The 43,378-nt window shown below is 46.4% G+C and carries 33 protein-coding genes and 2 tRNA genes; 14 read left to right on the top strand and 21 right to left on the bottom strand.

Features of this window, described 5'->3' with window-relative positions:
• Positions 1 to 133 precede the first annotated feature (133 nt).
• Positions 134 to 694, top strand: a complete 561-nt coding sequence (locus QUB33_RS20585; RefSeq protein ID WP_333353451.1) for a hypothetical protein — start codon at positions 134 to 136, stop codon at positions 692 to 694.
• 123 nt (positions 695 to 817) lie between these two features.
• Positions 818 to 2,353, top strand: coding sequence for an HlyD family efflux transporter periplasmic adaptor subunit (locus tag QUB33_RS20580; RefSeq protein ID WP_333353448.1), 1,536 nt, complete (start codon positions 818 to 820; stop codon positions 2,351 to 2,353).
• A gap of 270 nt (positions 2,354 to 2,623) precedes the next feature.
• On the opposite strand, the gene QUB33_RS20575 is transcribed toward QUB33_RS20580, so the two are convergent.
• A complete protein-coding gene (locus QUB33_RS20575) occupies positions 2,624 to 2,776 on the bottom strand; it encodes a hypothetical protein (protein WP_333353445.1) in 153 nt (50 codons plus the stop codon).
• A gap of 518 nt (positions 2,777 to 3,294) precedes the next feature.
• Between QUB33_RS20575 and QUB33_RS20570 the strand changes: the two genes are divergently transcribed.
• On the top strand, positions 3,295 to 4,572 hold the full coding sequence (locus QUB33_RS20570; RefSeq protein WP_333353442.1) for a S8 family serine peptidase: 1,278 nt from the start codon (positions 3,295 to 3,297) through the stop codon (positions 4,570 to 4,572).
• 150 nt (positions 4,573 to 4,722) lie between these two features.
• Complete coding sequence (locus tag QUB33_RS20565) at positions 4,723 to 4,950, top strand: hypothetical protein (RefSeq protein WP_333353439.1); 228 nt, start codon at positions 4,723 to 4,725, stop codon at positions 4,948 to 4,950.
• 1 nt (position 4,951) lies between these two features.
• On the opposite strand, the gene sfsA is transcribed toward QUB33_RS20565, so the two are convergent.
• Positions 4,952 to 5,689, bottom strand: coding sequence for a DNA/RNA nuclease SfsA (gene sfsA, locus QUB33_RS20560; protein ID WP_333353436.1), 738 nt, complete (start codon positions 5,687 to 5,689; stop codon positions 4,952 to 4,954).
• A gap of 386 nt (positions 5,690 to 6,075) precedes the next feature.
• Here sfsA and murJ point away from each other — a divergent pair, with 386 nt between their 5' ends.
• Positions 6,076 to 7,689: a murein biosynthesis integral membrane protein MurJ gene (gene murJ, locus QUB33_RS20555; protein WP_333353433.1), complete on the top strand. Its 1,614-nt coding sequence runs from the start codon at positions 6,076 to 6,078 to the stop codon at positions 7,687 to 7,689.
• Positions 7,690 to 7,833: 144 nt separating this feature from the next.
• Here the strand turns inward: murJ and QUB33_RS20550 are convergent, their stop codons facing one another.
• On the bottom strand, positions 7,834 to 8,898 hold the full coding sequence (locus tag QUB33_RS20550; protein ID WP_333353430.1) for a TIGR03032 family protein: 1,065 nt from the start codon (positions 8,896 to 8,898) through the stop codon (positions 7,834 to 7,836).
• Between the two features lie 298 nt (positions 8,899 to 9,196).
• Between QUB33_RS20550 and QUB33_RS20545 the strand changes: the two genes are divergently transcribed.
• On the top strand, positions 9,197 to 13,540 hold the full coding sequence (locus QUB33_RS20545) for an FG-GAP-like repeat-containing protein (protein WP_333353427.1): 4,344 nt from the start codon (positions 9,197 to 9,199) through the stop codon (positions 13,538 to 13,540).
• Between the two features lie 85 nt (positions 13,541 to 13,625).
• On the opposite strand, the gene QUB33_RS20540 is transcribed toward QUB33_RS20545, so the two are convergent.
• From QUB33_RS20540 to moaC, 3 genes are all read right to left on the bottom strand, one after another.
• Entirely contained in the window at positions 13,626 to 13,928 is a 303-nt protein-coding gene (locus QUB33_RS20540; RefSeq protein ID WP_333353423.1) for a DUF3181 family protein, read from the bottom strand.
• Positions 13,929 to 13,992: 64 nt separating this feature from the next.
• On the bottom strand, positions 13,993 to 14,250 hold the full coding sequence (locus tag QUB33_RS20535) for a 2TM domain-containing protein (RefSeq protein ID WP_006633890.1): 258 nt from the start codon (positions 14,248 to 14,250) through the stop codon (positions 13,993 to 13,995).
• A gap of 88 nt (positions 14,251 to 14,338) precedes the next feature.
• Complete coding sequence (gene moaC, locus QUB33_RS20530; protein ID WP_333353420.1) at positions 14,339 to 14,860, bottom strand: cyclic pyranopterin monophosphate synthase MoaC; 522 nt, start codon at positions 14,858 to 14,860, stop codon at positions 14,339 to 14,341.
• A 78-nt stretch (positions 14,861 to 14,938) separates the two neighbouring features.
• Here moaC and QUB33_RS20525 point away from each other — a divergent pair.
• Positions 14,939 to 15,012, top strand: a tRNA-Arg gene (locus QUB33_RS20525).
• 149 nt (positions 15,013 to 15,161) lie between these two features.
• Here the strand turns inward: QUB33_RS20525 and QUB33_RS20520 are convergent.
• The 3 genes from QUB33_RS20520 to QUB33_RS20510 all read right to left on the bottom strand — a co-directional run bounded on the left by QUB33_RS20520 (position 15,162) and on the right by QUB33_RS20510 (position 19,723).
• Complete coding sequence (locus QUB33_RS20520; protein ID WP_333353417.1) at positions 15,162 to 16,406, bottom strand: MFS transporter; 1,245 nt, start codon at positions 16,404 to 16,406, stop codon at positions 15,162 to 15,164.
• Between the two features lie 154 nt (positions 16,407 to 16,560).
• Positions 16,561 to 17,748, bottom strand: coding sequence for a glycosyltransferase family 4 protein (locus tag QUB33_RS20515; RefSeq protein ID WP_333353414.1), 1,188 nt, complete (start codon positions 17,746 to 17,748; stop codon positions 16,561 to 16,563).
• 250 nt (positions 17,749 to 17,998) lie between these two features.
• Positions 17,999 to 19,723: a DUF2079 domain-containing protein gene (locus QUB33_RS20510; RefSeq protein ID WP_445299545.1), complete on the bottom strand. Its 1,725-nt coding sequence runs from the start codon at positions 19,721 to 19,723 to the stop codon at positions 17,999 to 18,001.
• 53 nt (positions 19,724 to 19,776) lie between these two features.
• Between QUB33_RS20510 and QUB33_RS20505 the strand changes: the two genes are divergently transcribed.
• Entirely contained in the window at positions 19,777 to 21,015 is a 1,239-nt protein-coding gene (locus QUB33_RS20505) for a histidine kinase (protein WP_333353408.1), read from the top strand.
• Positions 21,016 to 21,069: 54 nt separating this feature from the next.
• Here the strand turns inward: QUB33_RS20505 and mutT are convergent, their stop codons facing one another.
• The 7 genes from mutT to QUB33_RS20470 all read right to left on the bottom strand — a co-directional run bounded on the left by mutT (position 21,070) and on the right by QUB33_RS20470 (position 27,210).
• Entirely contained in the window at positions 21,070 to 21,474 is a 405-nt protein-coding gene (gene mutT, locus QUB33_RS20500) for an 8-oxo-dGTP diphosphatase MutT (RefSeq protein WP_333353405.1), read from the bottom strand.
• A 205-nt stretch (positions 21,475 to 21,679) separates the two neighbouring features.
• Positions 21,680 to 22,021 carry a DUF760 domain-containing protein gene (locus QUB33_RS20495; protein WP_333163818.1) on the bottom strand — a complete coding sequence of 114 codons (342 nt, stop codon included), beginning with the start codon at positions 22,019 to 22,021 and terminating at the stop codon, positions 21,680 to 21,682.
• Positions 22,022 to 22,247: 226 nt separating this feature from the next.
• Positions 22,248 to 23,207: an RNA polymerase sigma factor, RpoD/SigA family gene (locus QUB33_RS20490; RefSeq protein ID WP_333258887.1), complete on the bottom strand. Its 960-nt coding sequence runs from the start codon at positions 23,205 to 23,207 to the stop codon at positions 22,248 to 22,250.
• Between the two features lie 696 nt (positions 23,208 to 23,903).
• Positions 23,904 to 24,680 carry an RNA methyltransferase gene (locus QUB33_RS20485; RefSeq protein ID WP_333353401.1) on the bottom strand — a complete coding sequence of 259 codons (777 nt, stop codon included), beginning with the start codon at positions 24,678 to 24,680 and terminating at the stop codon, positions 23,904 to 23,906.
• Between the two features lie 73 nt (positions 24,681 to 24,753).
• Positions 24,754 to 24,835 (bottom strand) — tRNA-Leu (locus tag QUB33_RS20480).
• 262 nt (positions 24,836 to 25,097) lie between these two features.
• Positions 25,098 to 26,186, bottom strand: coding sequence for an alanine dehydrogenase (gene ald / locus QUB33_RS20475; RefSeq protein WP_333353398.1), 1,089 nt, complete (start codon positions 26,184 to 26,186; stop codon positions 25,098 to 25,100).
• Positions 26,187 to 26,289: 103 nt separating this feature from the next.
• Positions 26,290 to 27,210, bottom strand: a complete 921-nt coding sequence (locus tag QUB33_RS20470) for a class I SAM-dependent methyltransferase (RefSeq protein ID WP_333353394.1) — start codon at positions 27,208 to 27,210, stop codon at positions 26,290 to 26,292.
• Positions 27,211 to 27,571: 361 nt separating this feature from the next.
• On the opposite strand from QUB33_RS20470, the gene QUB33_RS20465 reads away from it, so the two are divergent.
• The 3 genes from QUB33_RS20465 to QUB33_RS20455 all read left to right on the top strand — a co-directional run bounded on the left by QUB33_RS20465 (position 27,572) and on the right by QUB33_RS20455 (position 31,333).
• The gene (locus QUB33_RS20465) at positions 27,572 to 29,110 is read left to right on the top strand and encodes a DEAD/DEAH box helicase family protein (protein ID WP_333353391.1); all 1,539 of its coding nucleotides are present in this window, start codon (positions 27,572 to 27,574) and stop codon (positions 29,108 to 29,110) included.
• Between the two features lie 99 nt (positions 29,111 to 29,209).
• Complete coding sequence (locus QUB33_RS20460) at positions 29,210 to 30,427, top strand: DUF790 family protein (protein ID WP_333353387.1); 1,218 nt, start codon at positions 29,210 to 29,212, stop codon at positions 30,425 to 30,427.
• Positions 30,428 to 30,613: 186 nt separating this feature from the next.
• Positions 30,614 to 31,333 carry a DUF2786 domain-containing protein gene (locus QUB33_RS20455; protein ID WP_333353383.1) on the top strand — a complete coding sequence of 240 codons (720 nt, stop codon included), beginning with the start codon at positions 30,614 to 30,616 and terminating at the stop codon, positions 31,331 to 31,333.
• A gap of 78 nt (positions 31,334 to 31,411) precedes the next feature.
• Here the strand turns inward: QUB33_RS20455 and QUB33_RS20450 are convergent, their stop codons facing one another.
• Positions 31,412 to 33,886 carry a hypothetical protein gene (locus QUB33_RS20450; RefSeq protein WP_333353379.1) on the bottom strand — a complete coding sequence of 825 codons (2,475 nt, stop codon included), beginning with the start codon at positions 33,884 to 33,886 and terminating at the stop codon, positions 31,412 to 31,414.
• An 84-nt stretch (positions 33,887 to 33,970) separates the two neighbouring features.
• On the opposite strand from QUB33_RS20450, the gene QUB33_RS20445 reads away from it, so the two are divergent.
• Complete coding sequence (locus QUB33_RS20445) at positions 33,971 to 36,571, top strand: dynamin family protein (RefSeq protein ID WP_333353376.1); 2,601 nt, start codon at positions 33,971 to 33,973, stop codon at positions 36,569 to 36,571.
• Between the two features lie 160 nt (positions 36,572 to 36,731).
• On the opposite strand, the gene QUB33_RS20440 is transcribed toward QUB33_RS20445, so the two are convergent.
• Together QUB33_RS20440 and QUB33_RS20435 are read right to left on the bottom strand one after the other, a co-directional pair.
• Positions 36,732 to 37,292, bottom strand: a complete 561-nt coding sequence (locus QUB33_RS20440) for a Uma2 family endonuclease (RefSeq protein WP_445299544.1) — start codon at positions 37,290 to 37,292, stop codon at positions 36,732 to 36,734.
• Between the two features lie 229 nt (positions 37,293 to 37,521).
• Positions 37,522 to 38,238 (bottom strand): GUN4 N-terminal ARM-like repeat domain-containing protein, encoded by a 717-nt coding sequence (locus tag QUB33_RS20435; RefSeq protein ID WP_333353368.1) that lies wholly within the window; start codon positions 38,236 to 38,238, stop codon positions 37,522 to 37,524.
• Here QUB33_RS20435 and QUB33_RS20430 point away from each other — a divergent pair.
• Entirely contained in the window at positions 38,237 to 38,410 is a 174-nt protein-coding gene (locus QUB33_RS20430; protein ID WP_333353364.1) for a hypothetical protein, read from the top strand. The genes QUB33_RS20435 and QUB33_RS20430 overlap by 2 nt on opposite strands.
• A gap of 60 nt (positions 38,411 to 38,470) precedes the next feature.
• Here the strand turns inward: QUB33_RS20430 and QUB33_RS20425 are convergent, their stop codons facing one another.
• Together QUB33_RS20425 and QUB33_RS20420 are read right to left on the bottom strand one after the other, a co-directional pair.
• Complete coding sequence (locus tag QUB33_RS20425) at positions 38,471 to 39,043, bottom strand: hypothetical protein (protein WP_333353361.1); 573 nt, start codon at positions 39,041 to 39,043, stop codon at positions 38,471 to 38,473.
• A gap of 275 nt (positions 39,044 to 39,318) precedes the next feature.
• Complete coding sequence (locus tag QUB33_RS20420) at positions 39,319 to 39,531, bottom strand: hypothetical protein (RefSeq protein WP_333137186.1); 213 nt, start codon at positions 39,529 to 39,531, stop codon at positions 39,319 to 39,321.
• Positions 39,532 to 40,487: 956 nt separating this feature from the next.
• Here QUB33_RS20420 and QUB33_RS20415 point away from each other — a divergent pair.
• A complete protein-coding gene (locus QUB33_RS20415) occupies positions 40,488 to 43,139 on the top strand; it encodes an AAA-like domain-containing protein (protein ID WP_333353455.1) in 2,652 nt (883 codons plus the stop codon).
• The last annotated feature ends 239 nt before the right edge of the window (positions 43,140 to 43,378 follow it).

Raw genomic sequence — 43,378 nt, 5'->3', positions numbered from 1 at the left:
ACTAATTATTAAATGGAACAGAAAAATAAAAAATAAAGGTAACTTAGTTAATGCAGTTTAGATGTTTGACAGCTTAGCAATCAAGACAGGATAAAAATTCAATTTTTCAGGGATATATCTGCACGAGGTGATTATGATGCAATTAAAACGTCTCATATTTCTTACAGCGATCGCGGGGCTTTGTACCTTTCCTAGTGCCGCTGTAGCCAATGACCAAGATGTTCAAGCAACAACTATTCCTGCTAGTGCTTGTCGCCCGGAAAGTAACACTGCGGACGCAAGTGTCAGGATGGTGAACGGCGCTTTTATTTTCAATGGAAATAGTACGGGAACAGTAAGATTCTTTTGCCCCCTGCCAATCAACCGCTTGACAGTATCCGATTCATCAAACGACAACGATTTGTCAGCGTATCGCGTCTACTACCGGGATACTGATGGCACTGGAAATCTGGCTGAAATCACGACGCGACTTTTCTACCGCAATAGCGACGCTAGCAGCTCCATAGCAGTTGGTGCAGCAGCGTGGAGTTCTAATTCTAGCAACTTGAGAGTCAATACATCTTTCTATGTTCCGCAAGCTCACCAATTTGGGGTTTATAGGCTCTACTTTTTTGTCGTGACTATGAGGCGGAATAACATAAATCAAGACCCGGCATTTGGCGGTATCGACTTTATTCCTCCTCAAGTACCTTAAGTAGCATCAAAAATAAACTCATCAATCTCCACGCCGCCCATGCTTGCGCTTGGAGAAACCGCAAGCGTGGATGGCATGACGTTATTGGAAAGCCACGAACCACTAACTAATGACTGATGACTAATGACTAATGACTCTTCTTTTGAATTTCTCCGCACCGCAAAACCGGATGAATTCTTGCCGCCCGTCAGCCGCTGGATAACGGCGGGCGGATTATTTTTGTTGGCAACTTTTGGCGGAGCGATCGCCCTTGCTGCTGTCGCTAAATATAATGTTACCGTCAGAGCTCCCGCTACCGTCCGTCCTGCTGGTGAAATCCGCATTGTAGAAGCGGCGACAGCAGGCACGGTTAAAAGCATTCAAGTCAAAGAAAATCAGGCTGTCAAACAAGGAGATGCGATCGCCCTGATCGACTCTTCCCAACTTTTAACTAAACAAAGCCAACTGCAAGGAAATATCCAGCAAAACCAACTGCAACTGCGTCAAATTGCTGCCCAAATTAGCGCTTTAGACGATCGCCTAGCAGCGGAAACCCAGGCAATGGAAGGCGCAGTTGCCTCTGCCCAAGCTGATTTAAGCCGCAGCCAGCGGGACTATGGAGAACGGCAAATTACCTCGCTGGCTGAAGTTGAAGCGGCCAAAGCTAATGTACAATTAGCCCAGTCGGAATGGGAAAAATCGCTGCCGGAATTGCAAAAAGAACAGGCTTCCTTGCAAACAGCCACAGCAAATTTAAAGGCTGCCGAGGCAAATTTAAAAGCAGCCGTTTCTAAGCGCGATCGCTATCAGTCAATCCAAGAAACAGGCGCTATTTCGCTAGATTTATTGGAGGAGACGAAACTTGCCGCACAGCAGCAAGAACAAGCCGTGGCAGGCCAAAAAGCCGCCGTAGAAGTGCAAAAAAAAGCAGTTGAAAGCCAAAGAAAAACTGTTGACAGGCAGCAACAAGCTGTTGAAGTGTCCGCTGCTAAATTGAAAGTTGTTGAAGCTGCCTTGAATCCCAGTGGTGCACCCGTGGCGATCGCCCAACAGCGAATTGCTCAAGAAAAAGCCAAGGGTGAAGCAGCTTTGGCAGCGTTGAAAAAAGAACGATTAGTTTCGATTCAGAGTCGCGCTGACATCGAAAATCAAATCAATCGCGATCGCCAAGAGCTCAAACAAATTGATACCGAACTTGCAAAAAGTGTCGTTCGTTCTCCAGTAGACGGCACCATTCTCAAACTAAATCTACGAAATCCCGGACAAACTGCACAACTCGGTGCAGCAATCGCTCAAATTGCTCCCGCTAATGCTGCGATTGTCGTCAAAGCTCGCGTCGCCGCTCCTGATATTGGTAAAATTGCGATCGGTCAAACATCTATCCTGCGGATTTCTGCCTATCCCTATCCCGACTACGGCGTACTAGAAGCGAAAGTTAGTGCGATCGCGCCCGATGCCATTGCTGGTGAGAATAACAGTCCGCCTTACTATGAAGTGACTGTTATGCCCCAAAGAACTTATTTAGTCAAGCGCGATCGGGCTATTAGCCAATCTGCCGATGAACAGTGCTGTCAGTATCATATTCAAGCCGGAATGGAAGTTACAGCAGACATTATTTCTCGACAAGAAACCGTACTTACATTTATTTTCCGAAAAGCCAGGATGATCGCCGATGTTTAGCCAACTTTACCATCACCCATTAGTATATTTGATTATGTAATTCACCGCGACGTTCTTAGGTCGAGTTTATGTACTGGTAGGCACGGCATCTTTACCTATCTTCAAGTTTGCCGATTCACCAGTCAAATCACGTATGGAAACGCAACCTGGATCAACGCGCTCAGCATTGCCGAAGCAGCGCCATTACCTAGCAATATTGCTGCCCTTGCTGTTGCCAGATTAGGCTTGTTTGCCTTCAAGATTAAGAAACAGCTAGGTTTTTTTACAGGGCTAGGTGTTGAAAGCGATCGCATTTTTCCAATAAGCGCGATCGCCTCCCATGTATAAATTTATATTTTGCGGATTTAATAGTAAAATTTTATCCTGACTGAAAACAACCACGGTACAAGCCCCCGGATAAATCCGTGGGGTCGCTTTCTTCAATCTAAAATCTAAAATCGATTAACTATCACTTTATTTTCCGCCACTAATCTCTACAATAGCCTCTACTTCTATTAACACAAAAATAAAAATTATGCAAGTCACTCGATTATGCGACTGGTAACTAACAGCTAGCGACTGTTATTATACGACTTATGCAAAGACTGTACTTGTAGGGTGCTCTGCGGCGCACCATACAAGTACACCTAGTGTCAAAATAGAAGGAATGCAGCGTAAGTCCTACAAATGAGAATTTCGCCGCAATCAGATTAAGTCAGTTTTGTCAGTTGCCCTTGCAAGCTTAGATTTGGAAAATGAAGCAGCCTTGGGATTAAATAACTCTCTTTTGCAACTAAACGCATTATCCAAAGCTAATTGACTTAACAAAAAAATACCGAGTTTCATCAGGAGCAAGACAGCTTAATTTCGGCACTTAAACCTGAATAGGAATCAATGTCAGAAAAGCTGTCAGAGATTTCTCATCACAGTCAAACCGTCAAACACTCAATAAGGGGTATTTTATGTCTGAACAACCTAGTTTTCCCATCCCAGGAACTGCCCGGGGCGATGAAACAACAGGGCGTTACATTGTTACTTTCCGCGATGATGCGGTGAGAGAAGGGTTAGACCTCCTGAGCGACCAAGCTGGCATTACCGGACTGGCAAACGCTACCGATTTCCCGGAGTCTGCTTTAGACTTGAGTCAACTCGAAGCATCAGGGGGAGCGGTGTTCCCAACTCTCGGCGTGGCTGTCGTCTCCCTAGAGGAAGGGGCTTTCGGCAGCATCATGACATCAGCGGGAGAGGATTCCGCCATCCTGGCGATCGAACCCGAGCGCACTTTCTACGCCATTGGCGAGGGATTGTCCCTAGAGTATTTGCGGGGCTATCGCGATGCGGTGGATAACCTCTACGAGAAAGCCACGACTACAGAGGTAGAAGGAATCAACAAACAAGGATGTTTTGCTGATGATATCGAGTCTACTTGGGGTTTGAAGGCAACGAAGGTCATGAACTCTGTCTTGACTGGTAATGGAATGAAAGTAGCCGTGCTGGATACGGGGATGGATCTATTACATCCCGACTTCGTAGGTCGATCGATCGTATCGAAGTCCTTCGTGCCTGGGGAGGACGTACAAGATGGGAACGGTCACGGTACGCACTGCATTGGGACAGCGTGCGGGTTTAAGGATCTGAACGGCCGGCGGTACGGGATCGCTTACGAATCGACCATTTATGTCGGTAAAGTGTTGAGCAATGCTGGTAGCGGCGCTAGTGCCTGGATTCTCGCTGCGATGGAATGGGCGATCGTCAACGGGTGTCAAGTGATCTCGATGTCTTTAGGAAACGAGACTCCAACACCGTCTACTGCCTACGAAACAGTCGGCCGTCGGGCACTCGAAAATGGGTGTCTCATCGTGGCAGCCGCGGGCAACAACGGGCCAACCGGAAAAGTCGGACAACCAGCGAATAGCCCGTCGATTATGGCTGTTGCAGCCGTCGATCAATGCCTCCAAGTGGCTGCTTTCTCGGCTACCTCTGGTGGCTCTCTAGGGGCTAAAGTTAATATCGCCGCTCCAGGAGTGGAAGTATACTCATCAGTGCCTGTGAATCAAGGGCGTTATGCTGCTTTCAATGGCACCAGCATGGCTACCCCTCACGTAGCTGGGCTCGCGGCCCTGTATGCCCAATGGACTGGTAAACGAGGTTCTCAACTTTGGCAATTGCTAACTTCCCGTGCTATGGCACTACCATTACCAAATGCTCGTGTCGGAAGTGGGTTGCTACAAGCTCCGTAATCACGACAGCGATCGAAATTAGGGAGCACTTCCTATCGGTAGAAGGAGGTTCTCTGTGCTCAGAAACCTCTTTCTAAAAACATAATTCACTGAATTGAACTATACAGTAGGGACAATAGCTCAATGGATTTAGCCCAAAGGAGGCTGAATATGCCTGATGAACAAGTAGAGCGCATCATAGTAACTGTTGACGACCAAAACTTATCGGTAATTCAATCTGTTGTGACTGCCTTACAATCGGCGGGAATGAAAGTGGAGCAGGTTCTAGCTGTTACTGGCATCATCACTGGAGAAGTTTCTCAATCGAAGCTAGAAGGACTAAGAACCGTACCGGGTGTCGCTGGTGTCGAGGTTGATCGAGAAATGCAGGCAATTTAAACTAATCATTTAGGGTTAGTAGATCCAGTTTTGCTAACCCCAAATAGCGAATCCCTTCCGGCGTCACGTCAAACCGACAAGGCAAAACTTCGACACCTTCACTCATAGCCTGTCTGAACAATTCTCCGTAAAGGCGATCGGCACTATCCCCCGGAGCAAAATCCGTACAATCCCCGCGATTAATAAAATACAGCATTACAGCCCTCGAACCCTGCCGCACCACTTCTATCAATTCTCTCAAATGTTTCTGTCCCCTCTCCGTCACTGTATCGGGAAATAAAGCCAACTCCTCTTTTACCCAAGTTGTATTTTTCACTTCCAGAAAAATCGGTTTTTCCTCACCAGTTAGCCAAAAATCGACTCTACTTTTTTTATCAGTGCCATAAACAACCTCCGGTTGAATTAAACTATAATTGCCCAACTCGGGAAACAATTTCAATTCCAAAGCTAATTTAACTACTCGATTGGGTAGCCCCGTATTAACTCCCACCCAAGTTGGCACAGTGTCGCAAACTTTAATTAATTCCCAAGTATAAGCTAACTTGCGTTTAGGATTGTCGCTAGGAGATACTAGGACTGGGTTGCCCGGAATGTAAACACCAGTCATCGGGCCAGTATTCGGACAGTGCGCGGTGATTATTTCTCCCGAATCGAGTTCTATTTCGGCAAAAAATCGCTTGTAACGTTTGATGAGAATTCCGGGTAAAAGAGGAGGATATTGGTAAATTAAGCCAGTCATGTGATTTTAGATTTTAGATTTTAGATTTAAACTATAACCCACTGCCGGGTTCTTAACTTTTGAAACAAGTCTGGAAGCTAACACAATTAGTCATAAGTTATGCACTATATGTTATTTATATGCTTTTATCAACTCACTTGTTTCATCATTTTTAAATTGTATATTGTAGATTGTAGATTTTAGATTGACGCATCATAGCACGAAACGGCGGTTTGTAGTTAGGACGAATAGTCCCGATCCATTATTGAATTTCCGCAAGTCAGTAATACCGATAAAATTGGTATAAGCACAATTCCCCCTAGAAGTTTTATGAGTTCGTGATATGATTCTCCCGATTCGCGATTAAAATAAGTGAATCCTTTTAGCATTAGCGTTTGTAACCATTTGTGTCCCAATTACAGAAGCCCTCTCGTTCCCTCGCAGGGATTGCCGGCATTGTCGCAGTCGCCACTCTAATTAGCAAAGTCTTTGGATTGGTGCGCCAAATTGCGATCGCCGCAGCCTTTGGAGTCGGTGTCGCCGTCGATGCCTACAACTACGCCTACGTCATCCCTGGTTTCTTATTTATTTTGCTCGGAGGGATTAACGGGCCATTTCACAGCGCCATAGTCAGTGTTTTAGCCCGCCGGGATAAAAAAGAAGCAGCACCCTTAGTCGAGACTATCAGCACCTTAGTCGGCGGCTTGCTGCTGTTGGTAACAGTAGCTTTAATTATTTTTGCCGATCCGCTGATCGATTTGGTAGCACCGGGATTAAATAGAACAGCAGAAGGTTTACAAATTAAAGCAATTGCCGTCCAGCAATTTCGGATTATGGCACCGATGGCCTTACTTTCAGGCTTGATCGGCATTGGTTTCGGCACTCTCAACGCGGCCGATATGTACTGGTTGCCTTCGATTAGCCCTTTATTTTCCAGCGTTGCACTTGTCGGCGGTTTGGGGGTTCTCGCAATGCAACTCGGAGACAAAATTATTCAGCCAGAATACGCACTAATGGGCGGCTTAGTGTTAGCTTGGGGAACTTTAGCGGGCGCAGTTTTGCAGTGGTTGGTGCAACTGGTGGCACAGTGGCGCGCAGGCTTGGGAACATTGCGCTTGCGGTTTAATTTTAAACGGCCGGGAGTGCAAGAAGTAATTAAGGTGATGGTTCCTGCGACATTATCATCAGGAATGCTGCAAATTAATGTTTATACTGACCTATTTTTCGCATCGTACATCCCTCAAGCTGCCTCTGCGTTGGGTTACAGTGGCTTGTTAGTTATGACGCCTTTAGGCATTATTTCTAATGTAATTTTAGTGCCATTTCTCCCCATATTTTCTCGCCTCACCGATCCGAGAGATTGGCCGGAATTAAAAGCTCGAATTCGTCAATCTTTAATTTTGACGGCCCTTACGATGCTGCCCCTGAGCGCTTTAATGGTAACGCTGGCCGGGCCGATCGTCCGCGTTGTTTACGAACGCTATGCTTTTGATCGATCGGCCTCGCAGTTTGTCACGCCGATATTGATGGCTTACAGTATTGGAATGTTTGTGTATTTGGGACGCGACGTTGTGGTACGGGTATTTTACGCTTTGGGAGACGGAGAAACCCCTTTTCGTGTCAGTATTATCAATATCTTTTTAAACGCTCTTTTGGATTATTTATTGGTAGGAGCTTTTGGCGCGCCCGGATTAGTTTTGGCGACGGTGGGAGTGAATCTTCTTTCGATGGTTATGCTTTTGTACTGTTTAGATAAAAAGCTGGGTGGCCTGCCTTGGGGGGAGTGGGGTTTGCCTTTTCTGGGGTTAACTTCTGGCAGTTGTCTAACTGCTTTCGTTACCTTGGCTACTCTGCAAGGCTGTCAAAGAGTTTTGGGTACTGAAGGTTTGGTAATTCAATTAGTGCAGTTGAGTGTAGCAAGTTTTGTAGGGTTAGGGGTTTTTGCCCTGTTTGTCAGTCAGATGAAGCTGCCGGAAGTTGATATGTTTGTCGAGCGCATTCGGGGGCGTTTTCGCAAATAAATCTCCGAAATTGGCGGCAGATTCAAGGAATCAACAAAAGTGCGATCGCGCTTCAGTACAAAAAAGACCAAAAAAGGCGATCGCCCTTAAATCCAAATCAACACTCATCCGCGTCCATCCGCGTACATCCGCCACCATCTGCGGTTAAAGTTCCAAAGTAATTAACTGAGCAATTTCATCCGTTTGAAAACCCAACGCCATCGGCTTTTGCACTTGCGGAATCACTTGCACATCATAGAGTTCGGTGACAATTCCTTCAAAGCGCAACCAGTGAACGATCGCCCCAGTAGTCAAATCGATCGCCATCATACCACAGCGAGCCTCACCATCCTTGGCCAGCAACAACTCATCCAATTCTAAACCGCTAAAAGTGTTGTCACCTCCCCGAGGTTTCGAGAGTCCAACAATTGCCCAATTTTGCCAAAATGCTAGTCCTCGGACATATCCCGGACAAAACGTAATTGCCTCAAATTTTCCTGTGTCTAAATCCACATAACCGAATTCTCCTCTCCCCGAGTTCAGCAACCACAATTTATCTTGATACCAGCGGGGTGAGTGCGGCATTGACAATCCTGTGACGATAATATCATTAGATTCAATATCAATAACTATACCGCCGTTTTGTCTGCGATCGCGCCAGCCATCCACCACATCCGACTGACTCGACGCCGTGACATATTTCGCTTCTCCTTCTACCATTGCCAAACCGTTGAGGTGACAGCGGTCTTCATTGATATATTGTGAGATAAAACCTGGTTTCCAGAGAGGTTTGCAACTGTGGCGATCGCTCAAAGTAGCGATACAATTAAACAAAGTGCTAATAAAAATGATTTGATTATTTTTATCTACAGCGATATCGTGAATGTCGATATCTCCTGTAGTATAACCGATTCGTGGTATATATAATTTATCGTATTCTTGGTATAATTTCCCGGATTCTAAGACATTATCTAATTGCCAGAGTTGATATTTAGAGCTTAAATAAAGGCGTTCCGGCGTGCAGAAAAGCCCCATTGCGCGATCGAATATTCGCCAAAAAGCCGAGATTCTGTTGGGTTCTGGCACAGCACCAATTAACATTAACCTGCTGGTTTGATAGGTAGTGCAGGCGAGGCTGATTTGTTGTTGGGTTAACCAAGAGGGAAAATCGCGATCGCCAAAAATCTCGTGTTCGTGGACTGTATTGAAATTTGTGCGATCGTTATTCATAGAATCTAGAAAATCTTTTAGTCCGCTAGGAGTGGACTAAAGTTTGTGTAGTTGCGGTTTCAACCGCCGAATGATCTGAGTCTTTGGATAATTTGTGTAAAATCGCTCAGAAAGATACAAAGATTTGTAAATGGAACAACTGAACCACTAACACTCGAATGAAACGGATGGTAAATTCTAGTAGTTAAAAGTCTAGCGTGTCATCTACCACAAGGTAGAAACACCGCCTCTTAACTCAAATCAAGCGACTGAACTTTTGCTCCTTAGCAACAAGGCATTCTACTAGAAGCACAAGCCGATGAAAACTTTACCTCCAATTAACCGCCCCTACAAAAACTTTCCTTTCGCTGTCTGTATTAACAACAAGCCAACGGCAATAGTCATCCTTGACCCCACAGTACCCGACAGCAACCACATAGCCTCTGGCATCAAAAGGGGTACTGCAACCTACATCCTCAAAAGCCAGCCGGATGCCCTAGAGCAAATCACCACAATTTTAGCTCAGCATACAAGCATCGAAGCGCTACACATCATCTCACATGGTAGCCCTGGCAGCCTATACTTAGGCGCAACAGAAGTTAACAGCAGCAACATACACAACTACGCCCAACAGTTGCAACGCTGGCGAAACAGCCTCACTGCCAATGCCAGCATCATCTTATATGGATGTAACGTAGCAGCCGGGGACAGAGGCCACCAATTCCTGAATCAACTTTACCAACTCACAGGCGCAAACATCGCCGCTAACCCCACTACCACGGGTAACAGCAAACTAGCAGGCAACTGGGATATCTCTCAACTCATCCCCCCATCCCCGCAAGCGCCCAAACTTGCTCTGACAAAAGTCGCCCTCAAAACCTATAGCGGCGTACTAGGCTTTCCCACCCATGTCACCTTCGCAACTGGCATTAGCCCCATCTCCCTCAGCGTCGGCGACATCAACGGCGACGGCAAACCAGATTTAGCTGTAGCAAACAGAGACAGCGACACAGCCTCGATCCTGCTCAACACCACCGCCACCGGAGCCACCACACCCACTTTCGCCGCCAAAGTTGACTTCCCTACTGGCACTACTCCCACATCCGTCAGCCTCGGGGATGTCAACGGCGACGGCAAACCGGATTTATCTGTGGCAAACAGAGACAGCAACACTGCCTCAATCCTGCTCAACACCACCGCCATCGGAGCCACCACCCCCACTTTCGCCACCAAAGTTGACTTCCCTACTGGCACTAACCCCTGGTCCCTCAGCATCGGCGACATCAACGGCGACGAGAAACCAGACTTAGCTGTGGGGAACTATAACAGCAACAATGTCTCCATCCTGCTCAACACCACCGCCACCGGAGCAACCACTCCCACTTTCGCCACCAAAGTTGACTTCCCTACTGGCACTAAACCCGAATTCGTCACCATCGGCGACCTCAACGGCGACAAAAAACCAGACTTAGCTGTGGCAAACGAGAGCAGCGCTAGCGTCTCCATCTTGCTCAACACCACCGCCACGGGAGTCACCACCCCCACCTTCGCCACCAAAGTTGACTTCCCTACTGGCACTCAGCCCAGATCCGTCAGCATCGGCGACATCAACGGCGACGACTTCCCAGACTTAGCAGTGGGAAACTGGGGCAGCAACAACGTCTCCATCCTGCTCAACACCACCGCCACCGGAGCTACCACCCCCACTTTCGCCACCAAAGTTGACTTCAGTAGTGGCGGTGGCCCCAGATCCGTAAGCATCACCGACATCAACGGTGACGCTTTACCAGACTTAGCAGTGGCAAACCAGGGCACCAGATCCTCCATCCTGCTCAACACCACCGCCACCGGAGCCACCACCCCCACTTTCGCCACCCCAGTCACCTTCCCTACTGACACTAACTCCAGATCCGTCAGCATCAGCGACATCAATAGCGACGGGAAACCTGACTTAGCTGTGGCGAACCTTGGTAGCAACAACGTCTCCATCCTGCTCAACAACACTGCCAAAGTTACTGCTGTCAGCGCTACTACCGCCAACGGCACCTACGGCGTAGGTACGACAATCCCCATCACCGTCACCTTCGATGAAGCTGTTACCGTCACCGCTACTCCCCAACTGCAACTAGAAACCGGTACAACAGATCGCTTTGCCACTTATGTTAGTGGTAGCGGGAGTACAACCCTCACCTTCAACTATGTAGTGCAAGCAGGAGACACCTCCGATGACTTGCAATACCTCGCCACCAACGCTCTCACCCTTAACGGCGGCGCCATTAAAGATAATTTGGCTGTAGATGCCCTCTTAACCCTCCCCGCCTTAGCCTCAGCTAACTCCCTCGGCGGTAGTAAAGCCATAGTTATCGATGGTGTTGCACCCACTGTTACTATCAACCAAGCAGCAGAACAAACAGATCCGACAGCTTCTGAACCCATCAACTTTACCGTCACTTTTAGCGAACCCGTCACAGGTTTTGATTTCCGTGATATCGACTTAACTGCAAGTACAGCAACGGGAACATTAAGGCCAACCATCACAGGGGGAGGCCCTATTTACACCGTCGCTGTGGACGGGATGACAGGTAGCGGTAATGTGATTGCTAGTATCAAAGCTAACGGCGTTACTGATGTAGCACGCAATAACAATACTGCCAGTACAAGTACAGACAATAGCGTTGTTTATAACAACACATTCCCCACAGTTATATCCATCAACCGCCTCGATCCATCTCCCACTGCTGCGGCTACTGTTAACTACGAAATTAAATTCTCTGAGGATGTTACAGGGGTTGATGTTTCTGACTTTATTTTAGTACCACCTGTTGTAACTGGTGCAACTATTGGCACTTTAACTGCTGTGAATGCTAAGACTTACCAACTGCAAGTTAACACAGGTACGGGAAGTGGCGCGCTCGAGTTAAAGTTGAAAGATGATGACAGCATCAAAAATAGCTTGGGAGTTGCATTAGGCGGTGCAATTACTGGTAATGGTGATTTAATAGGAGAAGTTTATAACATTGACAAAACTCCGCCGGGTGCGAGTTTAAATGGTACGGCTGGCATTACTACCGCTGGAGGATCGAGTCAAAGTTTGAGGGTCACTTTCAGCGATAATAATGGTGTCGATGTTTCAAGTTTGGATAGTGCTGATGTTGTGATAACTTGGTCTGGGGGTGAGATTGCTGGAGAATTTGTCAGTGTCGATACTAATACTAATGGTACGCCTCGGACAGCGACTTATTCGTTTACTCCCCCTGGTGGCAATTGGGAGAATAATGAAACTTACACTATTCAGTTGCAAGCAAATCAGGTTAAAGATAGTCTTGGCAATTTGAATGCTGCAACCAGTTTCGGGACTTTAAACGTTAATATTGGCGCGGAAACACCGACACCAAGCCCTGCGGAAACACCCACGCCCGCACCCGCACCCGCACCCACACCCGCACCTGCACCTGCACCCGCACCTGCACCTGCACCCGCACCCGCACCAAGCCCTGCGGAAACACCCACACCCGCACCTGCACCCGCACCAAGCCCTGCGGAAACACCCATACCCGCACCTGCACCCGCACCAAGCCCTGCGGAAACACCCGCACCCGCACCTGCACCCGCACCAAGCCCTGCGGAAACACCCACACCCGCACCAAGCCCTACGGAAACACCGACACCCGCACCTGCACCCGCACCAAGCCCTGCGGAAACACCCACACCCGCACCAAGCCCTGCGGAAACACCCACACCAACAACCAACAACATCCCCAACGATGAGTGCATCTGCGATGAAATTGCCTATCCCAATTTAAACCAACCGAATTCAGTTGAAAACACCATACTTGGTGTATTAGGAATTCAAATAGGCACTGCCAAAAACGATGAATTACTAGGCAGCAACAGCGGCAATATATTCGATGCCCAATCCGGGGATGACAACTTATATGGTGGCGACAGCAACGACATCCTCAACGGCAACACAGGCAATGATTTTATCAGTGGTGGTAGTGGCGAGGACATCCTATTGGGAGCTCAAAATAATGACATTATTCTTGGCAACTTGGGCAATGATTTAATCTTTGGAGGCAAAGGCAATGACTCTATCAATAGCCGCGAAGGTGATGACATCGTTTATGCTAATAGAAATGATGACTTCATTGATGGTGGCAAGGATAATGACACCTTATTTGGAGGCAAAGGGAATGAGATAGTGCTTGGTAGTCAAGGTGATGATTACCTGTTTGGGAACCAGGGTTCGGATACTATCTGCGGGGGTGTAGGTAATGATTTAATCAGTGGTGACGAAGCAGCAGATATTCTGGGAGGCTGTGAAGGAAATGATACTCTTTACGGAGGCGAAGATAACGATACTCTCACTGGTTGTCAAGGTGATGATATTCTTTACGGAGACTTGGGCCATGATAGTTTGATTGGCGGTAGCGGTAACGATATCTTTGCCTTAAAAGCTGGTGAAGGATTTGATATTATCGCTGATTTTACCCTGGGTCAAGATTTGATTGGATTAAGCGGTGGTTTGAGTTTTGGTCAGTTAGAAATAACTCAAAATACTCAGGGAACTCTTATTAGGAACCTCTTGACAGGGGAGGAGTTAGGTGTGATGATTGGAGTGAGTGCCAATGCGATTACATCGGCTAATTTCCGGTTGATTTAGGGAAGCAAAGAAAAATGCGATCGCCCCTTCGATCAAAAAAGACCAAAAAAGGCGATCGCACTTAAATCAAAACCAACAATTGATATCACATCTTCCGCTGAAATTCTTCAAGCACATCCATCAACTGAACTTGACACTGCATCGGGATCAAATCTGCCAGCGGCACTTCCCGCTTGCCACCGCCCAGCTTGACTGGAATTCCTTGCAAAACTTGTGCAACTTTGTCAGCATCTAAATCGCCATCTTCCAGCATCGGGTAAAGTTGTTCAGCAACAACGGTATGCAGGTGGGCATCATTGAGATACAAATGCCATTTGGCAATGTCAATATAGACATTTTCGCCGATTTCAGCGGCTAAGGATTCGATCGCCTGTGTAGTATTAGCCATATCAAAAAAGCCGAAAGTTATTTGTTATCAATCAAAAGACTTAACAAATCGCCCACCACTGCCTTCAGCCAGAATCTTTGGTGAGGGGCGAATAATCGGCGATCGCAAAATGGTAAATCGCGTGGGCCAAAACTACTAGAGCCCATCCACCCGTTACCGAAATTGCCCAAGGCCAATCAGCCTTTTGCAAATTGTGAACAAACCACAAACCAGAATTGGTAGCAGAAAAAAGACCGACGTGGATAGCAAAATTCATCCGGTCATCTAACCGACGGTACTCTGGATCATTGCGATCGGGTTTGCGGGGCCAACGAGGAGGCATAGTTTTTCACTTGATATTAGTAGTTCCGTGCCTATTTTAATCTTAAGTGCAGCTTTTTGAATTCTGCATCCCTCTCAAGGCAGGAAACTTATGCCTCTAAGTTTTCATAGTCCCCTGACTTGCCGCCACTTTTGCTTACCAGGCGAATCGACTCAATGGCGATCGACTTTTCCAATCCTTTCGCCATATCGTACAAAGTCAGCGCCGCCACCGAAACCGCCGTCAGCGCCTCCATTTCCACCCCTGTTTCCGCCTTAATTTTCACCGTCGCCCGGATTTGATACCCCGGCAACCCTGCATCCGGCATCACCTGCACCTCCACGCTACTCAGTGGCAGAGGGTGACACAGAGGAATCAAATGTGCAGTCTGTTTGGCCGCCATAATTCCAGCCAGCCTTGCAGTGCCCAACACATCACCTTTCGGCGCATTCCCCGCTTCAATCGCCGCAAACGTCTCCGGCAACATCCGCACCCGGCCTGCAGCCACAGCTTGCCGCACAGTCGCCACCTTAGCTGAAACGTCCACCATTTGGGCTTCCCCGCTGTTGTCGAGGTGAGTTAGCTGTGCCACATCGGGCAATTTAGAAAAAGTTTGCGAAAGGTCTTGCATTATTTTGGTAATGGTGTTACTGTTAGATTCTGTGAGAAAAGAACTTAATCAATTTTAGATTAAATCTCAACTCAACAGGGGCTTGTAGCTTAGTTGGATAGAGTGCATGGCTACGAACCATGAGGTCGGGGGTTCGAATCCCTCCAAGCCCACTACTAAAAGTTATGAATTTTGAGTTTTGAGTTTTGAATTAAGAAATTAATCCAACTCACCATTCAAGACTCATAACTTTTTTAATTGGTATTTAACCAGAAACCTCACTCTTTGTGCAACAGGCCCGAAAGCCGGTTTTTCTGCTAACTCATCGATTCAAAGCATAAATATCTTTGCCTCGACCGATCGCAAATTTCATCGAATTAGACAAGCCCTTGCTAGACTGAGTAATAAAAATCACCAAAGCCAAGCCAGCGAGGCCCGCCGCAAAACCAAACATATTTCTGTAGCCAACTTGTTCAGCAACAAAGCCTAAAGTCGGCCCTGCAACCGCAATCCCCAAATCAAATCCGCCAATACAAAGCGAAAACAAGCGGCCCCTTTCATAAGGTTCGCACCTGTCCGACATCAGCGTTACCATCATCGGCAAAACCGTACCGCCCGCGCAACCTTCAACCAAAGCTGCTATTAAAAAAGCACTGCTGTTGTTAGCAAAATACAACAATAACATAGATACGGCATAACAGATTAAGCCGCCAGAAATAAACAAGCCGCGGCCGTATTTGTCCGAAGCCCCTCCCGTGAGCAACCGTATACCGAAACTGGCGATAGCCGCCGTAGAATAAAATAATCCAGGATTCAAATTAGCCTTCGTTTCTTGGAGAAACAAAGGCATAAAAGTGCTCAAAGTTCCAAATACTAAACCAACCACCAATAACACTACAGCCGGAATCCGCACTCTCGGATTCCAGAGCATTTCCCAGTATTTTTGGCTATTTTTGTCCTCAGATAGCGACTCCGAGAGTGTTAAATCTGCAAAATTAGGTTCGGAAATTTTGGCGGTAAAAAATACAGCCGTTGCAGCTAACGCCGCCGACATCGCAAACAGAGGAGTATAACCAACCCAAGCTTGCACAAATCCGCCAATAGCCGGCCCAACTGCTAGACCAATAGGATTCACCAAGCTCATGTAACCGATTAATTCGCCCCGCTTTCCTGGCGGGGATAAATCTGTTACCAAAGCGCTGTAAGCTGTAGTAAAAGCGGCGATACTAAGGCCGTGAAAAACGCGAATAAGTAACAGTAAGGGGATAGATTGAGCTAACAGGTAGCCCAAAGGGGCGATCGCAGCGACTGACGCACCTAGAATCAAAACTTGTTTTCGCCCTCTGCTGTCGGCTATTTTACCCAATTGCGGCCTCGATAGCAAAAGTCCGATCGCAAATGCACCCATCACAAAGCCAATTTGCTGTTTTGTGCCGCCCACAAATTGAACGTACAGTGGCAAAGTTGGCAGCAGCGAAGCCAAACTTGACCAGAATAGAAGCCCTGCGGTGAATAAAGTCAGCAAGCTGCGTCTGGGTTGGGGCTCGATGTCCCTAAAAATATTCAAGATGCTAATTCCCTTTAAATCTTCTGAGTGCGCTCAAGCTGAGGTCGAGTGTATCTATATCATTGTGTTACAATTTCTTAATATTGGCAACACAAAAACTTGATATTCTACTCACAGTCAAGCGCGAACAGTCAACAGTCAACAGTCAGCATTCTTACCAATCAACCTCAGCCCTTTCTCCCACCACCCGTTCATAAACCCACTCGGTTTCTATCGCCAACTTCGGCCAACTAAATCGGCGTTCCAAATCCTGATAAGCATTGTCAACCAACCACTGCGCGTAACCCGGATTTTTCAAGACCTCCAAAATTCCCCATGCCAAAGAATCCCGATTGTTTGCCTCAGTAACAACGCCAGTTTTAGTGTGCAGCACCACCTCTGGAAGTCCGCCCGCATCCGAAACCACCACAGGCACTCTTGCAGCAAAGCTTTCTAACGCTACAATCCCAAAAGGTTCGTAAAGACTGGGAAAAACCGCGCAGTCAGCCACCGTCTGGAATTTGTCGAGATGTTCTTCAAACATGAACCCAGTAAAATAACACTTATTCCAAATTCCTAAATGCCAAGCTAAATGTTTTAGATGGTCTGTATTGCCGCCACCAACAATTACAATTTTCGCTTTACCCCCCATTTCCCAAATTACTTTAGGTGCAGCATTTAGGAATACACCTATACCTTTTTCATAGCTAATTCTTCCTACATAATAGACAATTTTCTCATCATCAGCAGCAAACTGGCGACGGAAATCCATCGCGTCAAATTCGTGCCAGCGGGGCTTTTTATCTGGTCTAATTCCGTTGTAAATTACCTCTATTTTGTTCCACGGAGTCGATAGTACCCGTTCGGCTTCCCGCCGCATATAATCACTGCAAACAATTACTCGCCAAGCGTTGTAAGCGAGGTCGTTTTCCTTGGTGTGAATGTAGCGCTGCCCTTCATTGTGGATGCCGTTGAAGCGCCCGTATTCGGTGGCGTGGATGGTGGCAATTAGCGGTACTTTAAAGGTATGCTTCAGGGCGATCGCCGCATCTCCCACTAACCAATCGTGAGCGTGGATGATATCAAAGGGGCCTTCCTCAAGCATCAGTTTTCCGCCTTGGTGGCCCATGCTTTGGTTGAGGTTCGCCACCCAGTGAAAAAAGTCCTTGGCGTGTCCCACTACCACCCGATGCACACGTATTCCTTCCACCACTTCGTACATCGGCGCATGGCCGAACTCTACTGTAATTAAGTGAATGTCGTGCCCCAGCTTCACCAATTCTGGATATAGTTCCGATACGTGGCGGGCGATACCGCCTACGATTCTGGGAGGAAACTCCCATGCCAATACCAAAATTTTCATCTTTCTCCCTCCAAATAATTTATATATCTTAATGTTTAGGATTAACAGATTTATTGTATAATAACCAACCTCAAATTTGAGTCGATCGTAAGTTGATGGTTAATGCCTGACTTTTGGCAGCAACCAAGACAGAAAATCATGCCTAAACCAGGTTTTTGCACGAAATTGCTCGATCGCCATTGCCTGAAAAAAACAGGTTTCCTCAAGATTAGTGCCACAGAAGGAAGCAATGGCGATCGTAGCTACCCGCTTACCGTTTCTTCAAAATCGGCTCCAATTCGCCGCGAAAACGGGTCCAAGCAGCAGCCGATGCAGAATTAGAAACAGCACCCTGACGCATCAAAATCGCGCCGTCTTCAAAGCCAACAATTCCGTAATCTCCCGATTTGGACATTCGATCGATCGCCGGTACGATCTCCCGCAACTGTCCCCGTTCCGTGCCAAACGCAGCCTGATACTGCTGCAACTGCCAGAGATCGGCAATTACATATTCCATCTTCACTGCCTTCCCCGCATCATTGCGGAGTTCCAACATCGGAAACCTGAGAATTTCCCGGCGACTTGACAAAATCGGCACAATAGTATTCGTTGCTGCCACGCTAGCATCAGCAGGAATTTGAGCCAACAGCGGCCGCACTTGCCAAACGTGCTGCCATTGTCTGACGAGAGGAACCTGCACCCAAGGATCGATCGCATCGGGCACAATCCAAGAAAAAGTCCGATTTGGGTTAGAAGTGAAGGTAAAAAATAGCGACAAGCAGATGCAAAATGCCCAAAAGCGGCGAAACTTTGAAGATGAAGGCAGAGGAAATAAAGCAGAAGGAAAACGCAAGAACATTTTTTCCTCTCTCACCATTCTATCTTCTTCCTTTTGACGCTGGGCCCACCACAGAATTGCCCCATAAAAAAGCCCTGGAACCACAGTCATCGCATAGCGAATATTAATCGCCAGCACCGACTGTCCTTTCGCTAAAAATAGCTTCAGCAGCGGAAATCCAGCTATCATCCAAGACGCAGGCGCGAAAGCTGGAACAAAAGCTAATGGCAACCACTGACCAAGGAGGTATCTAATCTTACCAAAAAACGGAGTAAATAATGCAGCCACCAACCGCCCGGGATTGCTAACCATTCCCCAAATAATTTCAAGAGTTGAAGCTTCATTTCCATCGGCATATTGACCGAAGCGCTCCATCATAAACCGCTGAGATATGTCAGCAGAAAACCGAGGCATAATCAGATTGGTCAGGACGATCATATAACCAAAACTGAGTAGGCAGACGGCTAAACCAGTCCTGGGGTAGCGCCGACTCAAAATCAGGTAAACTCCGACGCCGAATAAAACAACTCCCCCATCTTCTCGCACGGCCAAAATTAAAGTTGCCAGAATCCCAAACAGCGGCCACCAGCGCTTCTCCATCGCCAGCAGCAAGCTAAAGACATACAGCGGCATTTGACAAATATCGTGAAAATTGCCCAAAGTCGGGCCGATAACCGCGTTAGCGCAGTAATAGCTCACAACAATTGTCGCCGACAGCCTCGGTTCCAGATAGTGTCTGGCGAGAGCATAGAGCACCCCTCCCGCCGCCGTAATTAAAGTCACCTGCAACACAGTCAAAGTGACGGGCGAGGGAAACAGCGAGTAAATTGGCAACCACAGCATTAGTGCTGGAGTAAAATGCTGCCCCAACCGGTAGTAAGATACTTCCGGGAGCTGGTTTTGGTGAACCACATTAGTGGACAACGCCGAAGAGAGGGAACTCTCAAACAAGTGACCCCGGGTGCCGTTCCAAAAAAGTTGATTGAAAATGCCTTGGTCGTAAGTAGCGTAAAAGCTGTAGTAGCGGTGCAGTGTCAGCAACAGGCACAGCACAAAAAAGGCGGCCGCCACTTGAACCACCACCCGCAGCGACTCATTTTTCTTCCATCTCAAAAATATCATCTGCCCGCCTGTAATGAAATTATCGGACAATAGCATAAATCTAAAGTAAGTATTAAATTAAAGTAGAAGTGAAATAACTCGGCTCGGCAATGCTCAATTATTTTCACCCGATCGAAAAGCTCAACAGCGTCCATCCAACACTCGGCACCAGCGGCACTGACTGTTCTCCCGAACAGCAGGCCAATTCCGCACCGCTTTTACAGCTTTTGCTGTTCGTAGACAAGCGTTCCTCTTCCCGGGAACAGACCAGACACATCCGCAAGTCCCTCAAGGATTTGAAAGCAGACTGCGACTTTGAGCTTCAAATCATCGACGTAGGAGAACAGCCCGACTTAGCCGAACACTTTAAACTTGTAGCCACTCCCTCGCTGCTCAAAATTCATCCCGATCCGCGACAAACTCTCGCCGGCAGCAATTTAATCGCCCAACTCGAACACTGGTGGCCCCGCTGGAAGCGTTCTGTAGAAGAATACGCAGCTCAGCAGCAGTCGGCCTCAGCACTTGCTGAAAGCATGACTAACCCAAAACCCATCTATTCCGTTGCTTGCGCGGCCGAACTTGTGCAGCTTTCCGATGAAGTTTTTCGTCTCAAACAGGAAAAAGAACACCTGCAAGAGCAGTTGCAGTTGAAAGACCGGATTATTGCGATGCTAGCTCACGACTTGCGTAATCCCTTGACGGCAGCATCTTTGGCTTTGGAGACTTTGGAGTCAAGTCAGAAGGTGAAAGAGGGGGAAAAGTCGCGTTTGACACCGAGTCTGGCGGCTCATTTGATGAAACAAGCCCGCCGCCAAATCCAAATTGTCGATCGTATGATTACAGATATCCTGCAAGCAGCCCGGGGTACAAACGCTCAACTCCACATTGAACCAAAAAGAATCGAACTGGGGGCGATTTGTCAAGATGTAATCTTGCAGTTTCAAGACAAATTTCAGGCGAAAAGTCTGAACTTAGAAACAGACATTCCCGCAGATTTGCCCTTGGTTTATGCCGATCCCGATCGCATCAAACAAGTCATGGTCAACCTGCTTGACAACGCCAGCAAGTACACCCCAGACCGAGGAACTGTTAATCTTTCCATTCTCCACCGCACCGCTTACAAAGTTCAAGTCAGCATTTGCAACAGCGGCCCGGGAATTCCTGAAGAAGATTGCGCGAGCATTTTTGAAGACAGCTTTCGCTTGCAGCGAGATAAATCAACAGACGGTTACGGCATTGGACTGTCTCTGTGCCAAGGCATCATCCGCGCCCACTACGGTCAAATTTGGGTAGATTCTATACCCGATAGAGGCAGTTGTTTTCACTTTACCCTGCCCGTCCAAAAATAAAAGTTAGCTGTCATTTGTCAGTTGAAAAGTAGCAACCGAATTTTCTATTACAGCTCAACTTTTCCGCAGTGCAGTAATAATCTGTGCGTTTGCCTTGGGAAAAGTAAATTGGTCAATTTCGTCCAGTGTCACCCAGCGAATTTCATCGCATTCAATCGTTTGCGGTTCACCGCTGACGTGGCGGCAGTGGTGCACGTATAGTCTAACTGTAAATTTAGTGTAGTCGTGGTCAATTGTAATCAAGCGATCGCCAACTTCTACGACAATCCCCAACTCCTCCATAATTTCCCGTTTTATGCAAGCTTCGATTGTTTCCCCAGGCTCTATTTTTCCGCCCGGAAACTCCCAGAAACCCCCGTGCAGTCCATGTTGTCGGCGCTTGTCAATCAAAATTTGTTGGCGATCGTTCCAGATTGCAGCAACGCCGATAACTTTGTGGGCCGAAGGAGGAAGAGACATATTAATTATGAATGGGGAATTGGGAATTGGGAATTGGGAATTGGGAATTTAAGAATAATATCAATAATTATTCAATTATTATTGAATCAACAATCTAAAATCTAAAATCTAAAATCTAAAATCTAAAATCTAAAATCTAAAATATTAAGCCCCCATCTTGCGAGGGGGGGCTTGACACTTGGATCACTTAAATGTTAACAATCTACTAATCGTCCGAGCCATGTCTCTCACTGGCTTGTAGGGACTTTTCAAAAGTCATTCGCTGTTCGGCATTTTTCAGAAAATAACCGCTAATCATAGCCGAGGCGAGCAATCTACCCAAATGTTCGCGACTGGTAGTCACTGTCACCCCGAAGTGTTCCGAAGGCAAATTCCCCAATAGTCCAACAATATTTCGCTCCATTACTTGAAACACTTCGTGAGAAGTCGGCTTAGACAACTGAGAAACTGTGTCGGGAGCCATTGACTGCACGTATTGCCATAATAAGTTGGCATTTTCTCCGTCTTCTTCAAAGAATTCTGGGGATTTATTAGATGAGTTGCTCACGAGTACCTCCGTTGCAGATACAGCTTGTTATTTTAGACGCGGGTGGTTAAATTAAATAACCCTTATCCGATCGCTGCTGATCTTTATTACTAAGTAATTACTAATGTAGCAGGACATTTGTAGCAACCAAGTGGGCACAACCGAATTAAAAGCGGCGGTTTTTACGATTTTAGATTGGGGATTGCGAGTGGGCGAAATGTCCGATCGCCAATCCCCAATAATCTAGCTAGCTGGCTAGATAATCGTTGATATCTTGCTTGCGCTTGCGGAGCTTGGTCAAAGCTTCCCGTTCTATTTGCCGCACTCGTTCCCGACTGATGTTGAGACGATCGCCTATTTTGGCCAAAGTTAGGGTTTGCCCGTCTTCTAAACCGAACCGCAAGGCGAGAACTTCTCGCTGTTGCTGAGTCAGTTCCGCCATTAGGTGGTCTAAGTCAGTCCGCAGGGAAGATTGCAGGGCAAAATCTTCCGGGGTAGTACCCGTATCTTCCAACAAATCGCCCAACTCTGTATCTTGATTGTCTCCCACGCGCAAGTCCAGGGAAAGTGGCAGGCGCGCGCGATCGAGATATTCGCGAATCTGTTTGGGAGTCAATTCTAGCTCTGATGCCAATTCAGCAGCCGTGGCCGCGCGACCAAGCTGTTGAGCAAGTTGGCGCTGAGCCTTTTTAATTTTGTTGAGCTTTTCGGTGATGTGGATCGGCAAGCGGATGGTGCGACCTTTTTCGGCGATCGCCCGAGTAATTGCCTGACGAATCCACCAATAAGCATAAGTAGAAAATCTGTAGCCCTTAGTCGGGTCAAATTTTTCTACTCCCCGCTGCATCCCGATCGTGCCTTCCTGAATTAGATCCAGTAAATCTACGTTGCGCTTGATATATTTTTTGGCAACAGACACTACCAGGCGGAGATTCGCTTCCACCATTTGGCGCTTTGCTTTTTCCCCCTGCTCGATCGTCCGCTGCAACTGTGCCTCAGACAGCCCAACTGCCTGTGCCCATTCAGCCGCCGTCGGGTCGCGGCCTAACTCTTCGGCTAAAATATCTTTCTCCTGATGCAGTGCGGTTGAGCGCTGTACCTGTTTCCCGTAGAGAATTTCTTGCTCATGGGTCAACAAGGGAACGCGGCCGATTTCCCGCAAGTAAGCGCGAACAGAATCTGTATCTGAGGACTTAAGAGTTTTCATGAGCTTTTCCCGCTGAGGATCTGTGCCTCTAAAGGTTTGCGGTAGTCGCAAACCCCTAGCTTTAGCTGGGAAGGAAAGCGGGCGGGGACTTGCGCTTTCCTTCCATTTAAAGAGGCTTAATTTTATGGTAGCTAGCTACTACTCCCAGTCAGAACCGTCTCAGGTTAGGTTTTGGTTGGGGTGTGCACAATACTATCTTATGTTAAGAATCTTAACATTTGTGAGAGCACTTGCCTACACTTCTTCATATTTATTTCATGCCAGCCTGAACTGTTGATACGAGAGTATCCGCTTTCCTGGCTTTACAGTTTGCATCAATATAAACAAAATCCGCCACATCTCAGAGGGGTAGATGGGGAGAGGGGGAGGAAACACTGGGGCACAGCGAAGTGAAAAATACAATTTAAAGGCCCAGTAGCTTCAGTTGGCGATCGCACAAAGAACCCAAGAAACCGGCCTTTTTACCGAATCTGCGGGCTGTAACGAGGTATTTTGGTTGAAAAACCCGATTTCAGGCCACCCGTCTGTCCAAGGGTAGAAATCTGAAGTTACAGATATTGATGAACCCGCCCTACAGATAAGGATTAATTAACAATTAAATAAGAGATTTGAATAGCAGGCATTCGCTCTCCTATGTGCAAATAAATCTGCGTTTATCTGCGGTTTCTCTATCAATCAAAAATTTATGCAATAAGTCTAATCAGTTCTTTGCCGTTGAGCTTCGTACAACATGAGGGCTGCTGCGATCGACACATTTAAAGATTCTACGCCACGACTCAGGGGAATTTGGATTTGTCGATCGGCCAAACTCCTCAATTCTTCCGACAAACCAGAGCCTTCGTTGCCCAAAACTATCAAAGTCGGCACTCGCAAATCTACTTCCCAATAACTTAAACTGGCCCCGGCGACGGTTGCTAAAATTTGCATTCCTCGATTTTTATATGCAGAGACTTCGGCGGTTAAATCGGGACTGACTGCCATTGGCAGCTTAAACCAAGCTCCTGCTGAGGCGCGCAGCACTTTGGGATGGTCTAAATCGGCGCTGTCTGCGCTCAGCAGCAAACCGTCGGCATTAGCAGCCGCAGCCGTGCGGACGATCGCCCCCAAGTTGCCGGGATCTTGGATTGTTTCTAAGGCTATTCCTAAAGTTGACAATTTTGCGGGCTCTGTTGCTGTGCGGGGTGCGGTGGCGACAATGCCGTCGGGTTGGACTGTAGTGGCGATCGACTCTAACACTTTTGCACTTACTAATTCTGTTCGATCGGCTAAATTACCAACTTGCTGCCAAAGTTCCCCGTGCTGATCCAGCCATTCGGGAGTGCAGCAAACCGTTGCTAGCGGGTATTTTGCCGCGCAAGCTTCTTCGAGCAAGTGCGTCCCTTCGAGTAAAAATAATTGTTGTTCCCTGCGTCCCTTCGAGCTGTGCAGCTTGCGAATTTCTTTAACTAGGGGGTTTTGAATACTTGTCAACATTGTTTAATTCAGCAGAGCGAATGGGGTTATTGCCTTTACCGGGTTAACCCCAAACTTCCTTCTGCCTTTGGAATGCGGAACCCGGGACTTGAACCCGGAAGGCTTGCACCACATGAACCTGAATCATGCGCGTCTACCAATTCCGCCAGTTCCGCATCGGTCACGAATTACTATGTTGCCATGTGTTCACCAGTTTGTCAAGTGTTTTGGGAAATATTTTTTTCCTCGGCTGCGAGTAATATTTTGCACAAATTACTGTTCGGGTTGAGAAATGCTTTAGTTTCGAGGATTTACTGTTAGCGAAACATCGCTAAACGCTGTGTAGTTGAGTAGGGTGCGTGAGATCCCGTCGCGTTATTAATAATCCACAAGCTGGGATCTGACGCACCCTACGGGATTTGCTAAAAAAATGACAATCTAATCGGCCAAATCGGGGAAAACCTCGCGCACGGCCGGATGCACCAATCGGTGATTCTGCACGTTCAATCCCTTCGCCAAACTCGGATTCATTTGCAAAGCTTTAATCCCGTTATTTGCCAACTGCAAAACATAAGGCAAAGTGCTGTTATTCAAAGCTTGAGTCGCAGTCCAAGGCACGGCACCGGGCATATTCGGCACGCCGTAATGCACGACTCCTTCCTCAACATAAGTAGGATTTGTGTGAGAAGTTACCCGCAAAGTTTCCACGCAGCCGCCTTGATCGACAGCGACATCAACAATCACAGAACCGGGGTGCATCTTGGCAACAAATTCGCGAGAAACCAGAATAGGAGCTTTTTTACCTAAGACCAAAACAGCGCCGATTAACAAATCAGCATCGGGAACAACTGCTTCAATTTGCAAAGGACTGCTATAGAGGTATTCTACTCGGGAACCGAACAGAGTTTCTAAATAAGCTAGGCGATCGACATTTACGTCTAAAATCTGCACTCTCGCGCCCATTCCTACAGCAATTCGCGCTGCTTCTGTGCCGACAATTCCGCCGCCCAAAATCACAACTTTACCCGGTCTTACCCCTGGTACACCGCCCAAAAGTACGCCCCGGCCGCCTTGCTGTCGTTCTAGAAACCGAGCTCCGAACTGCACGGCCAAACGCCCTGCAATAATACTCATCGGCGTCAGGAGCGGCAATTTTCTGTCCGGGAGTTCGACGGTTTCGTAGGCGATGGCCTGGACTCCGCTGCTGATTAAATGCTCGGTTAATGTGCGATCGGCTGCCAAGTGCAAATATGTAAACAGCAACTGCTCTTTTTGAATCAGCGGATACTCCGCAGGCAGCGGTTCCTTAACTTTAACAATTAGTTCGCGCTTCCAGACATCTGAAGCGTTTAAGACAATCTTAGCCCCTGCTTGAACATAGTCCTCGTCCGCAAAACCGGCCCCAGCACCAGCATTCGTTTCCACAAAAACTGTGTGGCCTTTGTCCGAACAAGCCCGGACACTTGTGGGACTGAGCCCGACTCGAAACTCTAAATCCTTGATTTCCTTGGGGACGCCTATTTCCATCTATAACCTCTAATCTCAGCCATACATAGATCGAATCTAACCTAAAAACCATCCCCAGCGGGACAATACCATTGTAGATTTTAGATTGGGCAATCCGGCTGGGCTAGGAGAATTTTTGTTGGATTTTCCGCCAGAGCGATCGCAATTTCCCAAATTGATCGTATTCCATCAAGTCGATCGTCTTTTTAGCTTGTTCCAACTGTAACTGTAGCTGTTGAATTTGATATTGGTAATTCTGCAATTCGGAATTGGCTGCCTCCAACGGAATTCGCAGCGCCGTTTCCCCAGTATTTTTTCTGATTGCAACATCGTGATAGCCTAATGACTGAAAGGCAAAAAATACCATTTCCCAGTTATTCGCAATACAAAACTCGTTGACTGCTTTCGCCACACCGTAAGGCATCACCTCGCATACCGACCAATTCGTGTAATCGTTAAAAACCATCATTCCTTCGGCTTTAACTTTAGTATAACCTTGCTGAATATCTTTACATACACCTTGATATTCGTGGTCGGCATCGATATATATCCAGTCAAAATACTCGTCAGGAAAGCTCCTTAAAATTGTCGAAGAATCGCCTTCGTGAAGCTCTACCGTTCCATTTTCTATCCCTTCTTGAACTAGACTTTTTTGTTTTTTGCTGATTTCTGCTTTGAATAAATCAAAATTATAATCAATCAAATGCAGCTTTTTGGGCTTGGCGATAGCCATAATTTTTTCGGCAAAGCGCCCGTATTGAGTTCCCACCTCAGCCACCACACTATCTTTAGGCAGATATTCCAATATCTTTAATCGACTTTCAACAAAGCGACAATTCTTAACGTGACAATCTTGAAGCATTGGGGCCGAAAGCAGGAAGGGATTGTCATCAAAATTATTCCACTTCTCGTTATTCCAGTCCTTAGTCGATGCTAAAAATCTTTTTTTGTATTCTACAAAATCAAACATATTATTCCGCTGATAATTGAACTCGATGCCGTGGGAAAAATATCTAATTAATACCAAGCATTGTGTAGTCAGCACATACCTTGTTTCGGCAATTCAGAAGCAATGACTAAAGTACCTACTACATTTTTTTGACATTTTTGACATAGGGGCAATTTGGTCGGCTACAAAAAATCCTCGGGTAATCCTATTTGATTTGTGAACGAGATTTTTTGTAGAGGAACCCCTGATGGTGTATAGAAGGAAAAAAGAAAGAAATATTAACTTTGACCAATCCTGAAAGGATTACTATTTAATTTTAAGTTAACCCTATTTTAGATTAAAATACACCAGGGTTTAATAGATGTGATTAAATAATAGCTGATAGAGAGTCTGCTGTCAATATATTTTATCGCTCACTTATAATTAACAGGCTTGCACTCAGCGGGTCTCAAAACAAATGCCACGAATACCTACCTTAACATTCGATCGCGGAACCCTCCTGCTACACCCGCCGCCCAAAGGCAGAGACTGGGTGGATTTTGCGACATGGGACGATCGCGTGGAAAAATACCGCATTCGAGCCATTCACTACCGCCCGCTGGTAGAATGCCTCCAAGCCGAGTGCATTCACTTCACCGACGAAGCTAGGGGATACGAACTACTCGAACTCGTACCCAGCGTGGAAATGCAGCCTTACCAGCATCAATCACAAGCCCTCGCAGCTTGGCAAGAAGCAGGAAGCCAAGGAGTAGTCGTCCTCCCCACCGCTTCCGGCAAAACTTATCTGGCACAATTAGCCATGCAAGTCACTGGTCGCAGTACATTAATTGTAGTACCAACTCTCGATTTAATGCACCAGTGGTATGCTAATTTAAAAGCAGCTTTTCCAGACATCGAAATCGGATTGTTGGGCGGAGGTTCGCGGGACAAAACGCCAATTTTAGTCGCTACCTACGACAGTGCAAGTATTCATGCAGAAACCTTGGGCAATAAATACGGTTTGCTGGTTTTTGACGAATGCCACCATTTGCCAACGGACTTTTATCGAGTAATTTCCGAATATGCGATCGCGCCTTTTAGACTCGGACTGACAGCTACACCCGATCGCACAGATGGCCGCCACAGCGATTTGCATTTCCTGATCGGCCCGACAGTATTTAGCAAAAGACCAGAAGATTTGGCAGGCGATGCTTTAGCCGACCATAAAATAGTTCAAATTATGGTAAAACTGTCAAAAGAAGAAACCGACCGCTACGCCGAATTAATCAACATTCGCAACGACTTCTTAAAACAGTCTAACATCAGAATATCCAGCCTCGAAGGTTGGAAACAGTTTATCATGGCAAGCGCGCGATCGCCCCTGGGACGGCGCGCCATGCTAGCCCACCGCCAAGCCAAAGAAATCGCCCTTTGTACCGAAGGCAAACTGCGAATCTTAGCCCAAATACTAGCAGAACACTCTCCCCAGCGCACCCTAATTTTCACCGGAGACAACGCCACAGTTTACCGAATTTCCCAAGAATTTCTCATCCCCACAATAACCCACCAAACCCCAGTCAAAGAACGCCACGAAATCCTCGATCGGTTTCGCAGCGGCGAATACAAAACCCTCGTCGCCTCCCACGTTCTCAACGAAGGAGTGGACGTTCCCGACGCCAGAATTGCTATCATATTGTCAGGTACTGGCAGCGAACGCGAATACATTCAGCGATTGGGTCGAGTTCTCCGCAAAAGCAGCGATGTAAATAAGTTAGCAATTCTCTACGAAGTCGTCACCGAAGACACCAGCGAAGAAAGAACATCTCAACGCCGCCGAGGAGGAATGCAGCTTCACAAACCCCAACCACAAACACAAATAGAACCGCAAAAGCCAGAATATCAGAAATTAGAAACCGTCAAACCGACACCCATTTACGGAGTCAACCGAGAGACAACCAAAAAAGCAGCAGAATCACCCGCAAAATGGGGAGAAGACAATGATGAAATTCCGTGGTAGCAAGCCTAAACTATTTCTAAACACTCTCTTTCTTTCTCTCTCTTCCCTTCGCGTTCTTCGCGTCTTCGCGGTTCGTTAAAAATAAAAAACTATTAACAAATGCTACCCACTGATTTATTAAGTCACCGCCAAAACGGAGAATCAATTATTCCTCTCCGCCTCAAGGTAGATGCTAAAAACTTGGAAGCAGCTACCGAAACGATAAACTGCTTTCAAGAGTCGATCGGCAAAACCCAAGGCGAACTCGACGGACGCTTGCTAGAATTAGAAGGCGACAGCCCCGATTATCGGCTGAAACGGGGATTAGCGCACCTGCTGAAAGGCGGTTTCTGCACCTTGGAAGTCATCAGTCCCCTAGAACCCTCAGAGTTGAGACAGCGGGTTTTTGCCTTGTCTGCGCGATCGACTCCCGGCCCTCAATCCACCCAATTAACCCTGGAAAAAGTAGCAAGTGAACTCAGCCAAGAGTTAAACAGAGAAGTTTTGCCTCACGAAATCACTACAGGTTTATACGCGGATTTAAACGAAAACAAAATCCTCACTGAGTTTAATGCACCAACTCCCGAAAACTTGCTTCACAAATACAATCTTTCTCAAGTTCAAGGCATATTTTACCGAGCAAGTCAAGTCCAATTAACCGCCCACCGCAACGATCCAGGAGAATACAAACTCTTATTTCGCTATCTGAAACTATTTCAATTAATGACTTACATCGAAGGCGATGCAGACCACGGTTTTACACTGACAATAGACGGCCCTACAAGCTTATTCAAACCCAGCACCCGCTACGGCTTAGCCCTGGCGAAAATGCTGCCCGCACTGCTGCACGTCACCAAATGGAGTATGCACTCGACACTGCACACAAAAGATCCTTTTAGCGGTGTTTTGAAAACAGGTAAATTTACCCTAAATTCAGACTGCGGTTTAGTCAGCCACTATCCCCCGGGCAAGCCTTATGATAGTATGTTAGAAGCCGCATTTGCTGAAAGATGGAATTCCACAAAAACCGAGTGGCAACTAGAGCGAGAAGTTGATTTAATTCCGATTCCAGGTAGTGTGATGATTCCCGACTTTCGGTTGGTGCATCCCGACGGGCGAGTATTTTTATTAGAAATAGTTGGCTATTGGCGGCCGGAGTATTTGCAAAAGAAATTTGCACAAGTACAGAAGTCTGAATGCGATCACTTGATTTTAGCTATTTCCGAACGGCTGAATTTAGAAAAAGCCGGGGTGAATGTAAATGACGTGCCAGCAAAAGTAGTCTGGTTTAAAGATAAATTGCTGCCCAAATCAGTCCTGGAAGTCCTCGAAGAGTAACCAATCCGCGCATCAGTTGCAAACTTCTTTCTTTCTTTCTTTCTTTCTCTCTCTCTGCGCCCTCTGCGCCCTCTGCGGTTCAAAAAAATCCTCCTCAAAAAATATCGCACATTCCCAGCTATACTAAAATGGGAATTTACCCAAATCCTTGCCACTGCGTAGTCTCACCCTAAAACCGATTGAAAAATGGCAGACACAAGTATTGTCGAAAGAATCAAAAAGCTTTTAGCCCTCGCCACCTCATCCAATGAAAACGAATCGACTGCTGCGGCCGAAAAAGCTTCCCTTTTACTGGCACAGTACAATCTCAGCCTCGCGGATTTAGGGCCAAATCACCAAGAAGAGATTGACGAAGACTCAGTTGAAACAACATCCAAATTTGTCACTTGGAAAATGATGCTGCTTTCGGGAATTGCCGACGCTAATGGTTGCAATGCCATGCGAAATACTTATAATGGCAGTATGTTTTTGGTGGGAACTTCTACAAACCTGATTGTTTGCAAACACCTGTACGAGTATTTGAGTTCTGCGATTGAAAAAAGGGCTAAATACCGCAAAGGAAACGGCAGGGGGTTGGCGTATCTGAATGCTTTTCGGGTTGGATGCGCGACAAGGTTGACACAAAGATTGTTAGAACAAAAACAGGAGATGGAAGAGTCGGGGATTCCGGGTTCGGGGGATGCGGCGGCGACTCCAGGGATTGTAGTGCGATCGATGTTTGAGAAAAATCAACAGGCGATCGCGGATTATCTAGAGGGCCGAGGGGTTAAAATTAGAACGAGAACAGATTCTCAAGTCAGCAGCGCGGCGGGTTTTAATTCGGGGTATGAAGTGGGCGACAAAATTAGTTTGCACAAGCAAGTGCAGCCGCAAGGGGATATGAAACAACTTAATGAATGTCTTTGAGTAGGAGGTGCGATCGTGAAAATCAGCTTCCTAGGTGTAATAAACTAGGGTTATTTTGTCTGTAGTGCGTAATGATTGCTACATTAAGGCTTGATTTCTTTCGAGTGCTTTCTTCAAATACTCGATCGCTCTTTTGAGATTTTCGATTTCTTTGTGATTTTTTTGCTGGTTAAGAAGTAGCTCGTCTAGTTGATCTTCAATGGAGCGTATGGCGAGGCGCTGTTCTTTGAGAATTTCTTGAGCCTTGCGGATGTCTTTTTGAATGACAACAATCTCGCGCATCACAACTTCTAACTTGGCTGCTTGGATTAAAGCGGTGTCGGGAGATTGACTGAATAAAGCGCCAACACCAACTCCCGCACTAGCACCGAGAATTGAACCGCCAGCAACAATTACGGCCATTCCGCCAGCCATTCCCATGCCACCGGCGGCGATCGCACCTCCTCCAAGTGCGGCTAAAACGGCGGATACTGCGGCTGCACCTGATAAACCAGGTGCTAGTATCGGTGCAAGTAAACCTACTACTAATGGTGTGGCAAGTACAGCTACTACTCCTAACACAACTGCTCCGACTGCACCAAGAAACCAAGGATTTATGCCGCCTTTAATTCCTTGGATGGCTTCTTTGTAGTTGGACTTAAAGCGGAGAACACAATCTGGATCTATGTCTAGCGATCTAGCAAAATCCCTGAGCTTTCCGGTGTATTCTTGTTCAAGTTTTAAATCTTTGAATGCTTCATCACGACTATCGCCTAATGGGTAATAGGGTTGAAACAGTGTTACTTCTAATAAAATTAGATACCGAGTCAATTGATTTCCAGGAGAGATGAGGTGGGATTTTACCGATTTTTTGAGGGATTCAAAATCAGTAATTAAGTTCAATGAACTGTTTTGTGGAGTTTCAGGTGCAATTTGGCTGTTCAAAAACAGTGTAGTTGCATTTTCCCAATGGCGCAACCACTCTTGCTTAAGGATATTTTTAACAGGCTCTGATTGATTGTCAATATTACCTTGAAAACCGCGTAAAAACTCTTGCTTAATGGTGTTTTTAACGTCGTTATTTGATTGATTGTCAATATCAGCTTGCACCAAGTGGTACTGATAGCTGAACATGATTCTGGTTTGTTCAGGAGTCAATCCAAATTCTTTCATAGCTTGCGAATCCTCTTCGAGCGAGGCTTCTGTTGTTTCAGGATTTTTCTGCTTGACACGATCGCTTGGGGAAGATTCTGCAACAACGGTAGGAGTATGGGTATCCGTTGTAGTTCCATCGAACTTTAATTCTAATTCGTCTTCTGATTCATCCCGGATTCTGAAATAGTAAAATAGATTAGCAACCGCCAAATCTGATGCTTTCTCCAAGTTGGACAATACTAAACTTTTATGGCCCGCTATTTGCCCTTGCTTAATGATATAGCTTTCATAGTCTTCACGTCGCTGCCGATCGAGCATTAATTCGAGTTGAGTGCGAAGCGCATAAAAATGAGACTTCGGTCTCAAATTTTCATAAAATAACTGTTCATCCGGTATCGCTAAAGCTGTTGTGGCTGAATTTTTATCCCCCATAACAGCTAAGTCTGATTTACTAAAATCAGCACTCTCTAACTGCTTTAACTCACTTTGCGACAAAGATTTTATCCAGTCAATCTGATTTTGCCAAGTGTCTAATGCGGCTAAATCGTGATTGTGAATTCGCGTGATTTCTGGGAAGAGAAAATCTAGTTCCTCGTCAGAGTCGCAGCCAGCAATTACGGTTAAGCCATCTTGACGGATTTGTTGTTGAAGTTGAGAAAGCCGATCGCCCGCAGCACCAAATTCATTTTGCACCTGATACGTGCCGATAATACTTTGCTCGATCGCCCAACTGCACTCTAACCGACGCAACTGTCCCCCCGCACAAGTTTCTTCTAATAAATGCGGATTTCTGTAGTCTGCTAAAGCCTCAAACAACATCCCCCGCGCTGCATCAATTTCAGCATTGCGGCGGTTGATATCTTGCAGTTTCAAAGCCGATCGCATTCGTTGAATTGCTTGATTAAATAACCCGTAAGCCCGCACTAAGACTAGGCGATGGTTCTCAAATTTTATATCTGCAACCACTTCGGAAATTAATTGCTTAATTTCCGCGCCTTGACCTTTCAAAAGTTGTTCTAAATTGATGAAACCATTTTCTACTTTAACTTCCAGCCTTTCTACTGCTTTTTTTAGTTTCAAAGTCTGGTGCAAATTCACCGCCGACAAGGCTACCCCAGCCGCAACTCCCACCCCAATGACGGCTGTTGTCGCTTGCAGCACGCCCAAACTGGTTTGGACTGCTTGAAAGCCCATGTGGTTTTGGTACATCTGCAAGCCTCCCATTGCAAGCTGCACGGGAGACACTAACGGCGATAGGGGGCTGTTGTTGACCACCGCGCCAACGGCGTGGGCCGCAAACTGTCCCGTCGCTGCATCTCTCGCCAAGCCGATCGGCACTCCAGCAGATGTAAACACTTGTGCGTACTTACCAACCTCGATCGCAGCCTGTACCGCCGGGGGAAATACAAAGTTCATCATCAATTTTTACCGTGTTACCAATCCACAGAATAACTAATATATTATGATAGTTTAAATAAAAAAAATTATCTAAGGGCGCGGCAAATGGACACTTCGCTAATTAGTCCGCAAACGGTTGAGCTTATTTCCCGACTGACAGGGCAAAACCTACGAAAAGAGGATATTACTCCGCCCGTGCTTTTTATGGCGGGATTGGTGACGGTATTGCTGGGAGTTATTCATGCCGACGGTACGGTAAGTGCTGAGGAAACGCAGCGATTGCGGACAACTTTTACGGAACTTATTCCCGCTAACAACAATTTGCGCCCCTTGGTAATGCCGATGGTTAAGAGCGTGCGGGAACAGCAAGTTTACAAGAAATTGACGGCGTTGCTGGCGCTGACAGCGTGCTTTTCTGAGGAGGAAAAACTGCTGCTGATTAGTTTTGGGTATCAAATGTCGGCGGCAGATGGGACAATAGATAAACGCGAAAAAGAGTATTTGACGATTGTCGCCAACAAACTCGGAATCGCTGGGCGATTTTTGACTGTTTTGGAAGCCAGTTTTAGCAGTCAAGCAATAAGCGATACAGCAGCTTTAACAGAACTCCACTCGTTACTAGATCCAGCCCAATTTCAATCTCTCGATTCTTTGTTTGTCCGTGCTGCCAGTCACATTATCGAACATTTACCAGCAAAACCTAAACACAAAACAAATCCAAAGCAATCTGTTTCGTCCTATCAGGAGTTGAAAAAATTTCAGGAGTATCGGCAACAACTGAATGCTCTTTGTGAAAAACTAGGTTTAACTCTGCAAGATGGAATCGATCGCAACGTGCTATCTCCTACTTTAGCAGAAGAAGTAACGAAAGTATCTCAAAGATTGCAATCTCCATGTTTTCGCGTTGCTGTTGTCGGCGAATTTAGTAAAGGCAAATCAACCTTACTAAATGCTTTACTTGGTGAGGAAATCCAACCAGTGCGCGATATTCCCTGTAGTGGTAACGTGACTATTTTGAAATATGGTTCGCAGCGCCGGGTTATTTGTCGCTACCACAATGGACGGGAGGAAGAAATTTCACCTGCACAATATCAAGAGAAAGCTTCGATTTCGGAACAAGCGGCTTATGGTTCCTATGCCGATGAAATTGCTAAATCGGAAATTGCCGAAATCGTTTTTGAACATCCCGAATTAGAGTTGTGTCGCAATGGGGTAGAAATTATTGATTCTCCCGGATTGAACGAACAAGCCGAACGCACATTAGTCACCCAAAATGTTCTCAAAACAACTGATGCGGTTATTTTCTTAACTCATGCTCAAAATGCTTTAACGGAGAAAGAGCGGGAACTGCTTTTGTACTTGAGAAAAGAACTAAATTATGGTAATAACGAAGGCGCGAGTAATATTTTTATGGTAGTTAATTTTTTCGATTTGCTGCGGCGCGAAGAGAGTCGCCAGCAGGTACGAAAAAGGGTGGAAACGATTGTTACAAGTCAAAATTTGATTGCTGGTGAAAACCGGATTCATTTTATTTCTGCTCAATCTGCATTGGAAGCGATTTTAGCAGGCAATGAAAATGATGATTATCTAAAATCTTTTCAGGGTTTTACTGATTCGGTTGAGAAGTTTCTGACTGTTGAACGGGGGGCGATCGCACTTCGGCAGTCCGCCGCCGGAATTAAGCAAATTATTGACACTGGTTGTGAGGAATTGAATCAATGGCGGCAAATGTTAGAGGGAAAATTGACAGTTGATCAAGGAGATAAGCAAAAAATATTTGAACAAATGGCGGAAGTAAGCGGTCGCGAGGTTAAAATTAGATTGTTAGCTAATGAATTGATGGAGCAATCTTTAGAAGAAGCTCTTGAATCTTGGCATGAATGGGCGGAAGAAGTGGGACAACGCCTGATGGCAAAAAGTCATCGCTGGACTTCCGAACACGGACACATCATGAGTCAAGACAAGTTGACTAAAGATTATGCAGATCAATTTGTACGAGACATCACCGAAGAAATTGATGACTGGGGCAATCAAAAAGTACAGTCTATTTTAAAACAAAATATGGGAGTGCTAGACAGCCAAATCGGTGAAGATATTTCGGCAATACGGCAAGAATTTCAACAGTTTGACCAGCAACTCAGCACTAGCCTGGTCGCTCAATTCAATAACTTAGCAACAGCAGGTAGCTTAGGCGGAATTGGCAGCAGTGGAAGCGGAATAGCTTCATCAATTGGCGAGATTGAGGATGGTGGATTTTTTGGGGGTTTAGGAATTGGTGCAGCAGTTGGTGCTGCGTTGCTATTTTTTACAGGACTTGGTTTTATAGGAGTTGTTTTGGGTGGCTTAGCCGCTGGTGCTGGTGGCGGTTTGGGCTGGAGTTTTTTAGATGGCGATGCTGTTAAAGCTCAGATTAAGGAAAAAGTTTGTGAGTTAGGCTTTGAGAAATTTGGCGAATCGGCAGAGTCTATTTTTGAGAAGGTACAACAAAGAATTATTGCAGTATTTGACGATCGCGCTGATGCGAATAGCGATGCGATGTCAAAAGCGATCTCGCTGTGGGAAAATTTATTAGAACAGCAGGAAAAGCGCGATCGCCAAAATCAAGCAGAATGCGAGTCCCAAAAAGTTTGGCTGGCTGACAAACATCGAGAACTCGAACAAGTACAAAATCAAATTCAAACAATCTTAAATCAAAGTGCTCGCTAATTCAATGAGTAACGGGTAAGCGCCAAAAAACCATAGTACCTTGTAAATACTAGGGCTTTATCGCATTGCGTGACAATCAATACTCCCACCGTCGCGAGTTAAAGTTTTCCCGTCACGCACCCTACGACTGATATCTTGGACAGAGTACGATCGCCCTCAATCAATCAATCAATTCCGCTTCTTCAAAAATCTGTCTAGTCGTCAACTCCAAACCAGGCAGCAACTCATCCACAATCGGTGTATTATCCGTATAAACTTGACTCGAACCATCCGTCAAAAAACTTTTAATTAAAATAGCCTCTGGATCAATCACCCAAACTCGCGGAACGCCCGCCGCCAAATAATCTTTCGCCTTCTCTTCAAATTCCTTCATACTTTGATCGGGCGATATAATCTCAATCACCAGTTCAGGAATTGCGGGACAAGCTTCATTTCGCCGCCAACTTTTCGGCAGACGTTCATAAGAAATGTACGTTAAATCGGGAACAGGTACCCAATCTTTATCCTGACGTTTTAACAAAATTGCCCATTCTGGAAGCACTCGCCCGCGTCCTTTACACCATACACGAATCAGGCGACACAAAGCTCCCTGTAAACTGGAATGAAAAAATTTTGGAGACACTTTAGGAACTGCTTCACCATCTACAAACTCACAATATATATCTCCGTCGGGCAAAGCTAGAAATTCTGCTAAAGTGAGTTTGGTTCCCATGCCTACCATGACTCCCAGCCCTCTCGCTAATTAATTCAAATATCAATTATACAAAATTTCCAAACTTTCCTAGAAGTGCGATCGCCCTTCTCCCTCTATGCCAAAAGTGGAACAGGCGTCCCGCCTGTGAATTTCTGTGAATTTCTGCGCCTCAAAAATCAAAATCCCAATTCCCCAAAAACAATAGCGGGGCCTGCCATCCAGCCCGCCCCACATTCTCCAAAAGCCCCAAAACCCTTCACTTCAACCAGGCAGGATGAGCCATCAAAGCCGCAAACGGCTGCACTCCCCGCAACTGATTCGACAGCGGCAAATGACCCCTAGGCGCGCTCAAATCCCAGATAAACTCTTGCGGGTAGCGCGTCCAATTATTCCCCTTTTTCCAGCCAATTAGCGGCCACAATTTATCCCAATTCTTGCCCGAACTCAGCCAAATTTCCCGCTGCACTGAAAACCCAAATTTGCCCTCAGAATGAACTTTCCACAGCGTATTAATTGTTTGCAAATCCGCCACGGGCAAACTCTCAACTTGCGTAAAATACAGCCACTTTCTCACGGAAGCTGTATCACCAGCCAATTCACAAAGTTTATCTAAAGTCAAGCGATCGGCTTCTTGAAATTCCTGTAACGCCAATAATTGTTGCAGTGGAGTGTAATCAATGTTAGAGTCCGATCGCAGCGGCACAACCCCAGTCGGAAAATTCGCTTGCAAAAACTCCGCCACTCTCGGAGAACCAGCACTGTAAAGAATTTGGTAAGCTTTACCCATTACCGCAGTCGGTGCATCTGACTTGCGCTCTAATAAAAATTCCATCAATACATCCCAACCGGAATCTGCTATTTGTTGTTGCAGCAGTTGCAGTTGAGTTTTTTCCGAGCCCGACCTCAACTGAGAGCGGAGTTCGGCTGTATCGGCCGCCGAGTCTAGAGGAGAAGTAGAAATCGAGTCAGTCATGAGAAACTATCAGCTATCAGCTATCAGCTATCAGCGATTAGCTGAAGCCCTGGTTTTCCCCCATTGTACAATGGTACTGACTCCGATTCACTTCTCTGTCCTCGGATGCCTGCGCGCAACGCCGCCTGGTTTAGCCGATCGCTCCCACCCTCTTCGCCAATGGCAGCAATAGCAAATAAGTCTACCATCTGAATTTTACGATCGATGCCATGTCAAAGAGTTTTTCTTGAACCTAGTCGTCCACGATCGAAACCCATGCAGGGAAGGAAGGCGGAAAAAAGTTTATGTCATATTCCGAGTCTTCCCACTCTTTGACCCAAAGCGGCACGGTGCCGGGGCTAGGAGTTGCAGAAAAGGTGCGTTCTTTGACTTCGATCGAGTGAAATAGCTGTTTTAAAGTATCTCCCCGATCCAAAGCTTCGCTGAGGATGTCGTCCAACTCAGGATCGACCCGTTTGACGCGGTTTTTGTCCTCCTCCAGCCACAGAAGTTTCAAAGACTTCAGATCTCTCGGACTGAGGATGCTCTTGTAGTACACGCGCTTAAGGGTCGCTACGGGTTCCAATGAGCGTTCGATCCGGCGAATTTGCTGAACTCGCAGGTAGTGCCATTCCGCTAAACGCTTGCGTTCCGAAGGCGGGAGGGTGTCTTTCCCGGCTGCGTGTTTGTAGTCGTATTTAATCAAACTGCAAGCCATATTGGCTAGCAGGTGAATCAACTGTTTTTCTTTGGGTGTCGCCTGACGCCGTTCCTGGGTTCGTGTCAATACGCGCTGTCTGCGGGTAGTTTCGAGAGTATTTTCCATTGGGTTTTTACGATATCAAATACGATTGTGCCAGATCCGAATCCCGAACATCAGAAGGTAAGGAAGTTGATAGGCGGGGAAACTCCACCGACAGACTCGCCTTACCTGTTTATTTTCCCATTCACCGTTCTCTGAAACTGATCCCCACCCCCGGGATTAGGTAGACCGATCTTGGGATCGAGTTTTAACCGCCTCGATCAGAGGCGGTTGCGACAACAAATGCCACCACAACCACAACCACAACCGCACAAGAGCTAACCACACAAGAGCGCCAATTATTTCCTGCCTTTACTACCCGTTTTTACCTCTTCTTGGTCCCCATCCTCATTCGTTCCAGTGTAGTTAAAGTCGGGACGACTCTCCCAAGCCGTCAAACTGCTGGCTGATGAATGTTGTGGGGCGATCGCGGAAGCGCTGGCGCTGCCTGCCTGGAAAAAGCCGAAGCCAGCCGAGGCAATTACCCCTAATACTAAGATGCTGTTTTTCATGTTCGATGACCCTGATTTCCGTAGATTGACACTTTTTGGCTAACCCGATCTGTCAGAAATGGGTTGATGCAATAGCCCACTTGTCTTCTGATAAATCTGCCTGCCATAATCAATTCAGACAGGCACACCCGCTTGCGATCGGCAACGCCGGAAGTGACGTGTTACTAACGTCCACGATCATCCATCAACCCGAATTTTTTGGGTAGTGGAGCGAAAGCCATCAGGGCGTCGATCCATCAGGGAGTTATGCCATCAGGGTGCTAATCCATCGGGTAGTTAAGCCATCAGGGCGCATCTTCTACAATTAGCCACCAACTTAACTTTTATAGTTGAGTAAGTGGTTAGCCTGGTACTGACAAAGCCTTTAAGAATTAAACTTTTTGTGGATGCATCCTGAAAAGTTTGTTCTTTAGGAATCCCCGAACGCGAAAGCCCGGGGAAAGTCAGCAGCATGGAATTCCATGCAATCTAAGTCAACTAAAAAAACGCAGATTAACGATATCTCCCACTCAAGCAGTCCTCAGCAAAACGCTGGGGTTTTTTATTGGCAGCTATTGCGAGCGCGTTTTTCTCCGGCATCCTGCAGCCGGAGCTGAAGGCAGAAGGTTGACGGCGCTGTGGTTATGAGTTTCCCTGCCAACATCATACCACCGGGTGATATTTAAAGTATTTTTGTAAAAAAATGTGAAAAAAAGGGCGTTTTAGCCTTCTCAATCCGATCGAGTGAAAAATCATCAATTATGTGAACGAGTGTAAAAAATTAAGTTGCGGGCTACAATTGAGCCGATCGTAGGATTTGGGGCGAACGCTTGCAAAGATACGGTAAAGATTGACAAGGAGAAAGCTGAGCTAGTAGACAATAGAGAAAGAGGAACAAAAATTTTCCACGATAGCAAGCTGGCAATAATTCCACCTTGTAACCTTTCGATCGCACAGCATAGGGGCGTAAAATCTTGATGAATTCCCAGATGACAGCAGCAGAAGTCAACTCAACGTACCACTATCAAGTCGGAGGATATTTGCCTGCCGGTGCGCCCACCTATGTCAGGCGATCGGCAGACAGCGAGCTCTACGAAGGACTCAAAGCCGGAGACTTCTGCTACGTGTTGAGTTCGCCACAAATGGGCAAGTCCAGCCTGCTAGTGCAAACGGCCAAAAGGTTGCAAGCCGAAGGTACAGTTTTTGCCGCCATCAACTTGAGAAGCATCAGCAGCCCTGATATCTCTCCCCAAAAGTGGTACGCAGGAATCATGTACCGCATGGCAAGCAGTTTACACATCACAAACAGGTTTGATGCCATCAAGTGGTGGAACGATCGCGAACTGCTATCGCCGGTGCAGCGATTGGAGATATTTATCGAAAAAGTTTTGCTCAAGTCACTTCAGCAAAATCTGGTAATTTTCATAGATGACATTGACAGCATCAGCAGCCTAAGTTTCAGTACCAGCGATTTTTTTGCTTTGATCCGGGCTTGTTACTCGAAACGGGCAGAGCAACCGGAATACGATCGCCTGACTTTTGCTGTTATGGGAGTAGCAGCCCCCTCAGAATTGATTCGAGATCCCAGATGCAACCCTTTTAATATTGGACGGCAGATTCATTTAAGTCGATTCCAACTGCACGAAAGTTTGCCCCTAGCAAAAGGATTGGCTCTCAAAGCTTTTCGCCCCCAAAAAGTGCTCCAAGAAATATTAGCTTGGACGGGCGGGCAACCGTTTCTAACTCAAAAAGTTTGCCACTTGGTACTTGAATACGGGCCTTTTATTGGTCGAAATTCCGAAGCTAAGCAGGTTGAAAAACTGGTAAAACACAGAATTATTAAAAATTGGGAAGAAGAAGACGAACCCCAACATTTGATACCCATACGCGATCGCATTTTCCATAGCCAGTGCGACCTGACGCGACTGTTAACGCTGTACCAGCAAGCTTTGCAACCGCTCAAGGCAACGAAACCGGGGGAATCCCAGGGACTACCAGCAGATTACTCTCCAGAAAAAATCGAATTACAACTGTCAGGACTGGTGGTTAAATCTCACGGTAAATTAATAGTTTCCAACCTAATTTATCAGTCAGTTTTTAATCGCTTCTGGGTGGAAAAAGAGCTAGGAAAATTGGCTCCCTACCACTCGGCGCTAGTAGCATGGCTGGCTTCAGACCGCGAAGATGAATCGCTGTTATTGACAGGGGAAAGTTTGCAGTCAGCTTTGGATTGGGCTGCGAACAAACAATTAAGCCAAGAACACTATTGGTTCTTGAATCCCGATCGAACTTTTGGGGAACAACCGACAGTGGTTGTCGCACAAGTTGCAGACAGCAGCGTAGACACAGATGCAGACAGCCGCATCCTCACCCCGCCCTCAGATAGTGTTCCAACAGGCAGCAACGAACAGATATTGTACGATCACATCGTCTCCTGCGTGGAAACAGAATCCCCCGCACAGGTGATCGAGCGGTTCCGAAAGCTATTTATCGACGGCATGGGCTATCCCGATCGAGAGATTGAAGCAACTTTGTACAGTATAGTCTCCGTCAAGCGATTGGATCAGCACTTTAAATATATCCTACACCGCTGCTGCTACATCCCGATCAACCGCTGGCAATTGCAATCACACAACCAGTTCGCGATCGCAAATTTAGTAGCTTTATTTAAGCAGGGTTCTCCCCGATTCGGGACGGAATTTTACATAGTCAAGCGCTTGCAAGAACAAATAGCTTTCTTTACTAAAAGTGAAGAGTTTCAGACCCTAGAGCGCTTAGTAAAAGCCCTAGATAGAGAGGCGGAACCGCAGCAACAAGATACTGATTCTCCTTTGGGCGAATTGATATGTCGGTATCCTTATTTATACGGCTATTCTCTACTGAGCAAGGGCAGCATTGAGGAAGACCAACAAACCATTCAAAAACTGGCATTTCAAAGACAGCAACAATTTGAAACACACTTGTCTCAATATTTAAATTATTTGGTTGAGCCGAGAAATACAGAAATAGGAATTGTGCAGCGAGCGCCTAATCCCACACTTTTGAACGATGCCGAACTGCACTTGGCGGTCATGGAATTTGCCGGAAAAGTAGCAGGCGATCGCAGCTACAAAGAAGCGGCTCAATTTTTCCTGAGAGATTCCAGACAAACTCCATCTTACGGCTCATTTAAAGTCGATTTATATGAATATTTAATAGCGTCTATCGAACCAGAATACGGGGGGCGTCAATTTAATGACCGTTTGTACAAACAAATCAAAAATACATTGCGAGAACATGACTCGGTGAAATTCAATAATTCATTGTTAGTTCGGACTTGCCACCAGTTGTTCAACTTCTTAGTAGTGGAAAATTCTCAACATCCCAGCCACTACGTTTTTTACGATTTAGTGTACAACCTCGGCGCCAGCAGGACAATGGGTTTACTGCTGAAACTTATACTGCTTTCGGGCAAAGTTAAACCCGAGTTGGAAAAACGATTTTCTATTTTGTTTAATCACTATGAAGGTAAAGCTTCTAATGAAATTATGTGGTTTGTTAAATCGCTGGAAAATTTTAATGTAGCTTTGGTTGTGAATTTTGGTAAGACGGATTTGTCTTTGGTTAAACAGCATCTTATTTTGAATTAAAAACTCACAAAAACGCGAGATCGGCGTGATAGCGTAGCATTAATTAAAAAAACCTCACGGCAAAAAATAAAAGCCTTGGCAGTCACAGCAACGATCGACTAAAAATGTCAATTAATTCTCGATCGACCTTTAACCGCAGAAACTCCCGGCCGCGTGCGAATCATAGTCCAATGGCACTGAAAAAGTCTCAATCACGCCCTCCGTTTAGATTTCAAGACAGAGCGAGGTTCCTGCATTCG

This window comes from Microcoleus sp. B3-A4, assembly GCF_036705385.1.
Classification (GTDB): domain Bacteria; phylum Cyanobacteriota; class Cyanobacteriia; order Cyanobacteriales; family Microcoleaceae; genus Microcoleus.
Note: the sequence above shows the minus strand (reverse complement) of the source record. Positions and strands in the feature narration are given on the sequence as shown.

Bases quoted from the DNA above. Each gene is read 5' to 3' on its own strand.
- QUB33_RS20585 (WP_333353451.1), top strand. From the start codon at position 134: ATGATGCAATTAAAACGTCTCATATTTCTTACAGCGATCGCGGGGCTT.
- QUB33_RS20580 (WP_333353448.1), top strand. From the start codon at position 818: ATGACTAATGACTCTTCTTTTGAATTTCTCCGCACCGCAAAACCGGAT.
- QUB33_RS20570 (WP_333353442.1), top strand. From the start codon at position 3,295: ATGTCTGAACAACCTAGTTTTCCCATCCCAGGAACTGCCCGGGGCGAT.
- QUB33_RS20565 (WP_333353439.1), top strand. From the start codon at position 4,723: ATGCCTGATGAACAAGTAGAGCGCATCATAGTAACTGTTGACGACCAA.
- sfsA (WP_333353436.1), bottom strand. From the start codon at position 5,689: ATGACTGGCTTAATTTACCAATATCCTCCTCTTTTACCCGGAATTCTC.
- QUB33_RS20550 (WP_333353430.1), bottom strand. From the start codon at position 8,898: ATGAATAACGATCGCACAAATTTCAATACAGTCCACGAACACGAGATT.
- QUB33_RS20545 (WP_333353427.1), top strand. From the start codon at position 9,197: ATGAAAACTTTACCTCCAATTAACCGCCCCTACAAAAACTTTCCTTTC.
- QUB33_RS20540 (WP_333353423.1), bottom strand. From the start codon at position 13,928: ATGGCTAATACTACACAGGCGATCGAATCCTTAGCCGCTGAAATCGGC.
- QUB33_RS20535 (WP_006633890.1), bottom strand. From the start codon at position 14,250: ATGCCTCCTCGTTGGCCCCGCAAACCCGATCGCAATGATCCAGAGTAC.
- moaC (WP_333353420.1), bottom strand. From the start codon at position 14,860: ATGCAAGACCTTTCGCAAACTTTTTCTAAATTGCCCGATGTGGCACAG.
- QUB33_RS20515 (WP_333353414.1), bottom strand. From the start codon at position 17,748: ATGAAAATTTTGGTATTGGCATGGGAGTTTCCTCCCAGAATCGTAGGC.
- QUB33_RS20510 (WP_445299545.1), bottom strand. From the start codon at position 19,723: ATGCTATTGTCCGATAATTTCATTACAGGCGGGCAGATGATATTTTTG.
- QUB33_RS20505 (WP_333353408.1), top strand. From the start codon at position 19,777: ATGCTCAATTATTTTCACCCGATCGAAAAGCTCAACAGCGTCCATCCA.
- mutT (WP_333353405.1), bottom strand. From the start codon at position 21,474: ATGTCTCTTCCTCCTTCGGCCCACAAAGTTATCGGCGTTGCTGCAATC.
- QUB33_RS20490 (WP_333258887.1), bottom strand. From the start codon at position 23,207: ATGAAAACTCTTAAGTCCTCAGATACAGATTCTGTTCGCGCTTACTTG.
- QUB33_RS20485 (WP_333353401.1), bottom strand. From the start codon at position 24,680: ATGTTGACAAGTATTCAAAACCCCCTAGTTAAAGAAATTCGCAAGCTG.
- ald (WP_333353398.1), bottom strand. From the start codon at position 26,186: ATGGAAATAGGCGTCCCCAAGGAAATCAAGGATTTAGAGTTTCGAGTC.
- QUB33_RS20465 (WP_333353391.1), top strand. From the start codon at position 27,572: ATGCCACGAATACCTACCTTAACATTCGATCGCGGAACCCTCCTGCTA.
- QUB33_RS20460 (WP_333353387.1), top strand. From the start codon at position 29,210: ATGCTACCCACTGATTTATTAAGTCACCGCCAAAACGGAGAATCAATT.
- QUB33_RS20455 (WP_333353383.1), top strand. From the start codon at position 30,614: ATGGCAGACACAAGTATTGTCGAAAGAATCAAAAAGCTTTTAGCCCTC.
- QUB33_RS20450 (WP_333353379.1), bottom strand. From the start codon at position 33,886: ATGATGAACTTTGTATTTCCCCCGGCGGTACAGGCTGCGATCGAGGTT.
- QUB33_RS20445 (WP_333353376.1), top strand. From the start codon at position 33,971: ATGGACACTTCGCTAATTAGTCCGCAAACGGTTGAGCTTATTTCCCGA.
- QUB33_RS20440 (WP_445299544.1), bottom strand. From the start codon at position 37,292: ATGGTAGGCATGGGAACCAAACTCACTTTAGCAGAATTTCTAGCTTTG.
- QUB33_RS20430 (WP_333353364.1), top strand. From the start codon at position 38,237: ATGAGAAACTATCAGCTATCAGCTATCAGCTATCAGCGATTAGCTGAA.
- QUB33_RS20435 (WP_333353368.1), bottom strand. From the start codon at position 38,238: ATGACTGACTCGATTTCTACTTCTCCTCTAGACTCGGCGGCCGATACA.
- QUB33_RS20425 (WP_333353361.1), bottom strand. From the start codon at position 39,043: ATGGAAAATACTCTCGAAACTACCCGCAGACAGCGCGTATTGACACGA.
- QUB33_RS20420 (WP_333137186.1), bottom strand. From the start codon at position 39,531: ATGAAAAACAGCATCTTAGTATTAGGGGTAATTGCCTCGGCTGGCTTC.
- QUB33_RS20415 (WP_333353455.1), top strand. From the start codon at position 40,488: ATGAATTCCCAGATGACAGCAGCAGAAGTCAACTCAACGTACCACTAT.